This window comes from Roseateles sp. FW305-36, assembly GCF_058787015.1.
In genome coordinates this window covers 1-55,258 of record NZ_JBYSZK010000009.1, presented here as the reverse complement: position 1 = coordinate 55,258, position 55,258 = coordinate 1, and the positions used below count along the sequence as shown (strand labels likewise).

54 protein-coding genes (1 of these 54 cut by a window edge) are annotated in these 55,258 nt (G+C 69.2%); 30 read left to right on the top strand and 24 right to left on the bottom strand.

What is annotated here, in order from left to right; all coding sequences use genetic code 11:
• Both AC3WOE_RS17425 and apaG read right to left on the bottom strand, forming a co-directional pair.
• A protein-coding gene (locus tag AC3WOE_RS17425; RefSeq protein ID WP_492692205.1) for a site-specific recombinase crosses the window boundary here: on the bottom strand, positions 1-309 show its beginning. The gene continues 1,644 nt to the left of window position 1, outside the view; 309 of the gene's 1,953 nt are visible here — the first part of the coding sequence; it begins with the start codon at positions 307-309; its stop codon lies off the left edge, out of view.
• Positions 306-680, bottom strand: coding sequence for a Co2+/Mg2+ efflux protein ApaG (gene apaG, locus AC3WOE_RS17420; protein WP_492692204.1), 375 nt, complete (start codon positions 678-680; stop codon positions 306-308). Before apaG ends, AC3WOE_RS17425 begins: the two co-directional genes overlap by 4 nt.
• A gap of 62 nt (positions 681-742) precedes the next feature.
• Here apaG and AC3WOE_RS17415 point away from each other — a divergent pair, with 62 nt between their 5' ends.
• The 4 genes from AC3WOE_RS17415 (at position 743) to AC3WOE_RS17400 (ending at position 3,412) form a co-directional block, all read left to right on the top strand.
• Complete coding sequence (locus tag AC3WOE_RS17415) at positions 743-1,489, top strand: substrate-binding periplasmic protein (protein ID WP_492692203.1); 747 nt, start codon at positions 743-745, stop codon at positions 1,487-1,489.
• Positions 1,490-1,614: 125 nt separating this feature from the next.
• On the top strand, positions 1,615-2,235 hold the full coding sequence (locus tag AC3WOE_RS17410; RefSeq protein WP_492692202.1) for a DNA-3-methyladenine glycosylase I: 621 nt from the start codon (positions 1,615-1,617) through the stop codon (positions 2,233-2,235).
• 11 nt (positions 2,236-2,246) lie between these two features.
• Positions 2,247-2,933, top strand: a complete 687-nt coding sequence (rpe, locus tag AC3WOE_RS17405) for a ribulose-phosphate 3-epimerase (RefSeq protein ID WP_492692200.1) — start codon at positions 2,247-2,249, stop codon at positions 2,931-2,933.
• Positions 2,934-2,938: 5 nt separating this feature from the next.
• Complete coding sequence (locus AC3WOE_RS17400; protein WP_492692198.1) at positions 2,939-3,412, top strand: low molecular weight protein-tyrosine-phosphatase; 474 nt, start codon at positions 2,939-2,941, stop codon at positions 3,410-3,412.
• Here AC3WOE_RS17400 and AC3WOE_RS17395 read toward each other — a convergent pair whose 3' ends face one another.
• The 5 genes from AC3WOE_RS17395 to AC3WOE_RS17375 form a co-directional block, all read right to left on the bottom strand.
• Positions 3,413-6,508 (bottom strand): efflux RND transporter permease subunit, encoded by a 3,096-nt coding sequence (locus tag AC3WOE_RS17395; RefSeq protein WP_492692197.1) that lies wholly within the window; start codon positions 6,506-6,508, stop codon positions 3,413-3,415.
• Positions 6,505-7,695: an efflux RND transporter periplasmic adaptor subunit gene (locus AC3WOE_RS17390; protein WP_492692195.1), complete on the bottom strand. Its 1,191-nt coding sequence runs from the start codon at positions 7,693-7,695 to the stop codon at positions 6,505-6,507. Before AC3WOE_RS17390 ends, AC3WOE_RS17395 begins: the two co-directional genes overlap by 4 nt.
• A gap of 108 nt (positions 7,696-7,803) precedes the next feature.
• Entirely contained in the window at positions 7,804-8,712 is a 909-nt protein-coding gene (locus tag AC3WOE_RS17385) for a pseudouridine-5'-phosphate glycosidase (protein ID WP_492692193.1), read from the bottom strand.
• On the bottom strand, positions 8,709-9,617 hold the full coding sequence (locus tag AC3WOE_RS17380) for a carbohydrate kinase family protein (RefSeq protein WP_492692192.1): 909 nt from the start codon (positions 9,615-9,617) through the stop codon (positions 8,709-8,711). Before AC3WOE_RS17380 ends, AC3WOE_RS17385 begins: the two co-directional genes overlap by 4 nt.
• A 46-nt stretch (positions 9,618-9,663) precedes the next feature.
• On the bottom strand, positions 9,664-10,326 hold the full coding sequence (locus AC3WOE_RS17375; RefSeq protein ID WP_492692191.1) for an alpha/beta hydrolase family protein: 663 nt from the start codon (positions 10,324-10,326) through the stop codon (positions 9,664-9,666).
• Between the two features lie 91 nt (positions 10,327-10,417).
• Between AC3WOE_RS17375 and alaC the strand changes: the two genes are divergently transcribed.
• Both alaC and gph read left to right on the top strand, forming a co-directional pair.
• Positions 10,418-11,638 (top strand): alanine transaminase, encoded by a 1,221-nt coding sequence (alaC, locus tag AC3WOE_RS17370; protein ID WP_492692190.1) that lies wholly within the window; start codon positions 10,418-10,420, stop codon positions 11,636-11,638.
• Positions 11,639-11,727: 89 nt separating this feature from the next.
• Positions 11,728-12,357, top strand: a complete 630-nt coding sequence (gph, locus tag AC3WOE_RS17365; protein WP_492692188.1) for a phosphoglycolate phosphatase — start codon at positions 11,728-11,730, stop codon at positions 12,355-12,357.
• A 127-nt stretch (positions 12,358-12,484) separates the two neighbouring features.
• Here the strand turns inward: gph and AC3WOE_RS17360 are convergent, their stop codons facing one another.
• The gene (locus tag AC3WOE_RS17360) at positions 12,485-13,096 is read right to left on the bottom strand and encodes a chalcone isomerase family protein (protein WP_492692186.1); all 612 of its coding nucleotides are present in this window, start codon (positions 13,094-13,096) and stop codon (positions 12,485-12,487) included.
• A gap of 271 nt (positions 13,097-13,367) precedes the next feature.
• On the opposite strand from AC3WOE_RS17360, the gene trpE reads away from it, so the two are divergent.
• The 6 genes from trpE to AC3WOE_RS17330 all read left to right on the top strand — a co-directional run bounded on the left by trpE (position 13,368) and on the right by AC3WOE_RS17330 (position 19,175).
• The gene (gene trpE / locus AC3WOE_RS17355; protein ID WP_492692184.1) at positions 13,368-14,855 is read left to right on the top strand and encodes an anthranilate synthase component I; all 1,488 of its coding nucleotides are present in this window, start codon (positions 13,368-13,370) and stop codon (positions 14,853-14,855) included.
• The gene (locus AC3WOE_RS17350) at positions 14,856-15,440 is read left to right on the top strand and encodes an anthranilate synthase component II (protein ID WP_492692182.1); all 585 of its coding nucleotides are present in this window, start codon (positions 14,856-14,858) and stop codon (positions 15,438-15,440) included.
• Positions 15,437-16,489 carry a low-specificity L-threonine aldolase gene (gene ltaE / locus AC3WOE_RS17345; protein ID WP_492692181.1) on the top strand — a complete coding sequence of 351 codons (1,053 nt, stop codon included), beginning with the start codon at positions 15,437-15,439 and terminating at the stop codon, positions 16,487-16,489. The genes AC3WOE_RS17350 and ltaE overlap by 4 nt, the downstream gene beginning before the upstream one ends.
• A 1-nt stretch (position 16,490) precedes the next feature.
• Positions 16,491-17,525, top strand: a complete 1,035-nt coding sequence (trpD, locus tag AC3WOE_RS17340) for an anthranilate phosphoribosyltransferase (RefSeq protein ID WP_492692180.1) — start codon at positions 16,491-16,493, stop codon at positions 17,523-17,525.
• The gene (gene trpC / locus AC3WOE_RS17335) at positions 17,525-18,316 is read left to right on the top strand and encodes an indole-3-glycerol phosphate synthase TrpC (RefSeq protein WP_492692178.1); all 792 of its coding nucleotides are present in this window, start codon (positions 17,525-17,527) and stop codon (positions 18,314-18,316) included. Before trpD ends, trpC begins: the two co-directional genes overlap by 1 nt.
• Positions 18,317-18,488: 172 nt before the next feature.
• Positions 18,489-19,175, top strand: coding sequence for a uracil-DNA glycosylase (locus AC3WOE_RS17330; RefSeq protein WP_492692177.1), 687 nt, complete (start codon positions 18,489-18,491; stop codon positions 19,173-19,175).
• A gap of 6 nt (positions 19,176-19,181) precedes the next feature.
• On the opposite strand, the gene AC3WOE_RS17325 is transcribed toward AC3WOE_RS17330, so the two are convergent.
• Positions 19,182-20,264, bottom strand: a complete 1,083-nt coding sequence (locus AC3WOE_RS17325) for a DUF1176 domain-containing protein (protein WP_492692176.1) — start codon at positions 20,262-20,264, stop codon at positions 19,182-19,184.
• A gap of 217 nt (positions 20,265-20,481) precedes the next feature.
• On the opposite strand from AC3WOE_RS17325, the gene AC3WOE_RS17320 reads away from it, so the two are divergent.
• On the top strand, positions 20,482-20,628 hold the full coding sequence (locus tag AC3WOE_RS17320; RefSeq protein ID WP_492692175.1) for a hypothetical protein: 147 nt from the start codon (positions 20,482-20,484) through the stop codon (positions 20,626-20,628).
• Between the two features lie 28 nt (positions 20,629-20,656).
• On the opposite strand, the gene AC3WOE_RS17315 is transcribed toward AC3WOE_RS17320, so the two are convergent.
• Entirely contained in the window at positions 20,657-21,589 is a 933-nt protein-coding gene (locus AC3WOE_RS17315) for a LysR family transcriptional regulator (protein ID WP_492692173.1), read from the bottom strand.
• An 83-nt stretch (positions 21,590-21,672) separates the two neighbouring features.
• On the opposite strand from AC3WOE_RS17315, the gene AC3WOE_RS17310 reads away from it, so the two are divergent.
• The 4 genes from AC3WOE_RS17310 to AC3WOE_RS17295 all read left to right on the top strand — a co-directional run bounded on the left by AC3WOE_RS17310 (position 21,673) and on the right by AC3WOE_RS17295 (position 28,389).
• On the top strand, positions 21,673-22,458 hold the full coding sequence (locus AC3WOE_RS17310; RefSeq protein WP_492692172.1) for an alpha/beta hydrolase fold domain-containing protein: 786 nt from the start codon (positions 21,673-21,675) through the stop codon (positions 22,456-22,458).
• A 22-nt stretch (positions 22,459-22,480) separates the two neighbouring features.
• Positions 22,481-23,686 carry an efflux RND transporter periplasmic adaptor subunit gene (locus AC3WOE_RS17305; protein ID WP_492692170.1) on the top strand — a complete coding sequence of 402 codons (1,206 nt, stop codon included), beginning with the start codon at positions 22,481-22,483 and terminating at the stop codon, positions 23,684-23,686.
• A 75-nt stretch (positions 23,687-23,761) separates the two neighbouring features.
• Complete coding sequence (locus AC3WOE_RS17300; RefSeq protein ID WP_492692168.1) at positions 23,762-26,986, top strand: efflux RND transporter permease subunit; 3,225 nt, start codon at positions 23,762-23,764, stop codon at positions 26,984-26,986.
• An 8-nt stretch (positions 26,987-26,994) separates the two neighbouring features.
• Positions 26,995-28,389 carry an efflux transporter outer membrane subunit gene (locus AC3WOE_RS17295; RefSeq protein WP_492692166.1) on the top strand — a complete coding sequence of 465 codons (1,395 nt, stop codon included), beginning with the start codon at positions 26,995-26,997 and terminating at the stop codon, positions 28,387-28,389.
• Here AC3WOE_RS17295 and AC3WOE_RS17290 read toward each other — a convergent pair.
• The 3 genes from AC3WOE_RS17290 to AC3WOE_RS17280 all read right to left on the bottom strand — a co-directional run bounded on the left by AC3WOE_RS17290 (position 28,370) and on the right by AC3WOE_RS17280 (position 29,879).
• The gene (locus AC3WOE_RS17290) at positions 28,370-29,044 is read right to left on the bottom strand and encodes a GNAT family N-acetyltransferase (protein WP_492692164.1); all 675 of its coding nucleotides are present in this window, start codon (positions 29,042-29,044) and stop codon (positions 28,370-28,372) included. The genes AC3WOE_RS17295 and AC3WOE_RS17290 overlap by 20 nt on opposite strands.
• Positions 29,041-29,517 (bottom strand): MarR family winged helix-turn-helix transcriptional regulator, encoded by a 477-nt coding sequence (locus tag AC3WOE_RS17285; RefSeq protein WP_492692162.1) that lies wholly within the window; start codon positions 29,515-29,517, stop codon positions 29,041-29,043. Before AC3WOE_RS17285 ends, AC3WOE_RS17290 begins: the two co-directional genes overlap by 4 nt.
• Positions 29,518-29,675: 158 nt before the next feature.
• Positions 29,676-29,879 (bottom strand): hypothetical protein, encoded by a 204-nt coding sequence (locus AC3WOE_RS17280; RefSeq protein WP_056266871.1) that lies wholly within the window; start codon positions 29,877-29,879, stop codon positions 29,676-29,678.
• A 167-nt stretch (positions 29,880-30,046) separates the two neighbouring features.
• Between AC3WOE_RS17280 and AC3WOE_RS17275 the strand changes: the two genes are divergently transcribed.
• A complete protein-coding gene (locus AC3WOE_RS17275) occupies positions 30,047-30,607 on the top strand; it encodes a thymidine kinase (protein WP_492692161.1) in 561 nt (186 codons plus the stop codon).
• A gap of 81 nt (positions 30,608-30,688) precedes the next feature.
• Here AC3WOE_RS17275 and AC3WOE_RS17270 read toward each other — a convergent pair whose 3' ends face one another.
• The 3 genes from AC3WOE_RS17270 to AC3WOE_RS17260 all read right to left on the bottom strand — a co-directional run bounded on the left by AC3WOE_RS17270 (position 30,689) and on the right by AC3WOE_RS17260 (position 32,816).
• Positions 30,689-30,925, bottom strand: coding sequence for a hypothetical protein (locus AC3WOE_RS17270; protein WP_056266878.1), 237 nt, complete (start codon positions 30,923-30,925; stop codon positions 30,689-30,691).
• 95 nt (positions 30,926-31,020) lie between these two features.
• Positions 31,021-31,782, bottom strand: coding sequence for an enoyl-CoA hydratase/isomerase family protein (locus AC3WOE_RS17265; protein WP_492692159.1), 762 nt, complete (start codon positions 31,780-31,782; stop codon positions 31,021-31,023).
• Complete coding sequence (locus AC3WOE_RS17260; RefSeq protein WP_492692157.1) at positions 31,779-32,816, bottom strand: hypothetical protein; 1,038 nt, start codon at positions 32,814-32,816, stop codon at positions 31,779-31,781. Before AC3WOE_RS17260 ends, AC3WOE_RS17265 begins: the two co-directional genes overlap by 4 nt.
• Positions 32,817-32,946: 130 nt before the next feature.
• Here AC3WOE_RS17260 and AC3WOE_RS17255 point away from each other — a divergent pair, with 130 nt between their 5' ends.
• The gene (locus tag AC3WOE_RS17255) at positions 32,947-34,602 is read left to right on the top strand and encodes an alkaline phosphatase family protein (protein WP_492692156.1); all 1,656 of its coding nucleotides are present in this window, start codon (positions 32,947-32,949) and stop codon (positions 34,600-34,602) included.
• Here AC3WOE_RS17255 and AC3WOE_RS17250 read toward each other — a convergent pair.
• Together AC3WOE_RS17250 and AC3WOE_RS17245 are read right to left on the bottom strand one after the other, a co-directional pair.
• The gene (locus tag AC3WOE_RS17250) at positions 34,592-35,233 is read right to left on the bottom strand and encodes a hypothetical protein (protein ID WP_492692154.1); all 642 of its coding nucleotides are present in this window, start codon (positions 35,231-35,233) and stop codon (positions 34,592-34,594) included. The two genes, AC3WOE_RS17255 and AC3WOE_RS17250, sit on opposite strands and share 11 nt — an antisense overlap.
• Before the next feature lie 24 nt (positions 35,234-35,257).
• On the bottom strand, positions 35,258-36,055 hold the full coding sequence (locus tag AC3WOE_RS17245) for a head GIN domain-containing protein (protein ID WP_492692153.1): 798 nt from the start codon (positions 36,053-36,055) through the stop codon (positions 35,258-35,260).
• A 130-nt stretch (positions 36,056-36,185) separates the two neighbouring features.
• Between AC3WOE_RS17245 and ypfJ the strand changes: the two genes are divergently transcribed.
• From ypfJ to pssA, 6 genes are all read left to right on the top strand, one after another.
• Positions 36,186-37,067, top strand: coding sequence for a KPN_02809 family neutral zinc metallopeptidase (gene ypfJ / locus AC3WOE_RS17240; RefSeq protein WP_492692151.1), 882 nt, complete (start codon positions 36,186-36,188; stop codon positions 37,065-37,067).
• A 173-nt stretch (positions 37,068-37,240) separates the two neighbouring features.
• Entirely contained in the window at positions 37,241-37,939 is a 699-nt protein-coding gene (locus tag AC3WOE_RS17235) for a hypothetical protein (RefSeq protein ID WP_492692150.1), read from the top strand.
• Positions 37,940-38,010: 71 nt separating this feature from the next.
• Positions 38,011-38,286, top strand: a complete 276-nt coding sequence (locus AC3WOE_RS17230; RefSeq protein WP_492692149.1) for a hypothetical protein — start codon at positions 38,011-38,013, stop codon at positions 38,284-38,286.
• A complete protein-coding gene (locus tag AC3WOE_RS17225) occupies positions 38,280-39,185 on the top strand; it encodes an HprK-related kinase A (RefSeq protein ID WP_492692147.1) in 906 nt (301 codons plus the stop codon). The genes AC3WOE_RS17230 and AC3WOE_RS17225 overlap by 7 nt, the downstream gene beginning before the upstream one ends.
• Before the next feature lie 47 nt (positions 39,186-39,232).
• Complete coding sequence (locus AC3WOE_RS17220) at positions 39,233-40,297, top strand: nucleotidyltransferase domain-containing protein (RefSeq protein ID WP_492692145.1); 1,065 nt, start codon at positions 39,233-39,235, stop codon at positions 40,295-40,297.
• A 10-nt stretch (positions 40,298-40,307) separates the two neighbouring features.
• A complete protein-coding gene (gene pssA, locus AC3WOE_RS17215; protein WP_492692144.1) occupies positions 40,308-40,925 on the top strand; it encodes a CDP-diacylglycerol--serine O-phosphatidyltransferase in 618 nt (205 codons plus the stop codon).
• Here pssA and AC3WOE_RS17210 read toward each other — a convergent pair.
• Positions 40,922-41,146, bottom strand: a complete 225-nt coding sequence (locus AC3WOE_RS17210) for a hypothetical protein (protein WP_492692142.1) — start codon at positions 41,144-41,146, stop codon at positions 40,922-40,924. The genes pssA and AC3WOE_RS17210 overlap by 4 nt on opposite strands.
• Before the next feature lie 297 nt (positions 41,147-41,443).
• On the opposite strand from AC3WOE_RS17210, the gene AC3WOE_RS17205 reads away from it, so the two are divergent.
• Positions 41,444-41,617 carry a hypothetical protein gene (locus AC3WOE_RS17205; protein ID WP_492692141.1) on the top strand — a complete coding sequence of 58 codons (174 nt, stop codon included), beginning with the start codon at positions 41,444-41,446 and terminating at the stop codon, positions 41,615-41,617.
• Here the strand turns inward: AC3WOE_RS17205 and AC3WOE_RS17200 are convergent, their stop codons facing one another.
• On the bottom strand, positions 41,618-42,535 hold the full coding sequence (locus tag AC3WOE_RS17200) for a LysR family transcriptional regulator ArgP (protein WP_492692139.1): 918 nt from the start codon (positions 42,533-42,535) through the stop codon (positions 41,618-41,620).
• Positions 42,536-42,608: 73 nt separating this feature from the next.
• On the opposite strand from AC3WOE_RS17200, the gene AC3WOE_RS17195 reads away from it, so the two are divergent.
• Together AC3WOE_RS17195 and AC3WOE_RS17190 are read left to right on the top strand one after the other, a co-directional pair.
• Positions 42,609-43,247, top strand: coding sequence for a LysE/ArgO family amino acid transporter (locus tag AC3WOE_RS17195; RefSeq protein ID WP_492692138.1), 639 nt, complete (start codon positions 42,609-42,611; stop codon positions 43,245-43,247).
• Between the two features lie 17 nt (positions 43,248-43,264).
• Positions 43,265-44,542, top strand: a complete 1,278-nt coding sequence (locus tag AC3WOE_RS17190) for a D-amino acid dehydrogenase (protein WP_492692136.1) — start codon at positions 43,265-43,267, stop codon at positions 44,540-44,542.
• Here the strand turns inward: AC3WOE_RS17190 and prsT are convergent.
• Positions 44,539-47,325 (bottom strand): XrtA/PEP-CTERM system TPR-repeat protein PrsT, encoded by a 2,787-nt coding sequence (prsT, locus tag AC3WOE_RS17185; protein WP_492692135.1) that lies wholly within the window; start codon positions 47,323-47,325, stop codon positions 44,539-44,541. The genes AC3WOE_RS17190 and prsT overlap by 4 nt on opposite strands.
• Positions 47,326-47,414: 89 nt before the next feature.
• Here prsT and AC3WOE_RS17180 point away from each other — a divergent pair, with 89 nt between their 5' ends.
• Positions 47,415-48,698: an Hsp70 family protein gene (locus AC3WOE_RS17180; protein WP_492692133.1), complete on the top strand. Its 1,284-nt coding sequence runs from the start codon at positions 47,415-47,417 to the stop codon at positions 48,696-48,698.
• Here AC3WOE_RS17180 and AC3WOE_RS17175 read toward each other — a convergent pair.
• A complete protein-coding gene (locus AC3WOE_RS17175) occupies positions 48,616-49,365 on the bottom strand; it encodes a YecA/YgfB family protein (RefSeq protein WP_492692131.1) in 750 nt (249 codons plus the stop codon). The two genes, AC3WOE_RS17180 and AC3WOE_RS17175, sit on opposite strands and share 83 nt — an antisense overlap.
• Positions 49,366-49,783: 418 nt before the next feature.
• Here AC3WOE_RS17175 and AC3WOE_RS17170 point away from each other — a divergent pair, with 418 nt between their 5' ends.
• Positions 49,784-51,949, top strand: a complete 2,166-nt coding sequence (locus AC3WOE_RS17170; RefSeq protein WP_492692130.1) for a putative bifunctional diguanylate cyclase/phosphodiesterase — start codon at positions 49,784-49,786, stop codon at positions 51,947-51,949.
• On the opposite strand, the gene gshA is transcribed toward AC3WOE_RS17170, so the two are convergent.
• On the bottom strand, positions 51,946-53,439 hold the full coding sequence (gshA, locus tag AC3WOE_RS17165) for a glutamate--cysteine ligase (RefSeq protein WP_492692128.1): 1,494 nt from the start codon (positions 53,437-53,439) through the stop codon (positions 51,946-51,948). The genes AC3WOE_RS17170 and gshA overlap by 4 nt on opposite strands.
• A gap of 46 nt (positions 53,440-53,485) precedes the next feature.
• Positions 53,486-55,144 carry a SulP family inorganic anion transporter gene (locus AC3WOE_RS17160; RefSeq protein WP_492692127.1) on the bottom strand — a complete coding sequence of 553 codons (1,659 nt, stop codon included), beginning with the start codon at positions 55,142-55,144 and terminating at the stop codon, positions 53,486-53,488.
• Between the last annotated feature and the right edge of the window lie 114 nt (positions 55,145-55,258).

Below are 55,258 nucleotides of genomic sequence, written 5' to 3'. Positions count from 1 at the left end.
GCGGCGCAGGCGCGCCAGGAACTCGTGCCAAAGCGCCGCGCGCGGCGCGAAGCCCACCTCGGCGAACAGGCTGACCGCATCCACCTCGCTCCACACGCCGGCGATGACGCCCGCGAAGTTGTAGGCATGCTCGGGGTGGCGCTCCAGCACATTGAGCAGGTGCTTGAGCCTGACGAGGGGTCGGGGCGTGCCCTCCTCGCGCGGCGCATGCCGCAGCCATTCCAGCAGGCGTACCAGCCACAGGTTGCGCTCAGCAAGCGTGGCCTGCGGGTCGGCCGCGTTCAGCAGGGCGGTGAGGTCCCAGATCAATGCAAGGACGCGCTATCCGCCAGCAGGAACTCGGCGACGTCGGTGTGGAAGACCTCGCAGGCCTCGGTCACGCACAGGAAGCGGCCGCGCATCGTGCCTTGCGGCGTGCTGATCTGGGCCCAGGAGCTGTACTGGAAGGTCTGGCCGGGCGCCAGCACCGGCTGGTGGCCGACGACGGCCAGGCCGTCGACGACCTGCACCTGGCCGCGCGCATCGGTGATCTCCCAATGCCGGCCGATCAGCTGCGCCAGCACGTCGCCGCTGTTCTCGATGGTGATGGTGTAGCTGAAGGCGTACAGGCCTTGCTCGAGATGGGTCTGCTCGGGCAGGGCCTGGACGGTGACGCTGCAACTGAAACGGGGGTTGGCCATCAGGTGATTGTCGGGCGCGGGGGCTATGCTCGCCGCATGTTCGTCGGGATGCGTGATCCTAAGTGCTGCGCTGGTTCGGCCTGCTGAGCGCGCTGCTGAGCCTGGCGGCGCCGGCCCAGGAGCTGACGCTGCGCACGGTGCAGCAGGCCAGCTCGACCGTCAAGTACGACCCGGACGGTGGCCCGCTCAAGCCCGGGCTCTGCCTGGAGATCCTGCGCGCCGTCGAACGCCAGGACCCGGGCCTGCATTTCACCGGCCTGGACCAGCAGGTGCCGCTCAAGCGCGTCGAGCGCCTGCTGGCCGACGGCCTGGTCGACGCCTTCTTCTGCCTGCTGAAGTCGCCCGAGCGCGAGAAGCAGTGGCGCTACGTTCCCGTGCCGCTGTACACCATCCGCCATGTCGTCGTGCAGCGCGCCGACGACCCGCGCAACCCCGATTCCCTGGCCGACCTGGCCGCCCTGAGCCGCCACAAGCCGGTGCTGGTCATGCGGGGCACGGCGGTGGCGCGTCGGCTGATCGCGGCCCATGTGACGGTGGCCGAGGTCGGCTCCGAGCGCGAGGCCCTGCAGATGCTGGCCCTGGGCCGGGCCGATGCCATCTATGGCCAGGACATCAACCTGCAGCACCATGTGCTTGAAAGCAAGTTCGGCGACAAGCTGAAGATAGGACGCACCGCCTTCCTGGAGGAGCCGCAGTTCCTCGCGCTGCGGGCCGACCTGCCCGCTGCCTACGAGGAGCGCCTGACACAGGCCCTGCGCAAGCTGGAGAAGGACGGCACGCTGCGCCAGATTGGCGACAAATATCGTTAGCGCCTCGCCCAAGCGGGCCGGCTCGGGAGCGGCCCAGCGCTCGGCCCGAGAAAATGCGAAGCGCCAGCTGACACGCCAGGGCCCGCCCGCATGGACACTCGCACGTCGCAAGGAGCCGCTTCCCGATGCCGACCCGCCCCCTCTACCTGCCCCCCGATGGCCGCCCGCGTTGCGCCTGGTGCGCCGCCGCTCCCGGAGACGACACCTATCTGAAGTACCACGACGAGGAATGGGGACGGCCCGTGGCCGACGACTTTCGCCTGTTCGAGAAGCTCTGCCTCGAGGGTTTCCAGAGCGGCCTGTCCTGGCGCACCATCCTGAACAAGCGCGAGGCCTTCCGTGCGGCCTTCGCAGGCTTCGACTACGACAAGGTGGCCAGGTTCGGCGAGAAGGACGTGAACCGCCTGCTGGCCGACGCCGGCATCGTGCGCCACCGCGGCAAGATCGAGGCGGCCATCCACAACGCCGGCCGCTGCGTGGAGCTGGTGGCCGCGGAAGGCTCGCTGGCCGCCTATCTGTGGCGCTTCGAGCCGCCCAAGAACTCGGTGGCCCACAACCTGGCCACGTCAGAGCCTTCTGAAGCTCTGTCCAAGGATCTGAAGAAGCGCGGCTGGAAGTTCGTCGGCCCGACCACCATGCATGCGCTGATGCAGGCCATGGGCCTGATCAACGACCACCAGCCCGGTTGCCACCACTGGAAGGAAGCGCAGCAGGCGCGTGACAGCTTCAAGAGACCAGGAACCTAGAATCCCGGCCCATGGCCGCCCCTCAATACCGCATCGCCCCCAGCATCCTGTCCGCCGACTTCGCCCGCCTGGGCGAGGAAGTGAAGAACGTGCTGGCCGCCGGCGCCGACTGGATCCACTTCGACGTGATGGACAACCATTACGTGCCCAACCTGACCTTCGGCCCCATGATCTGCGAGGCCCTGCGCAAGCATGCGACCAAGCCCGACGGCACGCCGGCCATCCTCGACGTGCACCTGATGGTGCAGCCGGTCGACAGCCTGGCGCTGGCCTTCTGCCGCGCCGGTGCCGACATGGTGACCTTCCACCCCGATGCCAGCACCCATGTGGACCGCACGCTGCAGCTCATCAAGGGCGAAGGCAAGCAGGCCGGCCTGGTCTTCAACCCCGCCACGCCGCTGGACGTGCTGGAGTGGGTCATCGACAAGGTCGACCTCATCATGCTGATGAGCGTGAACCCGGGCTTCGGCGGCCAGAGCTTCATCCCGTCGGCGCTGCAGAAACTGAAGAAGGTGCGCGAGATCATCGACGCCAGCGGTCGCGACATCCGCCTGGAGATCGACGGCGGCGTCAAGGTCGACAACATCCGCGAGATCGCTGCGGCAGGCGCCGACACCTTCGTCGCCGGCTCGGCCATCTTCGGCAAGCCGGACTACAAATCGGTCATCGACGCCATGCGTCAACAACTCACCGCCTGAACGCCATGGCCGCCGTCCTCCTCGTCTGCACCGCCAACATCTGCCGCTCGCCGATGGCCGAGGCCATCTTCAGGGCCAAGCTCGGCGATGTGTTCAAGACCATCGCCTCGGCCGGCGTGCATGCCGACCCGCGTGGCGGCCCGGTGGACGCGCGTGCCGCGGCCGCGCTGGAGCGGCACAAATACAGCCTGGACCGCAAATGGCGCTCGCGCCGCCTCGAGCCCGAGCAGCTGGGCGAGTACGACCTGGTGCTGGCCATGGAGTCGGAGCATGTCGAATCGCTGCGCAAGAAGGCCGCGCCCGAACACCATGCCCGCATCCTGCTGCTGACCGACTTCGTGCCGGAGATGGCCGGCGAAGACATCCCCGACCCCTACTTCGGACCGGTCGCCGGCTTCGATGCCGTCATCGCAATGATCGAACGCGCCGCCGGCAGCCTCCAAATGGCCGCCCGCGAGGGCCGGTTGAAGTTCAGCTGATCAAGCGGCCTTACTCGCGAACTCCACCACTTCGCGCACGTCCGGCCCGGTGCCGCTGAAGCGGTCCAGCGCCAGATAGATGACCGGCGTGATGTAGAGGGTCACGGCCTGGGACAGGATCAGGCCGCCCACCACGGCCAGGCCGAGGGGCTGGCGCAGTTCGGCACCCGCGCCCAGGCCCAGGGCGATGGGCAGCGCCCCCATCAGCGCGGCCAGCGTCGTCATCATGATGGGCCGGAAGCGCAGCTCGCAGGCCTCGCGGATGGCCTCGGCCGGCGTCAGGCCCTGGTTGCGCTGCGCATCCAGAGCGAAGTCGATCATCATGATCGCGTTCTTCTTGACGATGCCGATCAGCATGACGATGCCGATGGTGGCGATGATGGTCAGCTCCATGCCGGCGAGCTGCAGCGTGATCAGCGCGCCCACCGCCGCCGACGGCAGGCCGGCCAGGATGGTGATGGGGTGGATGTAGCTCTCGTAGAGCACGCCCAGCAGCACATAGATGACCGCCAGCGCCAGGCCGATCAGCAGCAGCTGGCCGCCCTGCGAGTCCTTGAACACCGCCGCATCGCCGCCATAGCTGGTGATGACGCTGGCGGGCAGCTGGATCTCGCGGCCATAACCTTCGAGCGCCGTGGTGGCGTCGCCCAACGGCACGTTGGGCGCCAGGTTGAAGCTGATGGTGATGGCCTGCAGCTGGCCCTGGTGGTTGACGGCCGTGGGCCCGAGGCCGCGCTGCACGGTGGCGAAGGCGCTCAGCGGCACCTGGGCGTTGTTGCGACCGCGCAGATAGATCTTGTCGAAGGCGTCCTCGCTGGCGCGGTCAGGGTCGCTGGCCTCCATGATGACCTGGTAGGTGTTGCTCTCGGCGTAGATGCTGGATACCTGGCGCTCACCGAAGGCGTCGTAGAGCGCATTGCGCAGATCGCCCATCTGCACGCCCAGCACGGAGGCGCGCTCGCGGTCGATGACGAGATTGGCCTGCAGGCCGCGCAGCTGGGAGTCGCTGGTCACGTCGCGGAAGCGCTTGTCCTCGCGCAGCCTGTCCTGCAGCTTGACCGACCAGGAGTTCAGCTCGCCGGCCGACACCGATTGCAGGGTGTACTGGTAGCGGCTCTTGCTCTGGCGGCCACCGAGCTGCAGGTTCTGCACCGGGCGCAGATAGACGGCGATGCCGGGCACGGTGCGCAGCTTCTTGCGCAGGCCTTCCAGCACCTGTGGCATGGCCGGGCGGTCCTTGCGGGGCTTGAGGTTGATGAAGAGGCGACCCGTGTTGGTGGCATTGCCGCCGCCGCCGATGCCGGCCGACACACTGGCCACCGCCGGGTCGTTCTGCACGATGGCCGCGACCTTCTCCTGCAGCAGCGTCATGGCCGTGAAGGAGATGTCCTCGGCGGCCTCGGTGCTGCCCTGGATCTGGCCGATGTCCTCCTCGGGGAAGAAGCCCTTGGGGATGCTCATGTAGAACCAGACCGTGGCCGCGAAGCTGACGACGGCCACGCCGATGACCCACCAGCGGTGGCGCAGCGCGACGTCCAGGCTGCGCGTGTAACCGCCCAGCACCCAGTTGAAGCCCTGCTCGAAATGACGGCCCAGCCAGCCTTCCTCAGTGTGCTCGTGATGCTTGAGCAGGCGGCTGCACAGCATGGGCACCAGGGTCAGCGACACCACGGCCGAAACCAGGATGGACAGCGAGACGACGACGGCGAACTCGTGGAAGAGCAGGCCGATGACGCCCGGCATGAAGAAGATCGGGATCAGCACCGCCACCAGCGAGATCGAGATCGACATGATGGTGAAGGCCATCTCGCGCGCGCCGCGTATCGACGCCTCGAAGGGCGCCATGCCGTCCTCGATGTGGCGGTGGATGTTCTCCAGCATGACGATGGCGTCGTCCACCACCAGGCCCACGGCCAGCGTGATGCCCAGCAGCGAGATGTTGTCCAGCGAATAGCCCAGCGCGAACAGCAGGGTCAGCGCGCCGATCAGCGAGATCGGCAGGGACAGCGTCGGGATCAGCGTCGCCACGGCGCGGCGCAGGAAGATGAAGATCACCATCACGACCAGCACCACCGTCAGGGCCAGCGTGAAGTAGACGTCGTGCAGGGACTCGCGGATGGACACCGAGCGATCATTCAGCGTGTCCATCTTGATGGAGGCCGGCATCTGCGCCGCGAAGCGCGGCAGCAGGGCCTTGACGGCGTCGACGACCTTGACGGTGTTGGCGTCGGGCTGGCGCTGGATGGCCAGCACGATGGAGCGCTCGCCCTGGAAGCTGCCGAAGCTCTTGACGGTCTCGAAGCTGTCCTGCACATCGGCCACGTCGCGCAGATAGACCGGCGCGCCGTTGCGCGAGGCGATGACGACGGCGCCGAACTCCTGCGCGTTCTTCAGCTGCTTGTTGGCCTGGATGGTCAGGGTCTGACGGGCACCATCCAGCACGCCCACCGGCGTGTTGGCATTGGCACCGCGGATGGCCGCCTGCAGCTCCTCCAGCGTGATGTTGCGCTGGTTCAGCAGCTCGTTCCTGGCCTTGATGCGCACCGCGAAGCGCTTCTGGCCAAAGATGGACACCTGGGCCACGCCGTCGATGGTCGACAGGCCCGGCGACAGCAGGTTCTCGGCGTAGTCGTTCAGTTCGGACAGGTTGATGGACGGCGAGGTCAGCGCCACCAGCAGCACCGGCGCGTCGGCCGGATTGACCTTGCGGTAGCTGGGCGGCGATGTCATCTCGGCCGGCAGCGCGCGCAGCGAGCGGAACAGCGCGGCCTGCACGTCGACGGCAGCGGCGTCGATGTCGCGCGAGGGGTCGAACTCCAGCGTCAGCGAGGTGTTGCCCAGCGTGTTGACCGAGGAAATGGTCTGCAGGCCGGCAATGGTCGAGAACTGCTTTTCCAGCGGCAGGGCCACCGACGAGGCCATGGTCTCCGGCGAGGCGCCGGGCAGCGACGCCCCGACGTTGATGATGGGCGTGTTGTAGGACGGCAGGGCCGCCACCGGAATGCGGCTCCAGGCCGCCAGGCCGCCGATGACAAGCGAGATGTTCAGCAGGACGGTCATCACCGGCCTGCGGATGAAAAGCTCCGTCAACCTCATTGGGCGGCCCCGGAGGCAGCCATGCCGGCCGGCTTGACGACGGGCGCCAGCAGTTTCACCGGCGTGCCGGGACGCAGGTTCTGCTTGCCGTCCACGACGACCTGCTGGCCGGCCTCCAGGCCCTCGACGACGGCCAGCTCACCCATGCCGGCGCGCACCTGCACCGGCACCAGCTTGGCCGTGTTCTCGGGCGTGACGACGTAGACCGAGCGCTCATTGCCGCGCAGGATGAGGGCAACCTGCGGCACGACGGTGGCACCCTTGAGAGTGCGCAGCGTCACGCGCACGCGCAGGTACTGGCCCGGCCACAACGTCTGGGTCTTGTTGTCGAACTCGGCCTTGACCTTGATGGTGCCGGTCGTCGTATCGACGAGGTTGTCGACGACGGTGACATGGCCCTTCACCGCCACGGCGCCGCGCGGCGAGCCGGGTGGGGGCAGGGCCTCGACGTCCAGGCGGCCGCTGCGCGTGGCCTCCAGCAGCGTGCCCAGCTGCGTCTCGGGCAGGTTGAAGGCGATGCTGATGGGATCCAGCTGGGCGATGTTGACCAGGGGCGCCGCGGTGGCGCTGGGCTGCACCAGGCTGCCGGCGAAGACGCTGACGATGCCGGCGCGGCCGCTGATGGGGGCGCGCAGCTCGTTGTAGCCCGCCGTGACCTGGGCGGCCTGCACGGCGGCCTCGTCGCTGCGGATCAGAGCCTGGCCGGCATCGAAATTGGCTTGCGCCGTGTCGACGGCGTTCTGGGCGATGAAGTTCTGCGCCTTCAACTCCTTGGCGCGATTGAGCTGGCGCTCCAGGTCGGTCAGCGCGGCCCGGTCGCGCGCCAGCTGTGCCTTGGCCTTCTCCAGCGAAGCGCGGTCGGCACGGTCGTCGAAGCGGAACAGCAGCTCGCCCTTCCTGACGTTCTGGCCGTCCTTGACCAGCACCTGGGCCACGGTCGAAGTCGTCTGCGCGCGCAGGTCCACGCTCTGCAGGGCCGTGACGGTGCCGCTGGCCTCGACGGTGATGGGCACGTCGGCCTGCTGCACCTTGACCACACCCACCATCTGCGCCGGCGCGCTCGCGCCCTTGCCCGGTGCCGACGCCGCACCGCCCCCTTCGGCATCGGCCTTGCGCCCGCAACCCGCCAGCGCGGCCGCGACGGCCACGAGGAGGCCACAGAGGTTCAGGGAAGAGGTCGCGCGCATGTGGCTGGGCCTGCCAAAAGTAATGGGGATTGACGAAAAAAACACGCCAGCTTATCTGCGCTTTTTTGCTCGCAGATTGCTGGCGTGCTCATGCGCGTGAGCAATGTCCTAACGCATCAGCGCGCACGCCAGCCGCGCGCCGACGACTGCATTGTTTTTCACCAGCGCGATATTGGTGGTCAGGCTGCGGCCGCCCGTCAGCGCCTTGATGCGGGCCAGCAGGAAGGGTGTGATGGCCTTGCCCTGGATGCCCTGGGCTTGGGCCTCGGCCAGCGCCTGCGTCGTGATGGCGTCGATCTCCTCGCGCGGCATGGCCTGGGCGGCCGGCACCGGGTTGCTCACCACCACGCCGCCATTCAGGCCGAGTGCCCACTTGGCGCGGATGAAGCGCGACTGCTCGTCGGCGCCATCCATGCGGAAGTCGGCCTTGAGGCCACTGTCGGGCGTGAAGAAGGCGGCGAAATTGTCCTGGCCGACCGACAGCACCGGCACGCCGTGGGTCTCCAGGTATTCCAGCGTCAGGCCGAGGTCGAGGATGGACTTGGCGCCGGCACAGACCACGGCCACCGGCGTGCGCGCCAGCTCCTGCAGGTCGGCCGAGATGTCGAAGCTCTCATGACCGCCGCGGTGCACGCCGCCGATGCCGCCAGTGACGAAGACCTCGATGCCGGCCAGGTGGGCACAGATCATGGTCGCGGCCACCGTCGTCGCGCCCAGGCGGCCGGTGGCGATGGCGAAGGGCAGGTCGCGGCGGCTGAGCTTCATCGCGTCCGGCGCCTGCGCCAGCTGCTTCAACTCGTCGTCGGTCAGGCCGACGCGGATGCGGCCGCCGATGACGGCGATGGTGGCCGGCACGGCGCCTTCGCTGCGGATGACCTCCTCGACCTCGCGCGCCGTGTCCAGGTTCTGCGGCCAGGGCATGCCGTGGGCAATGATGGTGGACTCGAGGGCGACGATGGGCCGACCGGCTTGCTGGGCGGCGGCGACTTCGGGCGAGAGCTGGATCAGTTCATTCATCGTTGTTCTAGGAAGCTGGCGTTCAGTTCGGGATGGACGCTGTCCTCGGTCTGCAGCGTCAGCGCGGCGAGGTCCAGGCCCAGGCGGGCGGCGGCGTCGAAGTCGTCGCAGTCGCGCAGCAGGGCCGCGCAGACACCGGCCGACAGCGCGTCGCCGGCGCCGGTCACGTCGACGACATGGACGTCGGGCGCCGGCCAGTGGCGCGGCGCGTGATCGGCTTCGCTGAGCAGCAGGCCTTCGGCGCCTTTGGAGACGAGCACGCGGGCCACGCCGCGCGCATGCAGGGCCGCGAAGGCATCAAGCGGGTCGGCGGCCACGGTACCCAGCTCGCCGACGTTGAGGATGAGCAGATGCAGGCCATCGAGGCGCTCGGGCAGGCGGCCCATCTTGGCCTCGGACACGGCCACGCAGACCAGCGGGATGTCGTTGGCCCGCGCCTCGCCGAGCAGCAGCGGCCAGGCGTCGGTGGGCAGGTTGCCGTCGGCGACGACCAGGGCCGCGCTGGCACGCAGGGCCTTGCTGGCCTCCAGCGCCCAGGGGTTGAGGCTCTCGACCAGCGGCATGGCCGCCAGGCCCAGCTCCAGGCTGCCGTCGGGCGCCAGCACGGCGGTGTAGCTGTCGCTGGCATGGCGGCGCAGGCGGATGACGGCACGGGTGTCCATGCCGATGGCGGCGGCCTGCTCCAGCAGCATGCGGCCGCCGGCGTCGTCACCCACGGCCGCCACCAGGGCCACGGGCAGGCCCAGTCGCGCCAGGTTCTCGGCGACGTTGCGCACGACGCCGCCCGGGGTTTCATGGGATTCGCAGGGGTTGGACGAGCCGCCCAGGGCGCTGGCCAGCAGCTTGAGCTTGCGGTCGATGTTGAGGCCGCCGATGCAGACGATGGGGGCGGCAGTGGGTTCCATCGCCCGATTCTAGGAAGCCGGGCGGCCGCCCTCCCCAGGGCTTGCGCTAGGGCAGCCAGGCCGCCACGGCCGCCGCCAAGGCCTGCACCACCTGCCCGTCGTTGCGGCCGCTGCGCGCCCGCACATGGAAGGCGTGGTCGGCGTCGTCCTCGAGATGCAGAGTGGCTTTCTTGCCCAGGCCCTGGACGACGCCCTGCAGCAGGTCGAGCTCGGCCAGTTCGTCACGCGTGCCCTGCAGGAAGAGCATCGGCACCTTGACCTGGGCCAGATGCGCAGCCCGGTCTATGCCCGGCTTGCCCGCCGGGTGCAGCGGAAAGCCGACGAAGACCAGACCGCGCACACCGGGCAGGGGCTCCGCCGCCTGGGCCTGCGACGTCATTCGGCCGCCAAAGGATTTGCCGCCGGCGAACAGCGGCGTGTCGGGCAGGCGCCCATGCGCCATGGCAACCGCTGCACGTACCGCGGCATGCGCCACGGCTGGCGAGTCGGTGCGCCTGGAGCCGCGCTCCATATAGGGAAACTGGTAGCGCAGCGTCGCCACGGATTGCTCGAACAGGGCCTGCGACAGGTCGACCATGAAGCTGTGGTTCATGCCGGCGCCGGCGCCGTGGGCGAAGACATAGGTCGCCCGCGGTCGGGATGGCTGCACCCACAGCGCGGACACCGTGGTGTTGTCATCGATCGTCAGTTCAAGAGACGTCTCATTCATGCCGCCAGCTTAGTGCGCTAGAGTCGGCTGCGGCACGGCGCCACGCCGTCCACGTCGCTCGGACGGTTCCGGGCGCTTACGTACACCGCCAATGACTGCTTCCTCTTCCGCCTCCGGCGGCAAGCGCCGTTTCGCGCGCATCGACCGCCTCCCGCCCTACGTCTTCAACATCACGGCCGAGCTCAAGCTCGCGGCCCGCCGGCGTGGCGAGGACATCATCGACATGAGCATGGGCAACCCCGACGGGGCCACGCCGGCCCACATCGTCGCCAAGCTCACCGAGGTCGCCCAACGGCCCGACACCCACGGCTATTCGGCCAGCAAGGGCATCCCGCGCCTGCGCCGCGCCATCTCGCACTGGTACCAGCGCCGCTATGGCGTCGACATCAACCCCGACACCGAAGCCATCGTCACCATCGGCTCCAAGGAGGGCCTGGCCCATCTGATGCTGGCCACGCTGGACCGCGGCGACACCGTGCTGGTGCCCGACCCCAGCTACCCCATCCACATCTACGGCGCCGTCATCGCCGGTGCCGACATCCGCGCCATACCGGTCAGCAGCGAGGTGGACTTTTTCGCCGAGCTGGAGCGCACCATCCGCGGCAGCTACCCCAAGCCCAAGATGATGGTGTTCGGCTTCCCGTCGAACCCGACGGCGCAATGCGTGGACCTGGCCTTCTTCGAGCGCGTCGTGGCCCTGGCCAAGAAGCACGACATCCTCGTCGTGCACGACCTCGCCTATGCCGACATCGTCTACGACGGCTATGTGGCGCCGTCCATCATGCAGGTGCCCGGCGCCAAGGACGTGGCGGTCGAGTTCTTCACGCTGAGCAAGAGCTACAACATGGCCGGCTGGCGCGTCGGTTTCATGGTCGGCAATCCCGACCTCGTCGCGGCCCTGGCCCGCATCAAGAGCTATCACGACTACGGCACCTTCACGCCGCTGCAGGTCGCGGCCATCGCCGCGCTGGAGGGCGACCAGCAGTGCGTGCAGGACATCGCCGCCAGCTACCAGCGCCGCCGCGACGTGCTCTACAAGGGCCTGACCGAAGCCGGCTGGGCGGTCGACTGCCCCAAGGCCAGCATGTACATCTGGGCCCGCATCCCCGAGCCCTACCGCGAACTGGGCTCGCTGGAATTCGCGCGCCAGCTGCTGGAGAAGGCCAAGGTCTGCGTGTCGCCCGGCATCGGCTTCGGCGACCATGGCGACGGCCATGTGCGCTTCGCCCTGATCGAGAACGAGTCGCGCATCCGCCAGGCGGTGCGCGGCATCAAGGCCATGTTCAAGGCCGACGGGCTGCTGAAGCCATGAGCCCCGCACGGCCGCCCCAAGGGGCTCAGCTCCCGCTTGGCGGGACAGCGCGCAGCGCGAAGGGTGCCGCGATTCGCCCGCAAGCCTGCATGCTCGACCTCGACGGCACCCTGGTCGACACCCTGGGTGACTTCGTCGCCGTGCTGGACCGGGTGCTGTCCGAGCTCGGCCTGCCCAAGGTCACGCGTGACTTCGTCGAGCACACCATCGGCCGCGGCAGCGAGCATCTGGTGCGCACCACGCTGGCTGCGGCCGGCGGCGAGCCGGCGCTATTCGACCGGGCCTGGACGCTCTACCAGCGTCACTACGCCGAGGTGAATGGCGAATACGCCGCCGTCTACCCGGGCGTCGTCGAGGGGCTGGAGACGCTGAAAGCCCTGGACCTGCCGCTGGCCGTGTTGACCAACAAGCCGGGCGCCCCGGCGCGCGAGTTGCTGCGGCGCAAGGGCCTGGACGGGTATTTCACCCATGTCTTCGGCGGCGACGCCTTCGAGCGCAAGAAGCCCGACCCGCTGCCGCTGCTCAGGACCTGCGAGGCACTGGGGCAACCGCCCTCAGCGACCTGGATGGTGGGCGACTCGCGCAACGACGCCGAGGCCGCCCGCGCGGCGGGCTGCCCCCTGGTGCTGGTGACCTATGGCTACAACCATGGCGAGGACATCCTCGCCGTGCCGGCGCTGCAACACATCGACCGTCTCGACGAGATCACGCTGGACTGAGCCGTCCCCTCGGGGGCTGAGGCCGGACACATGGCACCCGGTGAGCGGCATACGCCTGCCGCAGCGCGGTCTGCAAGACCGACCAGGCGCGCCCGCGTTCAGCGTGGCGCGACTGGACGAGGGGGGGTCAGTTCCCGCGGCGCGACTTCTTGGAGACGCCGAGCAGGGCGTCCTTCAGCGCGTCGTCGGCCGGCTTGTCGCCCAGCCAGATGCGCAGCAGGCAGCTGAAGAACTCGGGCTCCTTGATGGGCTCGGCCATCAGCGGCTTGCCATTGAGCAGCAGCGTGGAACCAATGCCCGGTACATAGTCGACCGAGAAGCTGTCGCCGCTGTTCAGCTGCTTGCGGCTGGCGAAGACTTCGCTGAGCTTGAGCACGCCGTTGATGGACTTGACGAACTCGTCGCGCGGGGCATTGGCCTCCATGCCCTTGGTGAAGAGCTTGCCCAGCTCATTGCCGTCGATCTCGCGCAGCATGCTGATATGGATGCGCTTGGGCCCAGGCGCCGCCAGCACTTCGGCCGTCGTGCCGGCCTTGTGGGTCAGGTAGAGCCCGGCCGTGTAGACCTTGACGACGAACTTGTAGCGCACGCCGGCGCCGTTGAGCACCAGCTTCTGGCCCGCCAGGTCCATGGCCGTCTCGTACTTCACATTGGCCACTTCGACCGTTTCCGCCCAGGCCGCTGTCGCTCCCCCCAGACTGCCAACGGCCACCAGGGCCGCGACGATGAATGCGCGCATGTCTCGCTCCATTGTTCTGCCGCGATGGCGGCATCTTCGTGAGCCGAAGTATGGCGCGTCATGCTGAAAACCCGACTGATACACTGACCACATCATGTTCATCACGCGGAAGTACATCACGGGGTCGAGCGACCGGGGAGCCTGGCCCTGGCGTCGCTGGTCAACCCTGGCCTGATGTCGCTTGGCGCGCCCTGACGCGCAAATTCCGCGTTGCCCGTGGTCCATCGGGCTGCACGCCAAGCCCTGAAACTTGTCTTTCAAGGTTTGAGACGTGATCACTGAACTCGAATTCCAGAGCCTCGCTTCCGAGGGCTACAACCGCATCCCGCTCATCAGCGAGGCCTTTGCGGATCTCGAAACCCCGCTGTCCCTCTATCTCAAACTCTGCGCCGGCGCCGGCCAGGGCCGCAACAGCTTCCTGCTGGAGTCCGTCGTCGGCGGCGAGCGCTTCGGGCGCTACTCCTTCATCGGCCTGCCGGCGCGCACGCTGATCCGGGCCACCGGCCACCTCAGCGAGGTCGTCACCGACGGCAGCGTCGTCGAGACGCATGAAGGCAACCCGCTGGACTTCATTGCGGCCTATCAGGAGCGCATCAAGCCCAGGATCCCGGCCGGCCTGCCGCGTTTCTGCGGTGGCCTGGCGGGCTATTTCGGCTACGAGGCGGTGCGCGCCATCGAGAAGAAGCTGGACCGCCAGCACCCGGGCGAGAGCCTGGGCACGCCGGACATCGTGCTGCTGCTGTCCGAGGAAGTCGCCGTCATCGACAACCTCTCGGGGCGCCTCTACCTCATCGTCTGGGCCGATCCGCGCCAGCCCGAGGCCTATTTCCGCGCCAAGAAGCGCCTGTCCGGCCTGCGCGACAAGCTGACCTACTCGGTCAGCGTGCCGCGCGTGCAGCGCAGCGAGGCCCACCCGGTGACGCGCGGGTTCGCCAAGGCCGACTACCTGGAAGCCGTCGCCAAGGCCAAGGAATACATCGCCGCCGGCGACCTGATGCAGGTGCAGGTGGGCCAGCGCATCTCCAAGCCCTACAAGGCCGAGCCGATCGCGCTGTACCGGGCCCTGCGGGCGCTGAACCCCAGCCCCTACATGTACTTCTACGACCTGGGCGACTTCCAGATCGTCGGCGCCAGCCCCGAGATCCTGGTGCGCGAGGAGCACATCGGCGACGGCAGTCGCAAGGTCACCATCCGCCCGCTGGCCGGCACCCGCCCCCGCGGCGCGACGACGGAGCGCGACCTGGCCCTGGAAGCCGAGCTGCAGGCCGACCCCAAGGAGCGCGCCGAGCACCTGATGCTGATCGACCTGGCGCGCAACGACATCGGTCGCATCGCCCGCACCGGCAGCGTCAAGGTGACCCAGGCCTTCACCATCGAGCGCTATTCCCACGTCATGCACATCGTCTCCAACGTCGAAGGCGTGCTGCGCCCCGAGGTCGGCCAGCTCGACGTGCTGAAGGCCACCTTCCCCGCCGGTACGCTGACCGGCGCACCCAAGGTGCGCGCCATGGAGCTCATCGACGAGCTGGAGCCCGTGCAGCGCGGCATCTACGGCGGCGCCTGTGGCTATCTCAGCTTTGCCGGCGACATGGACCTGGCCATCGCCATCCGCACCGGCATCATCAAGAACGGCACCCTGTATGTGCAGGCGGCGGCCGGCGTCGTCGCCGACTCGGTGCCGGAGCTCGAATGGCAGGAGACGGAAGCCAAAGCCAGGGCGCTGCTGCGCGCCGCCGAACTCGTCGAGGAGGGCTTCTAAATGCTGCTGATGATCGACAACTACGACAGCTTCACCTTCAACATCGTCCAGTACTTCGGTGAACTGGGCGCGGAGGTGAAGGTGGTGCGCAACGACGAGATCACCGTGGCCGAGATGGCGGCGATGAACCCGGATCACATCGTCTTCTCGCCCGGCCCCTGCACGCCCACCGAGGCGGGCGTCTGCGTGGAAGCCATCCAGCACTTCATCGGCAAGAAACCGCTGCTCGGCGTGTGCCTGGGCCACCAGGCCATGGGCCAGGCCCTGGGCGGCAAGATCATCCGCGCGCAACGCCAGATGCACGGCAAGGCCAGCACCATCACGACCGACCAGCGCGGCGTCTACACCGGCCTGCCCAAGGACTTCTCCGTCATCCGCTACCACTCCCTCGTCATCGAGGAAGCGAGCTGCCCGGCGGTGCTGGAGATCACCTCGCGCAGCGACGACGGCGAGATCATGGGCGTGCGCCACCGCGAGCTGGCCGGCACGGCCACGCCGATGGAAGGCGTGCAGTTCCATCCCGAGTCCATCCTCAGCGAGCATGGCCACGCGATGCTGCGCAACTTCCTGGAGCTGAAGCCATGAGCGACTACGCACCGGGTTCCGGCGGCAGTGGCGGTGACGGCGTGGTGGACCTGCGCAGCGACACCGTCACCAAGCCGACGCCGGCCATGCTGGAGGCCATCAAGGCTGCCAAGGTCGGCGACGACGTCTTCGGCGACGACCCCACCGTCAACGCGCTGCAGGAGCGCGTGGCCGCGCTGTTCGGCAAGGAGGCCGCCCTCTTCATGAGCAGCGGCACGCAGAGCAATCTCTGCGGCCTGCTGGCCCATTGCGGCCGTGGCGACGAATACATCGTCGGCCAGCTCGCCCACACCTACCGCTACGAAGGCGGCGGCGCGGCCGTGCTGGGCAGCATCCAGCCCCAGCCCTTGCCCAACCAGCCCGATGGCAGCCTCAAGCTCGAGGACATCGCCGCGGCCATCAAGCCCGACGACCCGCACTTCGCGCGCACGCGGCTGCTGGCCCTGGAGAACACCTGGAGCGGCAATGTGCTGCCCGCCAGCTACACGACCGACGCCTGCGAGCTGGCCCATTCGCGCGGCCTGTTCACGCATCTGGACGGCGCCCGCCTGTTCAACGCCGCGGTCGCCTCGGGCCGCACGGTGACCGAGCTGGCCCGCCATTTCGACTCGGTCTCCATCTGCTTCAGCAAGGGCCTGGGCGCGCCCATAGGCTCCATGCTGGTGGGCAGCAAGGAAGTCATCGCCCGCGCCCATCGCATCCGCAAGATGGTGGGCGGCGGCCTGCGCCAGGTCGGCCTGCTGGCCGCGGCGGCCGATTACGCGCTGACCCATCACGTCGAGCGGCTGGCGCAGGACCACGCCCTGGCCAAGCGCTTGGCCGAGGGCCTGGCCGCCCTGCCCGGTGTCACGGTCACGCCACCGCAGACCAATATCGTCTTCGCCCAGGTCAGCGACGGCCGCACGCCGGCGCTGCTGGAGCATCTGAAGTCCCGCGGCGTGCTGGCCACCGGCATGATCGGCCTGCGCTTCGTGACCCATCTGGACGTCGATGCCGCCGGCATAGCCCATGCCATCGCTTCCGCTCGTGAATTCTTCGAGAAGGCCTGATATGCCGATCACCGACACCGAAGCCCTGACCCGCGTCATCGAGCACCGCGAGATCTTCCACGACGAGATGCTGACGCTGATGCGCCGCATCATGGCCGGCGAGATGTCGCCCGTCATCGCGGCCGCCCTGCTGACCGGCCTGCGCGTGAAGAAGGAAACCATCGGCGAGATCACCGCCGCGGCCCAGGTCATGCGCGAGCTGAGCAACAAGGTGCCGCTCGGCCCCCTGCCCCACCTCGTCGACGTCGTCGGCACCGGTGGCGACGGCGCGCACAGCTTCAACATCTCGACCTGCTCGATGTTCGTCGCTGCCGCGGCCGGCGCCCAGGTGGCCAAGCATGGCAACCGCAGCGTCAGCAGCAAGACCGGCAGCGCCGACGTGCTGGAAGCCCTGGGCGCCAACATCCAGCTCAGCCCCCGCGCCGTGGCGGCCTGCCTGGACGAATGCGGCATCGGCTTCATGTTCGCGCCCAACCACCATCCGGCGATGAAGAACATCGCGCCGGTACGCCGTGAGCTCGGCGTGCGCACCATCTTCAACATCCTGGGCCCGCTGACCAACCCGGCCGGCGCGCCCAACATCCTGATGGGCGTCTTCCACCCCGACCTCGTCGGCATCCAGGTGCGCGTGCTGCAACGCCTGGGCGCCGAGCACGCCCTGGTTGTCTACGGCAAGGACGGCATGGACGAGATCTCCCTCGGCGCGACGACGCTGGTCGGCGAGTTGAAGGACGGCGCCGTGCGCGAGTACGAGATCCACCCGGAAGACTTCGGTATGGCCATGGCCAGCAACCGCAGCCTCAAGGTCGACAACCCCGAGCAGTCGCGCGAGATGCTGATCGGCGTGCTGGACGGCAGCGCCGGCCCGGCGCGCGACATCGTGCTGCTGAATGCCGGCGCGACGTTGTATGCGGCCAATGTGGCGCCGTCCTTGAGCGATGGCATCAGCCGCGCGCGCGCCGCCCTGGACAGCGGCGCGGCCCGCGCCAAGCTCGATGCCTTCGTCAAGCAGACCAAGGCGCTGGGGAAGAGCTGATGGCCGACATCCTCAAGAAGATCGTCGAGGTCAAGTGGGAAGAGATCGCCGCGGCCAAGGCCAGGCGCTCGCTGGCTTCGCAGCGTGAAGAGGCCGAAGCCCGCAAGGGTGAACAGCTGGGCTTCGAGCGCTCGCTGCGCGCAAGCATCGCGGCGGGCCACGCCGCCGTCATCGCCGAGATCAAGAAGGCCAGCCCCAGCAAGGGCGTGCTGCGCGAGGACTTCCAGCCCGGCCTGATCGCCGAGAGCTATGCCCGCAATGGCGCGGCCTGCCTCAGTGTGCTGACCGACGAGCGCTTCTTCCAGGGCTCGGCCGCCTATCTGCGCGAAGCCCGCGCCGCCTGCGAACTGCCGGTGCTGCGCAAGGACTTCATGGTCGACGAATACCAGGTCATGGAAGCCGGTGCAATGGGCGCCGACTGCATCCTGCTGATCGCCGCCTGCCTGGCCGACTCGCAGATGGCCGACCTCGAAGCCGCGGCACACGCGCTGAACCTCGATGTCCTCGTCGAAGTGCACGACGGCGAAGAGCTGGACCGCGCGCTGAAGCTGAAGACGCCGCTGGTCGGCATCAACAACCGCAATCTGCGTACTTTCGACGTGACGCTGGACACGACGCTGGGCCTGCTGCCCCGCGTGCCGGGCGACCGCCTGCTGGTGACCGAGTCCGGCATCCTCGGCCAGGCCGACGTGAAGCGCATGCGCGAGGCCAACGTGAACGCCTTCCTCGTCGGCGAGGCCTTCATGCGCGCGCCGGACCCCGGCCAAGCCCTGGCAACATTGTTCGGATGACGCCGCCCCTCGCCCAACCTCGCATCGCTGAACGCGAGCGAGTCTGGTCGGTCCCCCGAGGGGACGGCGATGCTTGCGGCATCGAGCCGCAAGCACATCGCCCAAGGCGGGCCGGCTAGGGAGCGGCCCGGCGCTCGGCCCGCAAATTCCACAGCCACCATGGACAACTGAGATGAGGTTGCCTCTCGAGCTCCCCGACACCGACTGGCGCCCCGTCGTCGACGCCTGGGCTGCCAGCCCCGTGGGCCAGAAGTTGTTGGCCTATCTGGCCGAGCGCCACGCGGCCGGTGCCACCATCTACCCGCCCGAGCCGCTGCGCGCGCTGACACTCACGCCGCTGGCCAACACCCGCGTCGTCATCCTCGGCCAGGACCCCTATCACGGCCCCGGCCAGGCCGAGGGCCTGAGCTTCAGCGTGCCCGAGGGCGTGCCCTTCCCGCCCAGCCTGCGCAATATCTTCAAGGAGATCCAGCGCGACCTGGGCAAGCCCTTCCCGCCCACCGGCAGCCTGGTGCGCTGGGCCGAAGGCGGCACGCTGCTGCTGAACGCCGTGCTGACGGTGGAAGACGGCCAGGCCGCCAGTCATGCCAACCGCGGCTGGGAGGTGCTGACCGACGCGCTGATCAAGGCCGCCGCGGAAGACCCCGCCCCCAAGGTCTTCATGCTCTGGGGCAGCTACGCCCAGGCCAAGGCGCCGCTGATCGAGGCCGCCCGCCAGGACCATCTGGTGCTGAAGGCCAACCACCCCTCGCCGCTGTCGGCCCTGAAGCCGCCGCGCCCCTTCATCGGCTGCGGCCACTTCTCGACGGCCAAGGCCTGGCTGGAAGAGCGCGGCCGCGGCGCGCCCAAGCGGAGCTGAAGCCACTCAGCGCCCGGCGGGAATGACCGCCGTCACGAGCGTGGGCAGCTCCCACGCCCCACCGGCGCCTATGCCCCGGCACATGCCCGAGTCCCACACCGAGGTCGGCACGAAGGCCGCACCATCCCAGGTCCAGGCCTGGTGCCACCAGCAGTCGCCCACACCACGGCCCTTGAGGTCCGACCTGATGACACCAGCGCCATATTCCGTGCCGCTGTAGGTCACCAGGACGGGCGCGAAGGACGCGTCGTCGTTGACGACCCACAGGCCCGAGCTGCCGTTGTAGCCACCGCGCGCGCAGACGACGGAGACCAGCAGCTTGTCCCGGTTCAGGCGCTGAACCGAGAGCTCCGCCGCGCTGAAGCCTGCATCGAAAAGGGGGCAGCGGTCCTTGTCGGGGCCTGAAGCCTGCAGCGCACGCAGCAGCAGCTGCGCCTGCTTCGCATTGAAGCTGACGGACCGGTCGAACGTGGCCGCCGCCTGCACGACAGGCGCCGCCAGCGCCTGGATCACCCTGGCCTCGTCGTTCTCGCCGAAATCGACCAGAGCGCCCCAGGTGCCGACCCGGCCCTGGAACTCGTCCATCTTCAGCAGCACGGCCGTGGCGCCGCGGTTGGACAACACCCATTCGTTGTCGCCCGCCTTCCAGACGATGCGGCCCGTGCCGACCAGGGCCTGCAGCAGGCTCTCGGTCTGCTCGGTGTTCAGCGCCAAGCCGTCGGAGTCCGGCACCCAGGTGATCGTGCCCAAGGCGCGGCCGTCGACGGACATGCTCAAGGAGCTGCCTTCAGCCAGCTTCGCCGCGCGGGATTCGTCGCTCCAGTGGGCCAGCTTGAGCCAGGCCGTGACCGGCTGGCGCGCCCCGGCCTTGCGGGTCAGCAGCACCGAAACGCCGGTCGCGTAGTCCGCATCGTCCGCTTGATAGCCGGCCGCCCGGCAGGTGCCGGTGTTGTCGCAGGCCAGCTGCCAGTCCTTGTGCGAGAACGACAGGCCGCCTTCGGGCGGCTGCGCACAGGCCGCGAGCGTCACGAAGGCGAGCGCGATGGCAAGAACAATGGCGAGGACCGTGGTCCAGCGGCTGGAAGACATGGGGAATCGGGGCTGTTCGACAGGCCCCCATGTCACCGCGTCGGCCCGGAAGTTTCCAGACCGCGCCGCGGAGACTTCCTTCCGCACGGCCGGATTGTTCCGCTGGCTGCAACTCGCCGTTCTATTGCGCCCGCTTTTTCTATTTGCGCGCAATTCCTACAGTGACAACCTATCGGCACACCCCATCAACAACAGGGGGCCGACCAGGAGAGTCACCATGAACACCCGATCCTTTTCCACGCTGATCACCGCCACGACGGCCGTCGTCGCGCTGGCGGCGGGCATGCTGCTGGCGATCGGCGCCCCCGCCGATGCCGACCTGAGCCAGACCGTCGTGGCAAACGCCCAGGCCGACAAGGCCTGAGCGTTTCGTCGCCCGGTCCTGCCTCGCCTCAGTCGTTGCAGCGCAGCTTCACGCCGCCCATCGCCTCACGGCCAATCAGCTCCACGACCCAGTCGACGAACACCCGCAGCTTGCTGCTGAGGTGGCGGTTGGGCGGATAGACCACATAGACGGGCACCGGATCGGCGTCCCAGTCTTCCAGTATCCGTACCAGCTCGCCCTTCTTCAGCAGCGGCCCGGCCATGAAGCAGGTCACCTGCACCACGCCCAGATGGGCCAGGCCGGCGTTCAGATAGGCATTCGCATCGTTGACCGCAATGATGTGGTTGCCAGCCACCTCCACCTCGTCATCGCCGCGCCGGAAGGTGTCGGACATCACCTTGCCGGTGCGCGCCGAGAAATAGCCCACCATGCGGTGCGGCGACTGCGTCAGCTCCAGCGGATGGGCGGGCGTGCCATGGCGGCGCAGGTATTCCGGCGTCGCGCAGGTGATGAAGCGGAATTCGCCGATGCGCCGCGCCACCAGGCTCTGGTCGGTCAGCTCACCGCCGCGGATCACGCAGTCGATGTTGTCGCTGATCAGGTCCACCGTGCGGTCGCTGACGCCCAGTTCGATCTGGATGTCCGGGTACTTCGCATAGAAGTCCGGCAGGTGGGGAATGATCATTTCACGGCCGACAACACCGGGCACATCGATGCGGATGCGGCCGCGCGGCGTCATGCGTGCCTGGTTCATGCTGCCTTCCAGCTCGTCCAGATCGGACAGCAGCCGCATGGCGCGCTCGTAGTAGGCGGCGCCGTCGGGCGTCACCGTCACGCGCCGCGTCGTGCGGTTCAGCAGCTTGGTGCGCAGATGGGTTTCCAGCGTCTGGATCAGGCGGGTGACGGTGGCCTTGGGCAGGTCCAGGGAGTCGGCAGCCTTGGTGAAGGTGCCGGCCTCGACGACCCGGACATAGGCTTGCATCGCGGAGAGTCGGTCCATGCCCTCATTGTTTCATGTGAAGGAAAAGTGAGTCACCTGAAGGGGCGTTTATCCCAAAGCCATTGATGCTTATCTTTCGGTCCATGGACAAGATCGCCTCCCCTGCCACTTTGCGCCTCGGCCCCGCGCCGGGTCTGGTGGCCCAGGTCTACACGGCGCGCCGCCCGCTGGAAGGCGGTGACCGCGCCCTGCTGCTGTGGCTGCACGGCGGCAGCTTCACCGAGGGTTCCGTGGATGCAACCAAGGCCCGCGGCGAGATGCTGGCCCAGGCCGGCGCCGACGTCGTCGCGCTGGAGTACCCGCTGGCGCCCGAACACCCCTTCCCGGCCGGTCTGAGCGCCGCCTTCGAGGCCCTGCAGGCCCTGGCCGCCAAGCCGGCCAGGCTGACGGGTTCAGCCCACACGGCCCTGTTCGTCGCCGGCGAGGAAGCCGGCGGCAATCTCGCAGCGGCCCTGGCCCTGATGGCACGCGACCAGCATGCCCCCAAGCTTGCCGGCCAGCTGCTGATTTCGCCGATGCTGGATCCCCACCTCGGCAGCGCCTCCATGCGCGAAGGCGAATGCGGTGGCTGCGAATGCATCTATGCCAAGGGCTGGCAGGCCTATCTGGGCGGCAGCACCCGCGCCGACCACCCCTACGCCGCGCCGCTGAACGCCAGCCGCCTCAGCGGCCTGGCGCCCGCCCTCATCCTCAGCGCCGCCGGCCATCCGCTCAATGACGAGTCGCGCCGCTATGCCGCTGCCTTGCGCGAACAGGGCGGCACGGCCCGCGACCTGACCCTGCCGGCCGTCGCCCCCGGCTATGCGCTCAATCCCATCCACGAGTTCCTGCGCGAGGCGGCCCGCCGCGCGCTGTCGCTTCCTGCCTGAACACCCTCGGAGAGAAATCAAAATGCAGTCCACCCCTCGTTTCAACCGTCGTGCCGGCCTGATCGCCGGTGCCGCCGCCCTCGTCGCCCTGGGCGCCGTCGGCTTCGCCCAGTTCGGCTCGGGCCCGGCCCTGGCCAACTCCGGCCCCGCCGCGCCCCAGGCCACGCCGGTTTCGGTCGCCCAGGTCGTCAGCCAGGAGGTCTCGGCCTGGAACGAGTTCTCCGGCCGCCTCGAAGCCGTGGAGCGCGTCGACGTGCGAGCCCGCGTGTCGGGCGCCGTGCAGGCCGTGCACTTCCGTGAAGGCAGCCTCGTCAAGGCGGGCGACCTGCTCGTCACCATCGACCCCGCGCCCTACCAGGCCGAGGTCGCCCGCGTGGAAGCCCAGGTGGCCGCCGCCCAGGCCCGCGTGAACTACACGCAAAGCGAACTGGCGCGATCCAAGGCCTTGCTGGAGGAGCGCGCCGTCGCCAAGCGTGATTTCGACGAACGCGACAACGCGGCTCGCGAGGGCGCTGCCAATCTGCGCGCCGCCCAGGCCGCGCTGCAGACGGCCCAGCTCAACCTCGGCTACACGCAAGTGCGTGCCCCGGTGGCCGGCCGCGTCGGCAAGATCGAGGTGACGCAAGGCAACCTGGTCGCTGCCGGAGCGGGCGCACCGGTGCTGACGACGCTGGTCTCGGTCAGCCCCATTTACGCCAGCTTCGATGCCGACGAGAAGATCGTCAGCGGTGCGCTGGCCAACCTGCCGGCCGACCGCCGCGGCATGGAGAAGATTCCCGTCGAGATGGCCAATGGCGCCGACTCGCTGACCGGTCGCCTGCAACTGGTGGACAACCAGGTCGACGCCAAGAGCGGCACCCTGCGCGTGCGCGCCGTCTTCGACAACAAGGACGGCCGTCTGCTGCCGGGCCAGTTCGCCAAGCTGCGCATGGGCCAGGCCAAGAACGAGGCTGCCTTGCTGGTCAACGAGCGCGCCGTCGGCACCGACCAGGACAAGCGCTATGTCATCGTCGTCGGCGAGGGCAACCAGGCCGAATGGCGCGGCGTGACCCTGGGCGCCAACGTCAACGGCCTGCGCGTCGTGACCAGCGGTCTCAAGGGCGGCGAGCGTGTCGTCGTCGGCGGCGTGCAGCGGGTCAGACCGGGCTCGCTGCTCGCGCCCAAGGACGTCGCCATGGACGCCAAGCCCGAGCTGGCCGCACAGCAGTCCAGCGCCAAGAACTCCTAAGCCCTTCCCTCACAGAAACCCCGCCTGGCGGGCCGGTTCAGCCGGCCTGCGGGCGGTGTGCTGCCGGAGCACTTCATGAATCTCTCCAAATTCTTCATCGACCGCCCCATTTTTGCGGGCGTGCTGTCGCTGCTGATCTTCATCGGCGGCCTGCTGTCGATCCGCGCGCTGCCGATCTCGGAATACCCCGACGTCGTGCCGCCCTCGGTCGTCGTGCGCGCCCAGTACCCGGGCGCCAACCCCAAGGTCATCGCCGAGACGGTGGCCACGCCGCTCGAGGAAGCCATCAACGGCGTCGAGGACATGCTCTACATGAGCAGCCAGGCGACCACCGACGGCCTGATGACGCTGACCGTCAGCTTCAAGCTCGGCACCGACCCCGACAAGGCCCAGCAATTGGTGCAGAACCGCGTCTCGCAGGCCGAAGCCCGCCTGCCCGAGGAGGTCAAGCGCCTGGGCGTGACGACGGTCAAGAGCAGCCCCGACCTGACCATGGTCGTGCACCTGACCTCGCCCAACGGCCGCTATGACATGACCTATCTGCGCAACTACGCGCTGCTCAACGTCAAGGACCGCCTCGCGCGCATCCCCGGCGTGGGCCAGGTGCTGATGTTCGGCTCGGGTGACTATGCGATGCGCGTCTGGCTGGACCCGCAGAAGGTCGCCGAGCACGGCCTGTCGGCCAGCGATGTGGTGGCCGCCATCCGCGGCCAGAACGTGCAGGCCGCGGCCGGCGTCGTCGGCGCTTCGCCGGGCCTGCAGGGCGTGGACCTGCAGCTGTCCGTCAACGCGCAAGGCCGCCTGCAGACGGCCGAGGAGTTCGGCGACATCATCGTCAAGAGCGGCGCCAACGGTGCCGTGACGCGCCTGCGCGATCTCGGTCGTGTCGAGCTCGGCGCCAGCGAATACGCGCTGCGCTCGCTGCTGGACAACAAGCAGGCCGTCGCCGTGCCCATCTTCCAGGCCCCCGGCGGCAATGCCCTGGACATCTCGGCCAATGTGCGCGCCGCGATGGAAGACCTGAAGACGGCCATGCCCGAAGGCGTGGACTACACCATCGTCTACGACCCGACGCAGTTCGTGCGCGCCTCCATCGAGTCCGTCATCCACACGCTGCTGGAAGCCGTGGCCCTGGTGGTGCTGGTCGTCATCCTGTTCCTGCAGACCTGGCGCGCCTCCATCATCCCGCTGCTGGCCGTGCCGGTGTCCATCATCGGCACCTTCGCCGTCATGCACGGCTTCGGTTTCTCCATCAACGCACTGAGCCTGTTCGGCCTGGTGCTGGCCATCGGCATCGTCGTGGACGACGCCATCGTGGTGGTGGAGAACGTGGAGCGCAACATCGCCTCGGGCTTGTCCCCGCGTGAAGCGACCTACCAGGCCATGCGCGAGGTCTCGGGTCCCATCATCGCCATCGCGCTGACGCTGATCTCGGTCTTCGTGCCGCTGGCCTTCATCACCGGCCTGACGGGCCAGTTCTACAAGCAGTTCGCGCTGACCATCGCCATCTCGACGGTGATCTCGGCCATCAACTCGCTGACGCTGTCGCCGGCCCTGGCCGCCATGCTGCTGAAGGACCACCACGCCCCCAAGGACGCGCTGACCCGCGGCATGGACGCCGTGCTGGGCCGCTTCTTCGGCGGTTTCAACCGGCTGTTCTCGAGCGGCTCCGCCAAGTACGGCAGCGGCGTGAAGACGCTGATGTCGCGCAAGACCGTGATGATGGTCGTCTACCTGGCCCTCGTCGCGGCCACGGCCGGCCTGTTCAAGGCCGTGCCCGGCGGCTTCGTGCCCGGCCAGGACAAGCAATACCTGATCGGCTTCGCCCAGCTGCCCGACGGCGCCACGCTGGACCGCACCGAGGACGTCATCCGCCGCATGACCGACATCACGCTGAAGACGCCGGGTGTCGAGCACGCGGTGGCCTTCCCCGGCCTGTCCATCAACGGCTTCACCAACAGCTCGAGCTCGGGCATCGTCTTCGCGACGCTCAAGCCCTTCGACGAGCGCAAGAGCAAGGACCTGTCGGCCGGCGCCATCGCGGGCAAGCTGAATGCCCAGTACGGCGCCATCGAGGACGCCTTCATCGTCATGTTCCCGCCGCCGCCCGTGCAGGGCCTGGGCACGACGGGTGGCTTCAAGCTGCAATTGCAGGACCGCGGCGGCCTCGGCTACGAGGCGATGGACCAGGCGCTCAAGGGCTTCATGGCCAAGGCCTACAAGACGCCCGAACTGGCCGGCCTTTTCTCGAGCTACCAGGTCAATGTGCCGCAGCTGTTCGCCGACCTCGACCGCACCAAGGCCCGCCAACTGGGCGTGGCCGTGACGGACGTGTTCGACACGATGCAGATCTACCTCGGCAGCCTGTACGTGAACGACTTCAACAAGTTCGGCCGCACCTACTCCGTGCGTGTGCAGGCGGACGCCGCCTACCGCGCCCGCGCCGAGGACATCGGCGCGCTGAAGGTGCGCTCGGCCTCGGGCGAGATGGTGCCGCTGTCGGCGCTGATGAAGGTCACGCCCAGCTTCGGCCCCGAGCGCGCGCTGCGCTACAACGGCTTCCTGTCCGCCGACATCAACGGCGGGGCCGCCCCCGGCTTCTCGTCGGGCCAGGCCCAGGCCGCCGTCGAGCGCATCGCCGCCGAGACCCTGCCCCCGGGCATCGGCTATGAATGGACCGACCTGACCTACCAGGAAAAGATCGCCGGCAATTCCGCCGCCTGGGTCTTCCCGCTGGCCATCCTGCTGGTCTTCCTGGTGCTGGCCGCGCAGTACGAAAGCCTGACCCTGCCCATCGCCATCCTGCTCATCGTGCCCATGGGCTTGCTGGCCGCGATGACGGGCGTGTGGCTCAGCCACGGCGACAACAACGTCTTCACGCAGATCGGTTTGATCGTGCTGGTCGGCTTGTCAGCGAAGAACGCCATCCTGATCGTCGAGTTCGCCCGCGAGCTGGAGTTCGCCGGCCGCACACCGGTACAGGCCGCATTGGAAGCGGCACGGCTGCGGCTGCGCCCCATCCTGATGACGTCGATGGCCTTCGTCATGGGCGTGCTGCCCCTGGTGCTGAGCAGTGGCGCCGGCGCCGAGATGCGCCAGGCCATGGGCGTGGCGGTGTTCGCCGGAATGATCGGCGTGACCTTGTTCGGCCTGTTCCTGACGCCGCTGTTCTACGTCATCGTGCGCCGCCTCACGGGCAATGCACCCCTGCGCCACCACGGTGGCCAGGTGGCCGCGCCCGCAGCTCCCACGCAGCCCGTCGCTCCCGTGATCGACGCCCTGCCGCAACGAGGAAAGTGATCGATATCATGAAATTGAACCTGACCCCACTTTTTGCCGCCCTGCTGCTGGCCGGCTGCGCTTCGGTCGGCAGCGTCGACCCGTCGCAGCTGCCTCAGGCTCCGGCCGCCTACAAGGCCCAGTCCGCAAACGGATCAACTGCGCTGACCACCAGCTGGTGGCAGCCCTTTGCCGACCCGGTGCTGGACGACCTCGTCGGCCGCGCCATGGCCGCCAACACCAGCGTGCAGGCCGCCACCGCGCGGCTGACGCAGGCCCGCGCGGCCCTGGGCTCGGCTCAGGCGGCCCGCCTGCCGCAGGTCGGCGTGTCGGCCGGTGCCGGCCGCTCGTCCACGCCGGGCCAGCTCGCGCCGCAACCCGCGAACCAGTACAGCGCCGGCCTGAACCTGGCCTATGAGCTGGACCTGGGCGGCCGCCTGCTGCACGAGCGCAATGCCGCCGCGCTGGACGTGCGAGCCCGCGAGCAATTGCTGGCCGACGCCCGCCTGCTGGTGCAGGCCAATGTCGCCCGCGGCTATCTCGCGCTGCGCGCCCTGGACACCGAGCGTGACATCGTGCGCGACACCGTGGCGGCCCATGGCGAAACGCTGTCGCTGACCGAGAAGCGCGCCCGCGCCGGTGACGTGGCCGACCTGGACCTGGCCCGCGTGCGCGCCGAGCTGGCCGCCAACGAGGCCGAGGCCCTGGCCCTGGACCGCCGCCGCGTCGAGCTGGAGACGGCCCTGGCCGTGCTCGTCGGCGAGGCGCCGTCCAACTTCAGCCTGAAGCCCACGACGTGGACGACGGCCCTGCCCACCGTGCCGGCCGGCCTGCCTTCCGAGCTGCTGCAACGCCGCCCCGACCTGGCCGCTGCGCGCAGCCAGCTCGAGGCCGCCCAGGCCCGCGTCGGTGAGGCCCGCGCCGCGTGGTGGCCCAGCCTGTCGCTGACAGCCCAGGGCGGTGGCGTGTCCAACGAGTTGTCCAACCTGCTGAGGAGCGGCGCCAGCACCTGGGGCATCGGCCTGCTGGGCGCGCTGCCGATCTTCGACGGCGGTCGCCGCGAGGCAGGCGTCAACGCGGCCAAGGCGCAGATGGAGGGCGAGGCCATCGCCTTCCGCGAGCAGTTCCTGCTGGCGCTGAAGGACGTGGAAGACCAGCTTGGCGCGCTGTCGCTGCTGCAGGCCCAGGGTGAAGCCAGCGCCCGTGCCGTCAGCGCGGCCGGCCAGGCCCTGAAGCTGTCGGACACGCGCTACCGCAACGGCCTCGTCAGCCAGCTCGAGCTGCTGGATGCGCGCCGCAGCGAGCTTGCCAACAAGCGCTCGGCCCTGCAGGTGCGCTCGGCCCAGTACCAGGCCACCGTCGGCCTGATCCGGTCCCTGGGCGGCGGCTGGAGCCCTGACAGCGTCAAGCTGGCTGGCGTTTGAGCACGGCGATATTGAGCGTCGCGCGCTGCACGAAGCCCAGGCTGTCGTAGAGCGCGATCGCGGCGGTATTGCTCGTCCAGGCGTGCAGGAAGGCCTGCTCGCCGCGACGCTGGATGTCGGCCGTCACCGCGGCCGACAACCGCCGCGCCAGACCCCGGCCGCGGAAGTCGGGGTGGGTGCAGACGGCGCTGACCTCGACATGGCCGGGAAAGCGCATGCGCTCCCCTGCCATGGCGGCCAACCGGCCATCGATGCGGATGCCGATGAAGCGGCCCATGGTGTGGGTGCGCGGCAGAAAAGGCCCGGGCTCGGTCAGCGTCGCCAGGGCCAGCATCTCGGCCGCATCGGCGTCACCGAGCAATTCCACGCCCTCATCGGGCTCGAGGCGCTGCTTCGCCATCATCTGCACGCCCAGCGCCTCTTTCACGGGCACCAGGGCCGACGGCACGATGATCGCTGGTACCTGGGCGAGGAAGACGGCGTCGTCACCCGGCTGGACCAGTTCGGCCAGCGCGGCCAGGCTTTCCGGGCTGTCGTCACGCGCAGCGGCGAAGCGGTTGATGTCGGCCTTGAAGCGCCGCGCGCGCTCATCGCCCATCGCCCACTGCGGCTGATGCTGCAGGCTGGCCCAGACGGGGCGGTCGAGATCGGTCATGACGGCACCCTTTGCATCAGCGGTGCTTCGATCAGGGCATCCTCAAGCGCGGCGAGTTGGCTCAGCAAATCGCCTTCCAAGGCCGCACAAGCCTGGGCGACCGCCCCCTCAATGGCGGGCCAGGCCTCGCGCTGGGACCGCTCCACCAGCTTCTGCCCCCTGCCACTGAGACCAACGCGGCGCACGCGCCGGTCTTCCTCTGAAGATTCCGAGCTGATCAGGCCGTCGTCCTCCAGGCCCTTCAACGACCGCGTGACCACCGGCTGGCTGACGCCCACCGCCTGGCTCAGCTCACCCACGCTCAGCGGCCCGAGGCGGTCCAGCGCCGCCAGCAGCGGAAACCAGGCCGCCGGCTGCTCGAAGCCATGCGCGGCCAGCACCGCCTGGGTCTGGGCCTGCAGCGTCTCGCCGATGCGCTTGAGGCGCGTGCCCAGGCTCAGATGACCCAGCTCCCTGACAACGTCCTCGACCACGGCGACTCCTGCAATCCGATATTCATATCATGCTATGCATTGATTCGCGATTTGTCCAGGGCGGAGCAAAACGGGAATTCAGGGGAGACGAGGTCTCAGCCGCGGCGCGCGCGGTGGGTCGGGGCGGCGGCGCCTTGGCGCCGCCTACGACGCTGCGACTAGGGCAAGGTCTTGCAATTGGGCTTGCAGACCACCTCGTTGCGGCCGAGCAGCCGGATGGACTGCAGGCTGGCCGGTGCGCGGTGCTTGCCGCACTTGAAGCAGGAGCGTGTGTGGCCGCTGCCGAGGAAGGGCGAACCGCCGATCTTCGACTGGTAACGCAAGCCATCCTGGCGGACCGCGGTGACGGTGTCTTTGCTCATTCTTCAGACAGGTCGGGACGAAACGTGAATTGACGCACGGCGAAGATGACAGCGCCATCTCGCAAGCCCGAGGTTTTTGACCGAACAGGCAGAAACCTCGGGCTTTCCCCACCCCAATCCGCGGGGTCGGCCAGCGAGGACAATGCCGCTCCGATCAAGAAGACCCCATGGCCAAGCTCTTTTTCCGCTACGCCGCGATGAACGCCGGCAAGTCCACCGCCCTGCTGCAGGTGGCGCACAACTACGAGGAGCGCGGCCACCGCGTGCGCATCTTCACCGCCCGCCTGGACGACCGCTACGGCCACGGCTTCGTCACTTCACGCCTGGGGCCGCAGCGCCAGGTCGAGCAGTTCGACGACAGCACCGACTTCATCGCGCTGATGGACGCGACGCCGGGCATCGCCTGCATCCTCATCGACGAGGCCCAGTTCCTGAACAAGCGCCAGGTGCAGCAGCTGCACGAGATGGCCCATCTGCGCCATCTGCCGGCCATCTGCTATGGCCTGCGCACCGACTTCCAGGGCGAACTCTTCCCCGGCTCGGCCGCGCTGCTGGCCTTGTCCGACGAGATGGACGAGATGAAGACCATCTGCGACTGCGGCCGCAAGGCGACGATGAACATGCGCGTCGACGCCAACAACCGCAAGGTCACCGAGGGCGCCCAGGTCGAGATCGGCGGCAACACTCGCTACCGCTCGGTCTGCGGCCGCTGCTTTCGCCAGGGTTGAATGCAAAGCGCCGCCACGGGCACAGGGCCCGTGGCGGCGTTTGTCTTTCAGTCGCCCCGCGCGAGGCGGGGCTGGCAAGCCTTATTTGGCGGCGATCTGAGCGTCCAGTTCCTTGCAGGATGGCGAGCAGACCGGCTGGGACTTGCCCAGCAGTTTCTTGGACTTGAGCATGGCGCGCGGACGGTGCTTGCCGCAGAGGAAGCAAGACATCGTCGCGGCGCCGAAGGAAGAGGTTGCCGCGAAGGGCGAACCGGGAGCTTTGGAGCGGTAGCGCAGACCATCCGCTTCGATGGTGGTCTTGGTGGTTTCTTTGGCCACGCTGGTCCTGTCGAAGAGTGTTTAAAAGGGGGCGCCGGGTAGAGGCGCAGGCCCCGTATTTTCCACGATGTGGCGAAAGCCCCGGCCTAGGGCTTTCAACCCCCCTTGAATCGCGCCGGTCTTTTGCCCGCCCAGGCCGCCTGGCCCTCGACCAGATCGGCCGAATCGCGGGCGCGCAGGATGTCGGCGGCGAGCCGTTTTTCATCGAGCCGCCCGGCGGCGATGCCGTTCAGATGCTGCTTCATCGGCAGCAGGGCGAGAGGCGCCATGCCCAGCAACTCGTCGGTCAGCGCGGTCAGGGCGGCGTCCAGGGTGTCGACATCGGGCAGCAGCTGGTCCAGATAGCCGCAGCCGAGCAGGGCCGGTGCGTCCAGCGTGCGTCCCGCCAGCAGCACCTGCTTGGCCGTGGCCAGGCCCAGGCGGTTGACGAAGCGCTGCATGCCGCCGGCATAGAAATGCAGGCCGATGCGCGATGCCGGCACGAACATCTCGCAGGCCGGCACGCCGAGGCGGAAATCGCAGGCCAGGGCCAGATCGGCCGCGCCGCCGTAGACGCCGCCATGCAGACGGGCGATGGTGATGGGCCGCGCCGCCTCGAGGGCATCGGCCAGTTCGCCGAAGCGCGCGCCGGCATCGATGGCCCCCAGGGCGCTCAGGTCGAAACCGCTGCAGAAGTGCTTGCCCTCGCCGACCAGCACGAGGACGCGCACGGTCTCATCGGCATTCACCGCCTCGATGAGGCCGCGCGAGCTGCCCAGGTCCCCGACGGCCAGCCGGTTGGCCTGGCGCGGCCGGCGCAGCGTGATGCGGGCGACGCCGGCGCCCACCTCCAGCAAAGGTGCCTGCCCGCTCGTCACGCGCGCCGCCTCGCCACCCGGCCTTGCAACGCATAGCCGGCGCTGAAACGGGCCCGCCGTGCGTCACGCTCCAGGTCCAGCAATTCGCGCAGCATCCGCGCCTGGGCCGGCCTCAGCCCGGTGTCGCGATCCAACACGAGTTCGGCGACCAGGTCCCAGTCGGCATCCAGGTCGGCCGACCACAGCCTGGCTTCGTCGGGCAAGTCAGGAAGCAACTGCTGCAGGGCAGCGGCAGTGGTCTCGGCCGCCACCAGGGCGGCCAGTTCCGGCCAGCGGCCCAACGGCATCTCCGACGGCTGGGGCGGCCAGATCGCGCACAGCCACTGCGGGGCATGGCTGTCGACCTGCGGGCCACTGGCCGTTTGCAGCAGTTCCTCGCTCGCGCCGCCGACCTGCCGCGCCAGTGCCGTCCAGGCCCCGGCCTGCCAATGTGCCAGCAGGCGCGGGTCGGGTTCCGGCCAACGTGGCGTGAGCGCGGCCATGTCCAGCGCGGGCATCTCGACGACCGCCGGCGGTGGGGCCACCTGCGGCAACTCGATATCGGCGACGAGGGACTGCGGATCGGGATCGGGCGGCGGAGCGACATGGAAATCCAGCACCGGCGCCTCGACGTCTGTCGACGCGGCGGGTGCGGCCTCCACGACCTGGGCCTCCTCCGTGAAGGCAGGCCAGGAGGCTTCATCGGGAAGCGGTACATCGACGCTCGCCTCGACCGGCAGCGGCGCAGGCGGGGACGTTTGCACATCAGCCTCGATGACGGCGACGCGCCGCCGCGCCGGTTCGGCCAGCTCGATGTCCTCGACATCCCGCATCTCGTAGCCCCGCGCCTTCAGTCGCGCCATCTTGGCCTCGTCCGGTGCCGAACCGGCGCGCAGCAGGGCCCGCAATTCCAGGTCCAGTGGCGCCGGGGCCGGCGGCCGCCAGCCGTCGAGCAGATGGGTGGGATCGAAGCCTCCGGGCTCGGGGCTGATCAGCGGCGGCGGGGCTTGCTTCGACCCGGCCCGCAGCAGTGCATCCAGCGCCAGTTCGGGCAATCCGGCAGGCGCGGGCGGGCGCCAGCCGTCCAGTGCATGGGTGGGGTCGAAGGCGTCCGTCTCTGGCATGGCTTTACAAGCCAGACATTGTGACGACGTAAGCTCGCGGGCTCACTGTCACAAAAACGTCATGTTTCAAACTCGCCGTCGCCTGCTGAGCCTGGCTCTCGCTGCTGTTGCCCTGTCCGCCTGCAGCACGACCCCGCCCCCTGCCGCGGCGCCGCAGAACAAGCCCAAGCTCGTCGTCCTCGTCGTCATCGACGGCCTGCCGATGCGCCAGGTGACCGGCTATCGCGACCAGCTCGGCGCCGACGGCTTTGCCCGCTTCCTGGACCATGGGCGCTGGTTCGCCAATGCCCACTACGGCCACGGCCACACGGTCACGGCGGCCGGCCACTCCGTGATGCTGTCCGGCGCCTACCCGCAGCGCAGCGGCATCATCAGCAACGAATGGCGCGACCCGGTGACCGGCGAGGCCGTCTACAACACCGGCGACGCGGCCTACCAGTACATCGACAGCCCGACGGCGCCGCTGTCCGGCACCAGCCCGCGCAACCTCAAGGTCGAGACCCTGGGCGACGTGCTGCGCACGGGCTCGCCGGCGTCCAAGGTCATCGGCATCTCGGGCAAGGACCGCGGCGCCATCCTGCCGGCCGGCCACAAGGGCACGGCCTATATGTACATGACGGAGACGGGCCGTTTCGCCTCCAGCACCTACTACATGCAGGCCCATCCGCAATGGGTGACGGACTTCAATGCCGGCAAGCCGGCCGACGCCTTCTTCCAGAAGACCTGGGCCCCGCTTTTGCCTGAGTCGGCCTACGCCCGCTCGGTGCCGGACGGCCAGTTCTGGCAGATCGCCAGCGGCAACGGCAACAAGCTGCCCGCTGTCATCGGCGACAAGATGGACGCGCCCGGCCCGCGCTTCTACGGCAATCTGCTGGCCTCGCCCTTCGGTGACGAACTGACGCTGGCCTTCGCGCGCGCCGCGGTCAGGAACGAGAAGCTGGGCCAGCGCGGCGTGCAGGACATCCTGTCGGTCAGCCTGTCCAGCCACGACTACATCAACCACGCCTTCGGACCGGAGTCGCGGCTGTCGCACGACCACACCCTGCACCTGGACCGCCATCTGCAGGCCTTCTTCCAGTTCCTGGACCAGGAAGTCGGCGCCGGCAACTACGTGCTCGCGCTGACGGCCGACCATGGCTTCACCGACACGCCCGAGTGGGCCGCCACCCAGGGCCGCGACGCCGGCCGCTTCACCAACGGCCCGTCACTGGCCGCCGTGAATGCAGGTCTGGCCACCAAGTTCGGCGTGGACAAGCTGGCCTGGAGCTTCTCCGCCTCCGGCCTGCTGCTCAACGAGAAGCTGGCCGCCGACAGGGGCCTGAAGTTCACCGACGTGGAAGCCGCCGCCCGCGACGAGCTGCTGAAGCTGCCGGGCGTGGAAGCCGTCTTCACCCGGGAACAGCTGCTGGGCAACGACAAGACGACCCCGTATCTGGAGGCCATGCGCAAGTCCTATGACCCGACCCGCGCCGCCCAGCTGCAGATCGTGCTGAAGCGCGGCTGGATCTTCAGCTACCGCCCCGGCGGCAGCACCCACGGCAGCCCGCACGACTACGACACCCATGTGCCCCTGCTGTTCTGGGGACCGGGCTATGTCGGCCAGGGCGAGATGAAGGAAAGCGTCGAGATCGCCGACCTGGCGCCGACGCTGGCGGGCCTCGCCGGCCTGCGTGCGCCGGCCCAGGCCCAGGGCCGGGATCTGAAGCTCAAGCCCTAGCGATCAGGACCGCGGCCGATTCGCCCCAGACCGCCTCGGTCAGCGCGACCGCCCCGAGGCGCTCGCCCAGCGCCGCGGCCTGGGCCGGGCCGGTGGACGGCAGCATGACCAGCACCCGTCCGTCATCCAGCCGCATGCAGCCATCCTCGCCGCGGATGCGGGCCAGCAACTCCGTCGGGTCGGCCGTCGGCGCCAGGGCGGCCACCGACAGCGGCCAGGCGCGGGAGTCGGCCAGCAGCGCCTGCAGCAGTTCCAGGCCGGCCTGGGCCGACAGCAACTGGCCCGTCAGGGGGCGGGGCCGTGCCAGCGCGCTGATGTCGACGCCGGTCAGCGCCAGGCGGCCATCCGGCAGGCGTTGTTCCACCCACCACAGCCGCCGACCATCGCGCCAGGCCTGTTCGTAGCCGCGCTGGGCCATGCGGCTGCGGCGCTCCGGCATCTCGGCGGGACCGCAGCTGCCGTCGCGCGCCGCCTCGAGCATGTCGCCCCAGGCTGGCGCCGCCTGCGCGTCCAGGCCCCAGGCCTGGCGGTAGGCGGCGTTGGCACGCAGCAGGCGATCGTCCGCGTCGAAGAGGGCCAGCAGCAGCGGGCCCTCGGTCAGCGCCTGCCACCAGAGGTCGTCTTCGGTCACGGCCCGATTCTGGGCCGCCGGGGCCTATCTGCGGCTGATCTCGCCCGAGCCGCTGACGCTTTGACGCAACTGCGGCCGGCCGGCATAGCTCAGGTCGCCGGAACCGCTCAGTTGGACGTCCAGCTGTTCGGTGACGCCGATCGACACATCGCCCGAACCGCTGATGCCGACCTTGGCGGTCCGGCCGGCCAGGGCCCGCGCGTCGACATCGCCCGATCCGCTGACCGACCAGCTCTGCTGATCGGCGCGACCCGCCAGCCGCACATCGCCCGAGCCGCTGATGCTGACGTTCAGGTCCTTGAGCTCGACCAGGCCGAAATGCACATCGCCGGAGCCGATGACGTTCAGGCTGAGGCTGTCCGCCTTGAAGCGCTCGGCGCTGAGGTCGCCCGAGCCGTTGACCGCGATGGACTGCAGGGCGCGGGCGTCGACGCGCACCATCGGTGCCGAACGTGTCGTGAAGCCGGCGTCGCGCTTCATGCGCACGACCAGGGCGTCGCCCTCGACGACGGTCTCGATCAGGGGCTCGATGTTGTCGTCGGCCAGGACGGTGGCCTGATCGCTGCCGGCCTGGGCCAGCCTGACGTCGAAAGGCCCGTCGATGCGCAGCTTGCTGAAGGCGCCCAGGGCCCGCGCCTTCTCGACCTTGACGCCCGAACCCTTGATGCGGTTCCTGCCGCTGCCGTAGTCCATCGGGCCGCTGAAATGGGCCGACCAGCCGTCGGACTCCTTCTTGATGCGCAGATGCCAGTCGTTGTCGCCACCGGCCATGGCGGTACCGCAGGCGGCGGCGATCAGGATCAGGAAGGCGAGGCGTTTCATGGGGGCGGCTCCCGGTTCGGTCGAATGACGGCAGTCTGTCCGACAGCCTGGCGCGGCGCCGCTTCCGGGCGACAGACTGCATTTCCGCGGGCATGGGCCGTAGGATGGACCGATCTGCAGGAGAACCGACATGAAGATGGATGGTCAGCGCGAGAGCGACAACGTCGAGGACGTGCGCGGCAGCGGCGGCGGTGGCGGCCTGCCGATCGGCGGAAGACATATCGGGCTGGGCGGCATCGTGGTCGCTTTGCTCGCCTCCTGGATATTCGGCGTCAACCCGCTGACGGTGCTGGGGCTGCTGGACGGCGGTGGCGGTGGTGGCGGCGCGCCTTCCGTGCAGTCCGGCGCCCCCGCCGAGCACCATCCCAAGGACCCCGGCGCCGTATTCGTCAGCCGGGTGCTGGCGGACACCGAGGACGTCTGGGGCGCCTACTTCCAGCGTTCCGGCCAGCAATACCCCCCACCCAAGCTCGTCATCTTCCGTGATCGCTGGCCCACCGGCTGTGGCACCGGCGACGCCGCCGCCGGCCCGTTCTACTGTCCTGCGGACCGCAAGGTCTATATCGATCTCGGCTTCTACGACATCCTGCGCCAGCGGCTCGGCGCACCGGGCGACTTCGCCCAGGCTTACGTGATCGCCCACGAGGTCGGCCACCACCTTCAGAACCTGATGGGCACGACCGAGAAGCTGGACCGCGCGCGCGGCCGCGTTTCGGAGCGCGACATGAATGCGATGAGCGTCAGGCTGGAACTGCAGGCCGACTGCTTCGCCGGCGTCTGGGCAAATTTGTCGCAGCGCAGCAAGGGCTGGCTGGAGCAGGGCGACATCGAGGAGGCACTGAATGCCGCCGCCCAGATCGGCGACGACACCCTGCAGAAGCGCTCCCGCGGCACCGTCGTGCCGGAGAGTTTCACCCACGGCAGCAGCGCCCAGCGGGTGCGCTGGTTCAAGCGCGGCCTGGACGCCGGTGATCTGAAGGCCTGTGACACCTTTTCGTCAGCCGCCCTCTAAGTCCCCCATTCGGGCCCACCCAATCAAGGGGGCGCCAGATGGCCCCCAAAAGGCTTTGTGTGAAACACTCCCATCCAAACCGCCGAGCCCTCCCGTAGCATCGGCCCGCCCTGAAGCCCAGGGGAGTTGCTCCCTAGTCTGGTGCAACAAAAATCGACACGAGGCCCACTGTCATGAGCGAACGCCAGATCAACGACCCGCAGTCGACGCCCCAGGCGCCGACCGTCGACGCGTCTCGTCGGCGATTCGCAAAGGCGGGCGCGGCGACCCCGGTCGTGCTGGGCAGCCTGCTGAGCAAGCCCGCCTTGGCCACCCAGCCCTATAACTGCACCATTTCGGGGCAGATGTCGGGTAATGCGTCGCCGCGCCCCGGCGCGGTCGACTGCAAGACCCTCGGCAAATCGCCGGGCTACTGGAAGAACGCCAGCAGCTGGCCGGCCGGCACGCTGAAGGGCAGTGCACCCGACTCAGCCTGCAGCTTTGGCGGCAACAAGGGCACCGCCTTCAACGGTTTTATCAGCGGCGGCCAGACGTTGATGGATGCTTTCCGCTACAAGAGCGAAGCGTCGGGCTGCAACTGCTACGGCTTGCGCGATCCGGCGTTCCCGAGCTGCGCCGGCAAGGCCACCATGCTGCAGGTGCTGAACACGCCTGGCGGCCTGAACGACACCATGATCTATGCGCTGGGTCGCTCTACCGTGGCCACCATCCTGAATTCGCTGAACGTCGGCACCGACTACCCGATCACCGTCGCCCAGGCCATCAAGATGTTCAATGCCGTGGCGCCGTTGGGTGGCAAATACCAGGTCAACCCGACGGTTCAATGGGACGCCAACCAGGTCCTGGCTTACTTCCAGAGCCTGTACTCCTGAGCACTGGCACCGTCGGTGTGACACTTCGGGCGTCCCTAGCGACGCCCGAATTCATTTCTGCCCACGACGCCGTGACCCTCTCCGATCCCGTGCCGATGCCGCGATGGACGCTCACCTACGGGGCCGACCTGTCGATCCGGGTCTGGGATGACGACTGCCTGGTGCACCACGCCCTGTCCAATGACACCCACCGTCTGGCGGCCTGGCTCGCGCCTGCGCTGAGGCGCCTCGCCGAGCAGCCTCCCGCCTCGCTGGACGAACTGGCGGCACTGATGGAAGCGGACCGGGAAATGGCCGCCGACGCCTTGCAGCAGCTGGAACAACTGCTGCTGGTGCAGCAATGCTGACGATCGGCAGGCTGTCGCCGGCCGAGCTGGGTCGGAGGCTTCGTGCCGGACTGACACTGCGAACCGGCCCTTTCGCCTACCGCATCCACAGCAGTTGCGCCCCCGTGGCGGCCGGCCTGGCGACGCTGTACGCCGACTTCGAAGTCGAGGCCGAGAACGGCATTGCTGACTTCCACGTGCATGTCCGCCCCGTCACGGGCATACGCCGCTGGGTGGGAGCCCAGGTGGAGTTCCGGCTGGACCAGCACAGCCCCTTTCTGCCCTTGCCGGCCGATCACGCCTTCGCGCTGCTGGAGTGGGGCATGAACTGGTGCCTGGCCAGCCAGGCCAACCACTATCTGCTTTTCCATGCGGCCGTCCTCGAGAGGAACGGCCAATGCCTGGTGCTGCCTGGCGACCCGGGCGCCGGCAAGAGCACGTTGACGGCCGCGCTGATGCTGTCCGGCTGGCGCCTGCTGTCCGATGAAATGGCCATGATCGACCGGCATGACGGCAGCGTCACGCCGCTGGCCCGCCCGGTCAGCTTGAAGAACCAGTCCATCGACGTGATTCGCAGCTTCGCGCCGCAGGCCGTGCTGGGCGAGGCCGCGCTGGACACCCACAAGGGCACGGTCTCACACCTGCGCCCCTCGGCCGCCAGCGTGGCAGGCCGCCAGCAGCCCGCTCGCCCGACGCAGCTGATCTTCCCGCGCTGGCGCGCCGGCTCGGCAACCCAGCTGACGCCTGTTCCCAAGGCACAAGCCTTCGAAAGGCTGGCGGGCCACGCCTTCAACTACAGCCTGCTGGGGCGGCTGGGGTTCGAGCTGACGGCGTCGCTGATCGACACCAGCCACTGCTGGGATTTCGGCTATTCCGATCTCAACGATGGACTGGCCGCCCTGGACGCGCTGAAGTCATGACGCCGGCCTGGACTCCGCTGCTCCGCTCGCTGAGGGACCCGGCCTGCATGGCCGCCCACGACGACGCCACCTGGGATCTGCTGATGCGCCAGGCCTTGTCGGCCGGCCTGCTGGCCCGGCTGGGCGCGCTGGCCCGGGAAGCCGGCGTCGAGCCCGTGCTGCCTCTGCCGGTGCGCCGCCAGATGCGTGCGCTGCTCGCCTTGTCCGAAGAGCAGCAACGCGCCGTCCGCTGGGAACTGGTGCTGCTGACGCGCGACCTGGCCGCCCTGCCCGGCCCCGTGCTGCTGCTCAAGGGCGCGGCCTATGTCGCCGGCAGCCTTCCGCCGGCCGCCGGGCGGCTGTTCTCGGACATCGACATCCTGGTGTCGCGTGAGCAGCTCGACGAGGCCGAAGCCGCGCTGATGCTGGGCGGCTGGGTCAGCGCCGCAGGGACGAGCTATGACGAGCGCTACTACCGCCAGTGGATGCATGAGCTGCCACCCATGGTGCATCTGCGCCGCCAGACCAATCTGGACCTGCACCACAACATCCTGCCCCTGACGGCACGCATCAAGACCCACAGCGCACCGCTGCTGGCCGCGGCGCAGCCCGTCGCCGAGTTCCCGCGCTTCAGCGTGCCTTCGCCGGCCGATCAGGTCCTGCACAGCGCGACGCATCTGCTGCATGAAGGCGAATGGGGGCACGGCCTGCGCGATCTGGTCGACCTCGACAGCCTCTTGCGCCGCTATGCGACCGGGCCTGGATTCTGGGACGCCCTGCTCGCCCGCGCCGCCGAACTTTCGCTGGGCCGCCCGCTCTTCTACGGGCTGAGCCTGTGCCGCCAGTACCTGCACACGCCCGTCCCCGACGAAGCGCTGCAGCAATGCCCGGCCCGGCCCGGGCCGCTGCTGCGCGGGCTGATGCAGCCCCTGTTCCGACGCGCCCTGACCGGCGCCCACCGCGGCTCCACAGCCCCAGGAACGCGGATTGCCGAATTTGTGCTTTATGTTCGCAGCCACTACCTTCGCATGCCGCTGCACCTGCTGCTGCCTCATCTCATCGTGAAAGCATTCAAACGACCGCCAGCCAGCCCGTCGCAGCGTGAAGACGTCGACACGGCCGAACAGCGCTGAGGCAAGCCACATGGACAAACCCAAGCCGTTTTCGATGATCCGCGAGTTCCATCTCGCCGACTGGTTCACCCTAGGCAATGCCTGCGCCGGCATGGGGGCGCTGTTCGCCGTGATGAGCTTTCTGCAGAGTGGCGAGCGCCATCACCTGCAATACGCCTGCGCGCTGATCCCGCTGGCCCTGGCCTTCGACGTGCTGGACGGCCGCATCGCACGCTGGCGCCAGAAGAGTTCGGCCCTGGGTCGCGAGCTGGACTCGCTGGCCGACATCATTTCCTTCGGCGTCGCGCCGGCCGCCATTGCCTATGGCTGCGGCATGCAGGGTCTGTACGACCGCATCGTGCTGGTGTTCTTCGTCGCCTGCGGCGTCAGCCGGCTGGCACGCTACAACGTGACGGCCGAGAAGCTCAGTGCCGGCTCGGACAAGGTGGCGTATTTCGAGGGGACGCCCATCCCGACATCCATGCTGCTCGTGGCGGTGCTTTGGGTGGCCGCGGCTCAAGGGGCCGTCGGCGAGGCGCTGTGGGGCGGCGTGTGGTGGCTGGGAGGCTTTCGCCTGCACCCGCTGGTGCTGATGTTCGCGCTGTCGGGCTCGTTGATGGTGAGCCGGATCCGGATTCCGAAGCTTTAGGCGGCGGTGCGGCGCGACAGCCAGCTCAAGGGCGATTCCTGCTGGGCGTGACCCGACTGGGATTCGAGGAAATCGTTGGACGTCTGGCTGCGGTACTCGCTGATGCCACCACCATCGAGGCAGGCGTCCAGACCGAAAGCGGTGCCGAGGTCGGCCGGATCGGGCTCGCTGCGCGCGGCGACGTCACGGCGGAAGAAACGCAGCGCTGGAACGAATCGCATGGCAACCTCACTCGCTTGACGGGCCGACAACAACATCAACACCGTGAGCCCAGTGTGCGGGATTCGTGTGACAACCGAACCCCTCATCTGTGAGTAAATATTGCCTCTACTGGCATTACCGCACGCCTGCAACGCCTGTTTTTCCCAGTAGCGACGGGCCTTTCCGGCCGGCGCCCCCAATCCGAGGGGGTCGTTGCGCTTTTGCAATTCTTTTCTGCGCCTCCCTAGAGCTCAGGATAGGTTCGCAAGCTTCGGCGCTTAAGCTGCGCCACCTCCCAAGCCCCCCCGGCTTCGCGCATGAGTTCAGAATTGTTGAAGTGGGTCGCAAGTGCCCTGATTGCGGCCGTGCTCGCCAGCACCTTGTGGATGGCCCAGGCCATCCATCCCGAGCAGGGTGGCGCCAGCCTGATGCTGGCCCAGGCCGCCGCGCCCGCCGCTGCCGCCTCGGCGCCGACCACGGCCACGCGCTGATCAAGCCAGCGCGATCCTGGCGCCGTCGGCCAGCGCCTCGCCGATCTGGTCGAGCAGCGCCCCCCGCCCCTGCAACTGCCATTGATGCCAGTACAGCGCCACGTCGACGCCGATCTCGGGCCTGAGCATGACGAGCCGCCCCGCCTCGACCAGCGGACGCACCTGGATCTCGGGCGCCACACCCACGCCCCACCCCATGGCGGCGGCCCGCACATAGGCTTCGCTGGACGGCACGAAGCGCTCGCGCAGCCTGGGCGCGCGCACGCCGAAGGCCTGTGAAACCCACTGCGCCTGGGTGTCGTCCTTGCGGTTGAAGACGAGGAAGGGCGTGTCGGCGAAATTGCCGGCGTGCAGGCCCTGGATGGGGTCGTTCTGCAGCTGCGCCGCCAGGAAGCCCGGGCTCGCCACCGCCACGTAGCGCATCACCCCCAGGGCCTGCACGCGGCAGCCCTGCAAGGCCTCGGCCACCGTCGACATGCAGCCCAGCACCGCGCCCTGGCGCAGGCTGTCGTGGGTGAAGTCCTGGTCGTCGACGACGAGTTCCAGCCCGTAGCCCTCGCGCAGGCCGCGCTGCACCAGGGCATCCAGCGCCGTCGGTACCCAGGTCGCCAGGCTGTCGGCATTGACGGCGATGGCCAGGCGCGATTGCGGCGCGACGCGCTCGCCCAGCTCCCGCGCCACGTCCACCCGCAAGGCCTGCAGCTGCCGGGCGAAGCGCAACAGCACCTTGCCGGCTTCGGTCAGGCGCAGCGGCCTCGATCGCACCACCAGCGGCTGGCCCACCTGGGTCTCCAGCGCGCGCAAGCGCTGCGAGACGGCGCTCTGCGTGATGGACAGACGCTGGGCCGCGCGCTCGAAGCCCTGCTCGTCGGCCAGGGCCGCCAGGCAGTCGAGCGCAGCGGGATCGAACTCGTTCATAAGCTTCGCTAATGTACGGCGAATAATATGAATGACTCTTCTTGAATCGCGGCCATCTGCCGAGAATCCGCCGATGCCCGCCGCTGCCCTGGCCTCTTCGACCGCGCCTGCCGTTTTCGCGCAGGGCTGGGCCATGGGTGCCGGCCTCATCCTGGCCATCGGCGCACAGAACGCGCTGGTGCTGCGCCAGGGACTCAAGCGCGAGCATGTGGGCGCCGTCGTCGCGGTCTGCACGCTGTCGGACTGGCTGCTGATTGCCCTGGGGGTCTTCGGCCTTGGCGCCCTCATCCAAGGCCAGCCCCTGCTGCTGGAAGTCTTCCGCTTCGGTGGCGCCGCCTTCCTGCTCGGCTATGCGCTGCTCGCGGCCCGCCGTGCGTGGCGACCGGCGGCCGGCCTGGACGCCGCCGGCCCCGCCTCCAGCCTTGGTGCCACGCTGTCGGCCGCCTTCGCCTTCACCTATCTGAATCCCCACGTCTACCTGGACACCGTCGTGCTGCTCGGCGGCCTGGGCGCGCGTCAGCCGGCGGAACTGCGGGCGGCCTTCGCCCTGGGCGCCGGCGTCGCGTCGGCCATGTGGTTCGGCCTGCTGGGCTTTGGCGCGGCCGCCGCGGCGCCACGGTTGCGCAGCGCCCACACCTGGCGGGTCATCGATGCCCTGGTCGCTTTGCTGATGACCGCGCTGGGTCTACAACTCCTCCTGCAACCCCTCTAAGAACTCGAAGGATCGCCATGAAGATCGTCGTTCTCGGCGCCGGCATCATCGGTATCGCCACCGCCTGGTATCTGCTCGACGAGGGGCATGAGGTCATCGTCGTGGACCGCCAGCCGGACGCCGCGCTGGAGACCAGCTTCGCCAACGGCGCCCAGATCTCGGTCAGCTTCTGCGAGCCCTGGGCCAATGCCGGCGCACCGTTCAAGGTCGCCAAATGGCTGCTGCGCGACGACTCGCCGCTGCTGTTCCGTCCCAGCCTGGACCCCAACCAGTGGCGCTGGGGCCTGGCCTTCCTGATGCAGTGCACGACCGCGGCCTTCGAGCGCAACGTCGAGGAGCTGGTGCAGCTGGGCCGCTACTCGCACGCCTCGCTGAAGGAGCTGGTGGCGCGCACCGGCATCGAGTACGACCGCCTGGAGCGCGGCATCCTGCACTTCTTCTCCAGCCAGGCCGACTTCGACAGCGGCGCGGCCGGTGCCGAGATCATGCGTCGCCACGGCGTCGACCGCCGCGTGCTGGGCCGCGAGGAGGTGCTCAAGGTCGAGCCGGCCCTGGCCGCCTTCGGCAGCCGCATCTTCGGCGGCACCTTCACGCCCAGCGACGAGAGCGGCGACGCCATGGTCTTCACGCAGAAGCTGGCCCGGCTGTGCGCCGAACGCGGCGCGCAGTTCCTGTACGAGCACGACATCCTGGGTCTGCAGCGCGGCGGTGACGGCATCGAGGCCGTGCAGATCGCCCACACGCGCAGCGGCGAGCGCAAGATGCTGAAGGCGGACGCCTTCGTCGCGGCCATGGGCTCCTACACGCCCGAGCTGGTGAAACCGCTGGGTGAGCACCTCAACATCTATCCCGCCAAGGGCTACTCGGCCACGCTGCGCCTGAAGAAGCCCGAGGCCGCCAGCGTCGTCAGCCTGCTGGACGACACGCGCAAGATCGCCATCTCGCGCCTGGGCGACCACGTCCGCATCGCCGGCACGGCCGAGCTGTCGGGCTTCGACCTCAATCTCGATTCGCCGACGGCCAAGGTGCGCTGCGCGGCCCTGGTCAGGCGCTACGAGGAGCTCTTCCCCGGCGTGGCCGATGCCTCAGAGCCCAACTACTGGACCGGCCTGCGTCCCAGCACGCCGACCAACATCCCCTACATCGGCCGCAGCCGCAAGGCCCGCAACCTGTGGATCAACGCCGGCCACGGCACTCTGGGCTGGACCCACGGCGCCGGCTCGGGCCACGCGATGGCCGAGCTGATCGCCGGCCGAAAGCCGGACATGGCCTTCGGCTTCTACGGCTCCGTTTAAAGCGCCTTCAGCATCGCCTCGACCTGGCCCTGCTGCGGGAACTTCTTGCCCAGCTTGGCCAGGCTCTCGAGCTCGGCCTTGGCCGCCGCCTTGTCGCCGGACTGGATCAGGATCTGCGCCAGGTTGAGCTTGTAGCTCGGCTGGTCCGGCTGGTCGCTGATCAGCTGGCGCTGCAGGCTGATGGCCTTGCTGTAGTCCTTCTCGTTGGCCAGCACGGTGGCGTAGGTGTCGCGCAGGGCTGCGTAGTCGGGATTGAGCTTGAGGCCGCGCTCGGCCAGGGCACGCGCTTCGGGCTTGCCGGTCTTGCTGCGCAGCCAGGCCACGTTGTTGATGACGGGCAGTGCGTCGGGTGCGCGCTTGAGCAAGGCTTCGTAGCGGGTCAGCGCCTGATCCAGTTCACCGCGGGCCAGCAGCACGTCGGCGGTGGCCGCCGCGAAGGCCTGGTCCTGGGGATGAGCGGCCAGCCACTGGGTCTCGAAGGCCAGCGCTTCGTCGCGCTTCTTGGCCAGCATCAGCACCGCGAACAGGCGCGCCGGGGCGTCGCCGGAGTCGCGCAGGACGACAGCCTTGCGCAGCGCGGCGATGGCGGCGTCGGGATGCTGGCGGCTGGCCTCGATTTCCGCCTCCGCGACCAGCGCATAGGCTTCCTGCGGGTGCTTCTTCTGGCGTTCGCGCAGGCTCGCCAGAGCCTCGTCGAAGCGCCCCTGACGGGCGGCGAGCTGGATCAGCAGGCGCTCGGCCGCCACGGAGCTCGAATCGGCCTCCAGCGCACGCTTGACCTCGCGCTCGGCCCCCGCATAGTCCTGCTCGATATAGCGCAACTGGGCCAGGCCCAGCCAGCCCTGGGCGCGCGTCGGCGCCATCACGGTCACGCGCGCATAGGTCTTGGCCGCCTGGGCCTTGTCGCCCGCCGCGAGCTGGGTGCGGGCCAGGCGCTCCATCAGGTCGACGTTCAGCGGCAGGGCGGCCGAGCCCTCCTGGGCCGCCTGGCCTGCCTTGGCGAGCTCGCCCAGGCGCAGGTATTGGTCGATCAGCGCCAGGCGCAGGCCGGCCTCGGTCGGCTCCTCGCGCACGCCGGTGGCCAGCACGTCGGTGATGCGCTCGGACGGCGCGCGCGTCTGCATCAGCAGGTCGGCCAGCGCCATGCGGGCCTGGGCCGAATGCGGCTGGGTGGTGACAAAGCCTTCCAGCCGCTTGACGGCGGCGTCGTTGCGGTTGGCCTGCATGTCCAGGGCCACCAGGCCCAGCACGGCCGGCAGATAGCCGGCATCGGCCTTCAGCGCCGCTTCGAAGGCCGCCTGGGCCGCCGCGTTGTCCTTGCGAACGAGGTGGATGCGGCCGCGCAGGCCGTCCGGCACCGGGCTGCCCTGCATCTTGGGCGCCAGCTTGTCCAGGGCCGCGAGGGCGGCGGGCATCTCATTGCGCCGGATCAGCGCATTGATCAGCATCAGGTCGTAGTTGCTGCCGCTGTCCTTGGCGGCGATGTCGCGCAGCTGGGCGATGGCGGCATCGGCCTTGGCGCGGTTGGCGCCACCGGGGGAGGCGCTGTCGCGCGCGATGGCCGACAGGGCCAGGGCGGCGGCGGTCTTGGCGTCGTCGGGACGCAGCTTGGCGGCGGCGGCGAAGGCCTGGTCGGCCGCCTCGAAATTGCCCTGCATCAGCTGGGCCTTGCCGGCCAGCAGCAGCGTGTCGGCATCGGCCTTGGCGGTCTCCAACACGGGGCGCAGCGTCTCCAGCGTCTTGGCCGGGGCGCGCCGCTGCAGCTGCAGGCCCGCGAACTGACGGCGCAGCGCCAGATCCTCCGGCGCCAGCTTGATGGCCTGGTTGAGCAGGTTCTCGGCGTCGGCGATCTCGCCCAGCTGCTGGTGGGCGCCCGAGGCCAGGCGCAGCAGCGGCAGGTAGTTGGGCATCAGCTTCAGAAGCGGCAAGGACAGTTCCTTGGCCTTGGCCGCATCGCCCTTGGCCAGGGCGAGCTGAGCTTGCATGAAGCGGCCCTGGGGCTTCTTGGCCAGCTCCGGCGGCATCTCCTCGACCAGCTTGGTGGCGACGTCGAGCTTCTGACGGCCGAAGGCCAGACGCAGCAGCAGCGAGCGCGCGTCATAGGAGCCCGGCTCCAGCGCCAGCACCTGGCGCAGCAGCGGCTCGGCATCGTCGAGCTTGCCGCGCGACAGCAGCACCTCGGCCTTGAGCTGCAGGGCCCTGGCGGCCTTGGGGTTCTTCAGGATGACCTGGTCAAGGGCGGCGATGGCCTCCTCCGGGAAGCCGGCCGCCAGCTTGGTGCGCGCGCCGACGATGATGGCGTCCTCGGAGTCGGGCTGCAACTGCAGCGCGCGCCCGGAGGCTGCCTTGGCCTCGCTGACATTGCCCTGGGCCAGGAAGGCCAGCGCCAGATACTGCTGCAGCGTCGACTGCGCCTTGGGATCGGCCAGGGTCTGGTCGGAAAACTCGCCGATCAGCTTGCGCGACTGGCCCGACAGCAGCAGGGTCTGCGCCAGCAGCGGCGCCAGTTCGTCACGCGGCGCGCCCAGCTCCCAGGCTCGACGCAATTCGATTTCGGCACCGGCCACGTCACCGCTCTCCAGCAGCGCCTTGCCCAGCAAGTGGCGGCCGTTGGCGTTCTCGGGGCTCTGCTGCAGCAGGTTCTTCAGCTCGATGACGGCACCGTTGACGTCCTTCTGCTCCATGCGCTTTTGCGCAGCAGCGAGCAGGTCCTGCTCGGAGCGTTGACCGCAGGCGACCAGCGCGGCGACCAGCAGCAGGGGGGCGAAATGACGCGTCTTCATTGAATCTCCCAAATCAGGCGCGCGATTGTGTTCCTAGAATCCGCGCCCCTCGTCAGTGAAGCCCCCAGGGGATGATTCGGTGTGACGTCATGAACACCTCACTCAATTTCTGCGCCATCGACTTCGGCACGTCGAATTCGGCCGTCGCCGTGCCCCAGGCCGACGGCCGCATGCGCCTCATCGAGCTGGAGCCCGGCCAGCGCACCATGCCCACGGCCGTCTTCTATTACGCCGAGGGCCCGCACGACATCGACGGCCCGCCGCGCGCTTTCGGGCGCGCCGCCGTGGCCGCCTACGTGGACGGCCACGACGGCCGGCTGATGCGCTCGATGAAGAGCATCCTGGGCTCGCCGCTGATCGACCAGACCACCGATGTCGGGGGGGGGCGGGGTGCCAAATATGCGGACATCGTGGCGGGCTATCTGAAGCGCCTGCGCCGCCTGGCCGGCGAACCCGAGCGTGCGGTGCTGGGTCGGCCGGTGTTCTTCGTCGACGGCGAGCCCGAGCGCGACTCAGCCGCCCAGGCCCAGTTGGAGGCCTGCGCCCGCGCGGTGGGCTTCCGCGAGGTGCAGTTCCAGTACGAGCCCATCGCGGCGGCCTTCGACTTCGAGCAGCAGACCACGCGCGAGCAGGTCGTGCTGGTGGCCGACATCGGCGGTGGCACCAGCGACTTCTCCATCGTGCGCGTCGGCCCCGAGCGCATGCAGCGCCTGGCGCGCCGCGACGACATCCTGGCCAGCCACGGCGTCCACATCGCCGGCACCGACTTCGACCGCCACATCGAGCTGGCCGGCCTGCTGCAGGAGTTCGGCTACCGCGCCACGGGGCCCAGCGGCCGCGAGGTCCCCAGCGGCATCTACTTCGACCTCGCCACCTGGCACCTCATCAACACCTGCTACTCGCCGCTGCGCGTGGCCGAATGGCGGGGCATGAAGAGCTGGTTCAACGACGTGCGCCAGCATGCCCGGCTGATGACGGTGCTGGAGGAACGCCTGGGCCACGAGCTGGCCGCGCGCGCCGAAGGCGCCAAGATCGCCGTCTCCGGCGGCGCGGACACGACGGTGGACCTGGGCCACGTCGAGCCCGGCCTGGTGCTGCCGCTGAGCGAGAAGACCGCCGTGGATGCGCTGCGCGCCGACCTGGATCGCATCATCGCGACCGCCCACGAGACCGTCGCCATGGCCGGGCTGAAGCCCGCACAGATCGACGCCCTCTACTTCACCGGCGGCTCGACGGGCCTGCGCCTGCTGGTGGACGGCATGGCCGCCGGCTTCCCGCAGGCCGCGCGCGTCAGCGGCGACCGGTTTGCTTCGGTCGCGACCGGGCTGGGCCTGCACGCCCAGCGGGTTTTTGCGCCTGCGGTGAATCGCTAGTGCCCCCACGGCCGGGCTCGCCCGACCTGCCCCCCGCGGGGGCGCGGGCGCCTTGGGAACGGCCCGGCGCCGCCCGGAGCGGCCGCGACACGTCGGCCAGCATCAACACCGCGCTGACCAGGCCCTCGACCGCCTCTTCCAGATCGGCCGGCGGCTCCAGGGATTCGATCTCCTCCAGCAGCGCGTCGGCGTCCTCGAGGTCGTCAGGGTCCAGGTGCAGATAAATCGCCGCCAGCGGCTCCAGCAGCGGCTCCTCGGGCCCGCGCATCAGGGCCGGATGGGCGTCCAGCGCATGGGCGAAGCCGGCCACCCAGGGCAGCACCGTCTCGCTGGGGTTCTCGACCTCGTCGAGTTCGAAGATCCAGGGGTCGAACCATTGCCGGCCGGCGATGGCGACATTGAGCTCCTTGTGGCGGCGGCGCAGCAGGGCCAGCAGCTCGTCGTTGAGCCGCGCCGGCGTTGGCCGGCCTTCGCTGTCCAGCAGCGGGGGCAGCCAGGCGTTCAGCGGCACGGCCTCGGGCTGCAGCAGCACGCCGCAGAGATAGCCGTCGAGCATGCTGACGTCCAGCGGCTCCAGCGGCGCCGGCAACGCGTCCAGCAGGGCCTGCAGGCGCTCCAGTTCGGCTTCGGAGAAGGATTCGGCGGCGGGGTGCTGGGGGGCGGACATAGCTGCTGATTTTGCGGGACAGACCTTGGAGCGACGCGAGAAGCTCTGTCCCCAACTGGCCGAAAGCGGCAGGCGCAAGTGAATATTGCCCACCTCGGCACCGAGCGGCCGCCTACAGTGACTCCATCCCAACGACGCCCTCACCCGAGGGCTTCACGACCCGGCAGTTCGCTGACCGGGTCTTTTTTTGCCGGTCGCGGGGCATCCATCTCGCTGGCGCGAGCTGCTCGGCGCTGGAGCGCCGGGGCCTGGCGGCCCTGTGCCCAGAGGCCCGTCCGCGCCTGGAGGCGCGAGGTCGGTCACGCGGCCCATGGCGCGAGGTCGGTCCGGGTTTGAGGGCGAAGAGTTCCGGCAGCCCTTCACGCCCGGCGTGAGGTGGGGCGGCTCAATCTTGCGTTGAGCTTTCATACTGCCAGGCATGACCGCCGCCGTTCTCGCGCTGCGCTTCGACCCGGCGGTCGTGGTGCTGTCCTACCTGACCGCCGCCTTCGCCTCCTATGTGGCGCTGGACCTGGCCCAGCGCGTGCGCACGCCCGATGCACTGGTCGCGCGCACCTGGTGGATCGCCGGCTCGCTGTCCATGGGCACCGGCATCTGGGCCATGCATTTCGTCGGCATGCTGGCCCTGAAGCTGCCGTTTCTGGTCGGCTACGACACCGCCGTCACCCTGTTGAGCTGGCTGGCCGCCGTGGGCGTGTCGGCCATTGCCCTGCGCGTCGCGGCCGAGGAGACGCTGACCCCCGCTCGCCTGGCCCTGGGCGCCGTCAGCATGGGTGCCGGCATCTGCGCCATGCACTACACCGGCATGGCCGCCCTGGTGCTGGCCCCCGGCATCCAGTGGAACTGGACGCTGGTGGCCGCCTCGGCCGCCGTGGCCACCGGCGCCGCCTCCGCCGCCCTGGTCATCTTCTTCGGCCTGCGCCGGCTGCCCCGCGCCTGGGCCCGCTGGGGCCAGCTCGGCGCGGCCCTCGTCATGGGCGCGGCCGTGGCCGGCATGCACTACACAGGCATGGCCGCCGCCGGCATCGCCGAGGGCTCGGTCTGCCTCAGCGCCGACGCGCTGCGCGGCGACAACCTCGGCAACCTCGTCGTCGGCGCCACCTTCGCCCTGCTGCTGCTGACCCTCATCACCTCGGCGCTGGACGCTCGCAGCCAGCGCCACACCAACCGGCTGCAGCAGTCCCTGCAGGCCGCCACGACGGAACTGCAGCAACTGGCCCTGTGCGACCCGCTGACCGGCCTGGCCAACCGCCAGCTGCTGAACGACCGCCTGCAGCACGCCGCCGCACGCGGCAGGCGCGAAGGCGTGCGGCTGGCGCTGCTGGCCGTCAACCTGGACGGCTTCAAGCCCATCAACGACAGCTTCGGCCTGGCCGCCGGCGACCACGTGCTGCGCGAGACTGCGCGGCGGCTGCAGGGCCTGGCCCGGGGCCACGACACCCTGGCCCGGCTGGCGGCCGATGAATTCGTGCTGGTCGTCGAGAGCGAGGCCAGCGAGACCACGCTGGCGCAGATCGCCCAGCGCCTGCTGGACGCCCTGGCCGAGCCCATGACCGACGTGCCGGGTGCCGGCAGCGCGCCGCTGCGGCTGTCGGCCTCGGTGGGCATCGCCCTGCACGACGGCGACGCGCCAGGCGAGTCCCTGGTGGCGCAGGCGGATTCGGCCGCCCAGTCGGTCAAGCGCGCCGGCGGCAATGGCTTTGCCTTCTTCGAGGCCCATATGCAGGCCGGCGTGCGCGAGCAGGTCGAGCTGGCACGCGACCTGCGCGCCGCCCTGGCCGGCGAGCCCGGTGCCGGCCGCCTGGCCCTGCATTACCAGCCCAAGATCGCCACGCTGGCAGGCGAGGTCACCGGCGTCGAGGCGCTGCTGCGCTGGCAGCACCCGCAGCGCGGCGCCATCAGCCCGGGCGTCTTCATCCCGGTGGCCGAGCGCTTCGGCCTCATCATGCCGCTGGGCGACTGGGTCATCCGGGAATGCTGCCGCCAGGTGGCGTTGTGGCATGAGGCCGGCTTGCTGATGCGCGTGGCCATCAACCTGTCGGTGCAGCAGCTGCGCCAGCCCGATGCGCTGGTGCGGCGCTTCGAGGAGGCGCTGGCCCAGCATGGCGTCGACGCCCGCCACCTGACCTGCGAGATCACCGAATCGGTCGCCATGGACGACGCCTCGGCCACCGAGCGCACGTTGCAGCGCCTGGCCGGCCTCGGCCTGTCGCTGTCCATCGACGACTTCGGCACCGGCTATTCCAGCCTGGCCTATCTGCGCCGCCTGCCGGTGTCGCAGTTGAAGATCGACCGCAGCTTCATCCAGGACCTGGAGACGAGTGCCGACGCCCGCGCCATCGTCAACGCCGTCATCGAGCTGGCCCATGCCCTGGGCCTTCAGGTGGTGGCCGAGGGCGTCGAGACCGAAGGCCAGGCCGAGGTGCTGCGTGGCAAGCGCTGCGACAAGCTGCAGGGCTTTCTGTTCGCCCGCCCCATGCCGGCCGAGGATCTGACCCGCTGGGCCATCGACCAGCGCGCCGCCGAAGACGACCGGCTGCGCTTCAGCCCCTCGGTCTACGCGACGACGGAACCCGTGATCTAGACCGCCATGCGCTCCGGCGCCACATAGAAGCGCCGGAACTCCTCGAAGTCCAGCGTGTCGGCCGCCTCGATGCGCGCCTGCTCGGCCAGCGAATCGGCGGCCATCTTCTCGAAGCGGCGCTGCAGCTCGTCGGTGAAAGGCATGGCCAGCAGGGCCGCGCGCGTCGCGTCGCTCTGGCGGCGGATGAAGCCGACATAGCTGTCGTCGAAGTCCTGGGCCATGACGGTCAGCACGCGAGCCGAGGGACAGAGCTCGGGCTTTTGCAGGCGCTCGGCGACACGGCGCAGCGCGGCCCGGTAGGCGTTGCCGCCGTGGGCGGCATCCAGGGCCTCGGCCTGCGCCGCACAGGCGGCGAGGATCTCGCCCGCCCAGTCGGACAAGGACCGTTCACCGCCGCGCCAATGCTCCAGCATCAAACCCGGCTCGCGGCCACGGGCGGCGACGCGGTGCTGGTTGCGGCTGTTGGCGGCGATCTCTTCCGGCGTGTCGTCGGGACTGTCGCTCTTCAGGCAATGCAGCAGGAAGGCGTCCAGCACGCGGATGGTGTCGGCACCGATGCCGACCGGCTCGAAGGGGTCGAGGTCCATCAGCCGCACCTCGATGTATTCGACACCGCGTTCGCGCAGCGCGTGCAGGGGGCGCTCGCCGGAGCGGATCACGCGCTTGGCGCGGATGGTGCTGTAGAACTCGTTCTCGATCTGCAGCAGGCTGGTGGAGAGCTGGTTGTAGTCGCCGCCGGGCGTCTGCACGCCGATGGCCTCGTAGGCTGGGTAGGGCGTGGACAGCGCATCCTGCAGCGAGGCGGCATAGCTTTCCAGGCAGTTGTAGGTGACGGCGATGCTGGACTGGGCGTCGCTCTGGTAGCCCAGCCGCCCCATGCGCAGCGAGGTGGCATGCGGCAGATACAGCGTGTGGCCCGACAGGCGCTGCAGGCCGTGGTCACGGCCGTGCACGAAGCTGTCGCACAGGGCCGGGCTGGCGCCGAAGAGATACAGCAGCAGCCAGCCCTCGCGGCGGAAGTTGCGGATGGCGCCGAAATAGCCTTCCGTCGACACGCCGGGCAGCGACCAGTTGTAGTGGATGCCCGAGATGGTCTGCATGCGCCGGCCATAGCGCTGCCCCAGGCCCATGCGGTAGATGCTCTTGGCGCGGCCGACATTGCTGCTGCCGTAGCGACCGATGGGGATGGTCTCGTCGGCCGGCAGGCCGCAGGGCATGGAGCCCACCCAGAGGCGCTCGTCGGCCAGGGCGCGGTAGACGGCCTGGTGGATCTCGGTAAGCTCGGAGAGGACCTCGTCGACACCGGCATGCACGCCGGTGATGAGCTCCAGCTGCGACTCGCTGTAGTCCGTCGTGATGTGGGGATGGGTCAGGGCCGAGCCCAGGGCGGTGGGATGCGGCGTCAGGGCCAGGCCTCCGCCGACCAGGGCGCGCAGGCTTTCCTTCTCGATGCCACGGCGGATGCCGAGCAATGTCTCTTTGTCGTTCATGGCGTCCGCGGACCGGGAATTGGACCGAAACGGTATCAGAACGGCGTTAAAGCTGCCCTGGAGCGTCGTGGTCAGCCAGACTCGGCCTCAGGGCATGTTCGCCCGCCTGTATGCCTTCGTGGTGGCTGAGGTAGAGGGAGACGTCATGGCGCTCCAGCCAGCCCACGGCCTTCAGCCGGTCCAGCACCGGCCCCTTGACCTCGGAGAACTCCAGCCTCAGCCCCTCGGCCCGCAGCGCCGCGTGCAGGTCCTGCAGGGCCACCAGCCCCGACACGTCGATGTGGTTGACCGGCGCCATCAGCATCAGCACGCGCTGCGGCGCACCGACGCTGGCACGGTGCTCGCGCACATGGGCCAGCACGACGTCGGTCAGGCCGCGTGCATTCGTGAACACCAGGCTCTCGTCGATGCGCAGCCCGACGACCTCGGGCCGGCACTCGACGGCATAGCGTTCGATGTTGCGGTAGTGCTGGGTCCCCGGCACGCGGCCAATGCGGGCCACATGGGGCTGGGCGGTGCGCTGGATCAGCAGCGCGATGGAGCCGACGACGCCGATGGCCAGCGCCGCCGCGATGCTCCAGCACAGCACGGCCAGCGTCACCGCCACCATCAGCAGGCCCTCGGCCCGCGCATAGCGCCAGACCTCGCGATAGGGCTGCAGCGAGAAGCCGCCCAGCACGGCGACGACGATGGTCGCCGCCAGCACCGGCTTGGGCAGATGGGCCAGCGGCTCGGCCAGCAGCAGCATGGCGATGAACATGAAGGCGGCGACGAAGACCAGGCTCCAGCGGCTGGCCGAGCCGGCCTCGTGCAGCAGGATGCTGCGCGAGAAGCTGCCCGCCACCGGCATGCCGCCGCTGACGGAGGCGACCAGGTTGGCCGCCGCCAGGCCACGCAGCTCAGCGGCCGGCAGCAGCTTCTCGCCGCGCCGCTGCGCCAGCGACTCCGACACCGCCAGGCTGGACACAAAGCCCATCAGCCCCACCAGGGCGGCCGACGGCAACAGCTGCAGCCACAGCGCAGCCTCCAGGCGCGGCAGGCCCAGCGGCAAGGCCAGGGAAGGCAGGGCGCCGACCTGGGCCACACCCTGCGCGGCTGGCGTGAAGGCCGACAGGGCCATGGCCGCCACCATCAGCAGCAGCGGCGCCAGGCGTGCCAGCATGCGCGAACCGGCACGGCGCGACAGCAGCAGCAGCGCGACGCCCACCCCGCCCCAGACGGCGCTGGCCACACCGAAGCCCCCCGTCGGGACCGCGCCGAGCAGGGTCGGCAGCGTGAAGCCGGCCGCCGTGCTGCCCAGCAGCACCGGCATCTGGCCGGCCGCGATCATCAGCGTCGCGCCGTTCTCGAAGCCGCGCAGCGCCGGCACCGACAGCAGGCTGGACAGCGCGTCCAGGCGCAGCAGCGCCGCCACGCCCAGCACCAGGCCGACCTCGGCCGCCAGCACCAGGGCTCCTTCGGTGGCGCTGACGTCGGCCGGCAGCGCTCCCAGGGTCTGGGCAATCATCAGCGCCAGCACCGCCACCGGGCCCAGGCCCAGCACCGGGCTGGAACCGAGGGCCGCATAGGCCAGCAGCGGCAACAGGCTGGCGTACAAGCCGACCTGCGGCGGCAGGCCGGCCAGCATGGCGTAGGCCAGGCTCTGCGGGATCAGCAGCACGGCGACGACGGCGCCGGCGATGAGGTCGGCACGCCAGTTGGACATGAAACTCATCGGTGATCGAGACCGCGATTGAATTTTGCGGGCCGAGCGCCGGGCCGCTCCCTAGCCGGCCCGCGCTGGCGATGTGCTTGCGGCTCGATGCCGCAAGCATCGCCG

Coding starts and splice junctions, on each gene's coding strand:
- apaG (WP_492692204.1), bottom strand. CDS start 680: ATGGCCAACCCCCGTTTCAGTTGCAGCGTCACCGTCCAGGCCCTGCCC.
- AC3WOE_RS17410 (WP_492692202.1), top strand. CDS start 1,615: ATGCCGACCCGCCCCCTCTACCTGCCCCCCGATGGCCGCCCGCGTTGC.
- rpe (WP_492692200.1), top strand. CDS start 2,247: ATGGCCGCCCCTCAATACCGCATCGCCCCCAGCATCCTGTCCGCCGAC.
- AC3WOE_RS17400 (WP_492692198.1), top strand. CDS start 2,939: ATGGCCGCCGTCCTCCTCGTCTGCACCGCCAACATCTGCCGCTCGCCG.
- AC3WOE_RS17395 (WP_492692197.1), bottom strand. CDS start 6,508: ATGAGGTTGACGGAGCTTTTCATCCGCAGGCCGGTGATGACCGTCCTG.
- AC3WOE_RS17390 (WP_492692195.1), bottom strand. CDS start 7,695: ATGCGCGCGACCTCTTCCCTGAACCTCTGTGGCCTCCTCGTGGCCGTC.
- AC3WOE_RS17385 (WP_492692193.1), bottom strand. CDS start 8,712: ATGAATGAACTGATCCAGCTCTCGCCCGAAGTCGCCGCCGCCCAGCAA.
- AC3WOE_RS17380 (WP_492692192.1), bottom strand. CDS start 9,617: ATGGAACCCACTGCCGCCCCCATCGTCTGCATCGGCGGCCTCAACATC.
- AC3WOE_RS17375 (WP_492692191.1), bottom strand. CDS start 10,326: ATGAATGAGACGTCTCTTGAACTGACGATCGATGACAACACCACGGTG.
- alaC (WP_492692190.1), top strand. CDS start 10,418: ATGACTGCTTCCTCTTCCGCCTCCGGCGGCAAGCGCCGTTTCGCGCGC.
- gph (WP_492692188.1), top strand. CDS start 11,728: ATGCTCGACCTCGACGGCACCCTGGTCGACACCCTGGGTGACTTCGTC.
- AC3WOE_RS17360 (WP_492692186.1), bottom strand. CDS start 13,096: ATGCGCGCATTCATCGTCGCGGCCCTGGTGGCCGTTGGCAGTCTGGGG.
- AC3WOE_RS17350 (WP_492692182.1), top strand. CDS start 14,856: ATGCTGCTGATGATCGACAACTACGACAGCTTCACCTTCAACATCGTC.
- ltaE (WP_492692181.1), top strand. CDS start 15,437: ATGAGCGACTACGCACCGGGTTCCGGCGGCAGTGGCGGTGACGGCGTG.
- trpD (WP_492692180.1), top strand. CDS start 16,491: ATGCCGATCACCGACACCGAAGCCCTGACCCGCGTCATCGAGCACCGC.
- trpC (WP_492692178.1), top strand. CDS start 17,525: ATGGCCGACATCCTCAAGAAGATCGTCGAGGTCAAGTGGGAAGAGATC.
- AC3WOE_RS17330 (WP_492692177.1), top strand. CDS start 18,489: ATGAGGTTGCCTCTCGAGCTCCCCGACACCGACTGGCGCCCCGTCGTC.
- AC3WOE_RS17325 (WP_492692176.1), bottom strand. CDS start 20,264: ATGTCTTCCAGCCGCTGGACCACGGTCCTCGCCATTGTTCTTGCCATC.
- AC3WOE_RS17320 (WP_492692175.1), top strand. CDS start 20,482: ATGAACACCCGATCCTTTTCCACGCTGATCACCGCCACGACGGCCGTC.
- AC3WOE_RS17315 (WP_492692173.1), bottom strand. CDS start 21,589: ATGGACCGACTCTCCGCGATGCAAGCCTATGTCCGGGTCGTCGAGGCC.
- AC3WOE_RS17310 (WP_492692172.1), top strand. CDS start 21,673: ATGGACAAGATCGCCTCCCCTGCCACTTTGCGCCTCGGCCCCGCGCCG.
- AC3WOE_RS17305 (WP_492692170.1), top strand. CDS start 22,481: ATGCAGTCCACCCCTCGTTTCAACCGTCGTGCCGGCCTGATCGCCGGT.
- AC3WOE_RS17300 (WP_492692168.1), top strand. CDS start 23,762: ATGAATCTCTCCAAATTCTTCATCGACCGCCCCATTTTTGCGGGCGTG.
- AC3WOE_RS17295 (WP_492692166.1), top strand. CDS start 26,995: ATGAAATTGAACCTGACCCCACTTTTTGCCGCCCTGCTGCTGGCCGGC.
- AC3WOE_RS17290 (WP_492692164.1), bottom strand. CDS start 29,044: ATGACCGATCTCGACCGCCCCGTCTGGGCCAGCCTGCAGCATCAGCCG.
- AC3WOE_RS17280 (WP_056266871.1), bottom strand. CDS start 29,879: ATGAGCAAAGACACCGTCACCGCGGTCCGCCAGGATGGCTTGCGTTAC.
- AC3WOE_RS17275 (WP_492692161.1), top strand. CDS start 30,047: ATGGCCAAGCTCTTTTTCCGCTACGCCGCGATGAACGCCGGCAAGTCC.
- AC3WOE_RS17255 (WP_492692156.1), top strand. CDS start 32,947: ATGTTTCAAACTCGCCGTCGCCTGCTGAGCCTGGCTCTCGCTGCTGTT.
- AC3WOE_RS17245 (WP_492692153.1), bottom strand. CDS start 36,055: ATGAAACGCCTCGCCTTCCTGATCCTGATCGCCGCCGCCTGCGGTACC.
- ypfJ (WP_492692151.1), top strand. CDS start 36,186: ATGAAGATGGATGGTCAGCGCGAGAGCGACAACGTCGAGGACGTGCGC.
- AC3WOE_RS17235 (WP_492692150.1), top strand. CDS start 37,241: ATGAGCGAACGCCAGATCAACGACCCGCAGTCGACGCCCCAGGCGCCG.
- AC3WOE_RS17225 (WP_492692147.1), top strand. CDS start 38,280: ATGCTGACGATCGGCAGGCTGTCGCCGGCCGAGCTGGGTCGGAGGCTT.
- AC3WOE_RS17220 (WP_492692145.1), top strand. CDS start 39,233: ATGGCCGCCCACGACGACGCCACCTGGGATCTGCTGATGCGCCAGGCC.
- pssA (WP_492692144.1), top strand. CDS start 40,308: ATGGACAAACCCAAGCCGTTTTCGATGATCCGCGAGTTCCATCTCGCC.
- AC3WOE_RS17210 (WP_492692142.1), bottom strand. CDS start 41,146: ATGCGATTCGTTCCAGCGCTGCGTTTCTTCCGCCGTGACGTCGCCGCG.
- AC3WOE_RS17205 (WP_492692141.1), top strand. CDS start 41,444: ATGAGTTCAGAATTGTTGAAGTGGGTCGCAAGTGCCCTGATTGCGGCC.
- AC3WOE_RS17200 (WP_492692139.1), bottom strand. CDS start 42,535: ATGAACGAGTTCGATCCCGCTGCGCTCGACTGCCTGGCGGCCCTGGCC.
- AC3WOE_RS17195 (WP_492692138.1), top strand. CDS start 42,609: ATGCCCGCCGCTGCCCTGGCCTCTTCGACCGCGCCTGCCGTTTTCGCG.
- AC3WOE_RS17190 (WP_492692136.1), top strand. CDS start 43,265: ATGAAGATCGTCGTTCTCGGCGCCGGCATCATCGGTATCGCCACCGCC.
- prsT (WP_492692135.1), bottom strand. CDS start 47,325: ATGAAGACGCGTCATTTCGCCCCCCTGCTGCTGGTCGCCGCGCTGGTC.
- AC3WOE_RS17180 (WP_492692133.1), top strand. CDS start 47,415: ATGAACACCTCACTCAATTTCTGCGCCATCGACTTCGGCACGTCGAAT.
- AC3WOE_RS17175 (WP_492692131.1), bottom strand. CDS start 49,365: ATGTCCGCCCCCCAGCACCCCGCCGCCGAATCCTTCTCCGAAGCCGAA.
- AC3WOE_RS17170 (WP_492692130.1), top strand. CDS start 49,784: ATGACCGCCGCCGTTCTCGCGCTGCGCTTCGACCCGGCGGTCGTGGTG.
- gshA (WP_492692128.1), bottom strand. CDS start 53,439: ATGAACGACAAAGAGACATTGCTCGGCATCCGCCGTGGCATCGAGAAG.
- AC3WOE_RS17160 (WP_492692127.1), bottom strand. CDS start 55,144: ATGTCCAACTGGCGTGCCGACCTCATCGCCGGCGCCGTCGTCGCCGTG.